Raw genomic sequence first — 57671 nt, 5'->3', positions numbered from 1 at the left:
TGGTCGCCGCACTCGCGCTGGCGATCGTGCTCAACGGGAAGATCCGCGGTGTGGGGTTCTTCCGCACCGCGGCCTTCTTCCCCTACGTCACGTCGCTGGTCGCGGTGGCCGTGGTGTGGCGGATGCTGTTCAACCCCACGGCGGGGCCGGTCAACCAGTTCCTGGCGGCGGTCGGCGTCAGCGACCTGCCGGGCTGGTTGTCGAGCACCGACTGGGCGATGCCCGCGGTGATCCTCACCAGCGTGTGGCGGGACATGGGGTACTACATGGTGCTCTACCTCGCGGGCCTGCAGTCGATCCCCGGGGAGTACTACGAGGCCGCGCGGATGGACGGCGCGAACGCGTGGCACCGGTTCTGGCACATCACGCTGCCGTGCCTGCGGCCGACCACGTTCTTCGTGCTGGTCATGTTGACGATCCAGAGTTTCAAGATCCTCGACCTGATCCAGGTGATGACCGAGGGCGGGCCGGGTCGCAGCACGCTGGTGCTCTCCCAGCTCGTGTACCGGGAGGGCATCGTGGAGGGCAACTTCGGCTACTCGTCGGCGGTCGCGCTCGTGCTGTTCGTCATCGTGCTGTCCGTGACCGTCGTCCAGTTCCGCCTCAACGAGCGGAGGAACCGCTGATGACCGCCATGCGCACCGCCCCGGCGCCGACCCCGCCCCCGGTCGAGCCGCCGCCCGTGACGAAGTCGCGTCCGCGTGGGTCGCGGTTCATCCGGCCGGTGGTGACCTACGCTTCCCTGATCGTGGTGGCGGCGCTCGTGCTCGTGCCGTTCGTGTGGATGCTGTCGTCGTCGCTCAAGCGCGACAACGAGGTGCTCACCGTGCCGATCCAGTGGATTCCCGAGGAGTTCCGCTGGTCGAACTTCGTGGACGTCTGGGACCGCATCCCGATGGCCGCCTACCTGGGCAACTCGGCGTTCCTGGCGGTGACGATCACCCTGCTGCAGCTGCTGACCGGCAGCTTCGCCGCCTACGGGTTCGCCAAGGTGCGGTTCCCCGGCCGGGACGCGCTGTTCGTGGCCTACATCGCCACGATCGCCGTGCCGTGGCAGGCGTACATGGTGCCGCAGTACATCATGATGCAGAAGGCGGAGCTGACCAACACGTACTGGTCGATCATCCTGTTGCAGGCGTTCGGCGCGTTCGGCGTGTTCCTGATGCGGCAGTTCTACATGACGATCCCGGACGAGCTGTGCGAGGCGGCGCGCATGGACGGGCTGAGCGAGTACGGGATTTACTGGCGGATCATCCTGCCGCTGTCGAAGCCGGCGCTGGCCAGCCTGGCGCTGCTGACGTTCGTCAACACGTGGAACGACTACATGGGGCCGTTCATCTACCTGACCAGCAACGAGTTGTGGACCGTCCAGCTGGGCATCCGCTCGTTCGTGGGCCAGTACGACGCGGAGTTCGCCATGATCATGACCGGTGCGGTGGTGTCGGTGGTGCCGATCCTCGCGGTGTTCCTGCTGGGGCAGCGGTACTTCATCCAGGGCATTGCGACGAGCGGGATGAAGGGGTGAGCGGGGTGGCGGCGCGGCTGCTGCGCCCTGCCTCGCAGGAGACCTACGAAAAGGTCTTCGGGATGGTGTACGTCGGCCTGATGTCCAACGTGCTGCTCGCGGTGAGCTGCGCCCCGTTGTTGCTGGCGCTGGTGATCGTGCGCGATCCGTTCGCGTCGTGGCCGTTCTTCGTCGTGCTGTCGGGGTTCTGCGCGCCGGCGTTGGCGGGGGTGTTCGGCTGTTTCGCGGCGTTGGACGAGCGGGTGGTCTGGCGGCCGTTCGTGACGGCCTACCGGCGGGCGTTCGGGCGGGCGTTGGCGGTGTGGTTCGCCGGCGCGGCCGTGCTGGTCGTGCTGGGGCTGGACGCGGTCGTCGTGTCCCGCACCGCGTGGGGGCCGGCGGTGGCGCCGTTCTTCGTCACGGCGGCCGTGCTGGTCGTGGCGACGGTGGTCGCGGTGATCCTGGTCGCCGCGACGGCGACGGCATCGGACTCAGGGACAGCCCGGCTGCGGGGCCTGGTCTGGCCGTGCCTGTGCCTGGTGGCGCGCCGCTGGTACCTGGCCGTGGCGAACGCGGCCGTGTTGGGGCTCGCCGTCGCGGCGGTCCTGCTCCAGCCGGTCGCGGGCCTGCTCGTGGCCTGCGCTCCGTTGCTCTACGTCGTGTTCGGCAACACGCGCGCGATCGTCGCGCCGCTGTCGGAGCGGTAGTCCGAAGGGCGAGCACAACCGCTCGCCCCCGACCCTGCCAGCGTGGTAAGCGCTTTCCGTATGCCAGCCCCGCCGCCGCCCGACCTTCGGATGGGACAACGATGCCCTACGGACGACGAACCGCGCGCTCACTTCCTCGTCGATCACTCATCACCACCTTGGCCCTGGCGCTCGTCCTCGCCCCGACCGTGCCCGCAGCCGGTGCGCCCGACACCGGCCTGGTCGCGCACTGGCCGCTCGACGCGTCGTCGGGGACCGTGGCCGCCGACGTCACCGGGCACGGCCACGACGGGACCTTGGTGGGCGACGCCCGCTGGGCCGACGGCACGCTGGAGTTCGGCGGCACCGACGGCCACGTGGACCTGCCGGACGACCTGCTCGCCGGGTTGGACGCCACGACGGTCAGCGTGGACGTCCTGATCGACCCCGCACAGCCGACGCCGTACTTCCTGTACGGCTTCGGCAACACCGGTGCGAACGGCGACGGCGACGGCTACCTGTTCGCCACGGGCGGCACGGCCGGCGAAGGGCTGCGTGCGGCGCTCGCGCCCGGTGACTGGACCACCGAACAGCAGGTGGCCGCCGGTCGCGGCGTCGGCCGGGGCACGTGGCACAACCTCGTGCTCACGGTCGGTGACTCGACGGGTGTGCTGTACCTCGACGGTGTCGAAGTCGCCCGCAACACCGGCGTCACGCTCAAGCCGGGTGAGATCGGCGCCGGCCACACGACAGCCAACTACCTCGGCCGGTCGCTCTACAACGCCGACCGCCACTTCAAGGGCCGGATGCGCGATGTCCGGCTCTACGACCGCGCCCTGTCCGGTGACGAGATCGCGTCGCTGTCCCACAACGGCACCGTGATCCGGTCGGTCGACCTGCCCGAACTGGCCGTGCCCGCCGTCATCGACCCCGATTCGTCCACCATCACCCTGCCCGTCAAGCCGGGGACCAGGCGGCACAAGCTCGCCCCGGTGCTCGGGCTGGCTCCCGGTGCGTCCGTCACGCCGGACAGCGGCCGGCGGGTCGATCTGCGCCGCCCGGTGAAGTACACGGTCACCTCGGCGAACGGCCGGACCCGTGAGTGGACCGTGGTGGCGCGGGAGATGCGCAGCCCCGTGCTGCCCGGGTACAACGCCGACCCGAACATCGCGGTGTTCGGCGACACCTACTACATCTACGCCACCTCGGACGGTTTCCCGGGCTGGGGTTCGACCACGTTCCGCGCCTGGTCGTCCAAGGACCTCGTCACGTGGGCCGACCGGGGCGTGATCCTCGACCTCGGCCCGGACGTCTCGTGGGCGGACGGCCGCGCGTGGGCGCCCACCATCGCCGAGCGGGACGGCCGGTACTACTTCTACTTCAGCGCCGACGCCAAGATCGGCGTGGCGGTGGGGGAGTCGCCGACCGGACCGTTCCGCGACTCGGGTCAGCCGCTGGTGTCCGCCAACCCGGACGGGCGGGGACAGGCCATCGACCCGGCCGCGTTCACCGACGACGACGGCCGGGCGTACCTGTACTGGGGCAACGGCAGCGCGTTCGTCGTGCCGCTGAACGCCGACATGGTGTCGTTCGACCCCGCCGCCGTCCGCAAGATCGACGGCCTCGCGGACTTCCGCGAAGGACTGTTCATGGTGCGGCGACAGGGCCTCTACCACCTCACCTACTCGATCGACGACACCCGCAGCGCGGACTACCGGGTCGGCTACGCGACCGCGACCAGCCCGTTCGGCCCGTTCACCAACCGGGGCGTGGTCCTGCGCGCGGACCGGAGCCAGGGCATCCTCGGCACCGGCCACAACTCGGTCCTGCGCGTGCCGGGCACCGACGACTGGTACATCGCCTACCACCGGTTCGCCATCCCCGGTGGCGACGGCATGCACCGCGAGACCACGATCGACCGCCTGACATTCTCCGCCGACGGGCTCCTCGAACCCGTTGTCCCGACGCTGGAAAGCGTGCCGCCGCGGCGAGTTCCGGCGACCGCCTGCCCCGGCCACCCCACCGACTGGTGCACGCCGGGCCGCAACTGACCGGCAGACCCGCAATGGCCCCTTTCCGGACAGGAGATCAATGACGATGAACCGGTTCCGAACAGCCCGAAGACTGGTCCACCTCGGTGTGGCCGTCACGGTGGCGGGCGCTCTCGCCGTCGCCGGGCCTCCTGCGGCCGTGGCGCAAGCGGAGGTCCAGCCCGTCACCATCCGGCCTGATCCGTCCTACCAGCAGCCCGCGTTCGAGGGCTGGGGCACGAGCCTGGTCTGGTTCGCCAACATCACCGGCGGCTACCCCGACGAGATCCGCAACCGCCTGGCCGACCTGCTGTTCGGCGACGACGGGCTGCGGCTCAACATCGCCCGCTACAACATCGGCGGCGGCAACGCGCCGGACGTGCGCAAGGACTACATGAAGGTCGGCGCGACGATGCCGGGCTTCTGGCGCGCGCCGGAGGGCACCACGCGCGAGGACATGGACTGGTGGGACCCGGACAACCCGGAGCACTGGGACTGGAACGCCGACGCCAACCAGCGGTGGTGGATCGACAAGATCAAGGACGAGGTCGACCACTGGGAGGCGTTCAGCAACTCGCCGCCGTGGTTCCAGACGGTCAGCGGGTACGTGTCCGGCGGGTTCGACGCCAACGCCGACCAGATCCGCCCGGACAAGGTGGACGAGTTCGCCGACTACCTGGTCCGGGTGTCCGAGCACATCGAGCGGTCGCACGGCATCGAGTTCGACACCATCGACCCGCTCAACGAGCCGAACACCAACTACTGGGGCACCCAGCTCGGTCCCGACGGCCAACCGGTCGGCGGTCGGCAGGAGGGCGCGCACGCCGGTCCGGCCCTCCAGCAGAGCGTGGTACTCGCCCTCCGGCAGGCACTGGACGAGTCCGGCCTCGGCGCGCGTCTGTCCGCAATGGACGAGACGAACCCCGGGATCTTCAGCACCAACTGGAACGGCTACAGCGCCGAGGCGCGGGCGGCCGTGGACCAGCTCAACGTGCACACCTACGGCACCGGCAACCGGACGTCCGCGCGGGACATCGCCAAGGGCGCCGGCAAGCCGCTGTGGATGAGCGAGGTGGACGGCACCTGGGGCGACAGCAACAGCTTCACCAGCATGGAGCCGGGGCTGGGCATCGCCGAGCGGATCGTCGGCGACATGCGCGAGCTGGAGCCTTCGGCCTGGGTGCTGTGGCAGCCCATCGAGGACTACAACCCGCAGGCCGCGGCCGGGAAGAACTGGGGCAGCATCCAGATCCCGTTCGACTGCGCCGCCGACGCCACCCCCGAGACGTGCCCGATCCGCACGAACACGAAGTTCAACACCATCCGGAACTTCACCCACTTCGTGCGCCCCGGTGACCACGTGATCAAGGTGGACGACACGTCCAGCCTCGCCGCCGTGGCCGCCGACGGCAAGTCCGCGACTGTCGTCCACGTCAACAACTCGGACCGGCAGCGCGCCGTGACGCTCGACCTGTCGAAGTTCCGCGCGGTGGGTCCGCACGCCTCGGTCACCCCGGTGGTGTCCGATGTCAACGGCGGTCTGGTGCGCGGCACGCCGGTCCGGGTGCGTGACGGCTCGGCCACGCTCACGGTGCCGGCCAAGTCGGTGACCACGTTCGTGGTGGACCGGGTCCGCGGTGTGGCGAAGGACGCGGCGCTCGTCCAGCCGGAGCACGTCTACGGCCTGACCGGTGTGCACAGCGGGAAGGCGCTGGTGCCGGCGGCCGGCGGTGGTTCGGCGGTGATCCGCGCGTCGGACCAGTCCGACGCGAGCGCGTTGTGGCGGGTCGAGCGGGTCACCGAGGGCGTGGGCAACCGCGAGCGCTACACGGTGTCGCACGCGGTGAGCGGGCGGCGGCTGGCGGATCGCGGGAGCGGTCTCGTGCTCGAACCAGCCGGGGGAGCGGAGCCTGCGGCGCAGTGGGTCATGTCCACGACCGGTGACGGCACCTACACGTTCGTGAACGCCGCCAGTGGGCGGCTGCTCGACGTGACCGGCCAGGCCACCGCGGACGGCGCGCCGGTGGGCCTCTACGTCCCGTCCTCCGGCGCGAACCAGCGGTGGACCGTGGTGGACCGCACCGTGCTCGGGGCGCAGGACGCGGCGGTCTTCACCGTGCCGGGTCTGGCGCCCGCGCTACCGCCGACCGTGCCCGCGACCGTCCGTGACGGCGTGGGCGGGGCACTGCCGGTGGTGTGGGAGCCGGTGCCGGCGGAACGGTGGGCCCGACCAGGGACGGTCCGGGTGCGGGGTACGGCGACCGACCCGCTCGGCCGGACGTTCCGCACCACGGCGGTCGTCACGGTGGACACCATCGCCTCGACGCGGCCCGCACGGGCGAAGGCGTACGTCGGCGGGACGCCCTCGCTGCCCGCGACCGTCACCGGCGTCGGCACGCGTGGCGGGACCACGGAACTCCCGGTGACGTGGAACGCCCCACCGGCCTCCGCTGAACCCGGCGTGACGACGGTCCACGGCACGGCACGGGTGGTCGACGGCTCCACGGTGGCCGCGACGGCACGGGTGCAGGTGACCCGACCCGTCGAGGTCAACGCGGCCGCCGAAGCCGGCGTGGTGGCCTCGGCCACCTACACCGAGAACGGGTACTCGGCCGACCGCCTCCGCAACGGCGTCACGACGGACAAGGCGTGGTCCAACTGGAGATCGGGGACGAAGAACCCTTCGGACACGCTCACGTTCCAGTTGCCGCGCCCACAGGACATCTCCCGCGTGGTCGTGCACTTCCACCGTGACGGTTCGACCGCGAGCTACGCGCGGTCGATGCGGGTGCAGGTCCGGGACGCCGCCGGCACGTGGGTGGACGCGGGTGACGAGGTGCCGGTCGTCGGTGACGGCGCGCCCGCGCCGGTGGTGGAGGCGCCGGTGCGCGCATCGGCCACCGACGCGATCCGGGTGGTGCTGACCGCACGGCCGTCGTCGTACATGACGGTCAGCGAGATCGAGGTGTTCGCCAAGGCGCCCGGGAAGTCCGCGGAGGCCTCGGCGGCACAGCTCGCCGTGGACGGCACACCGGTCGCGGGCTTCGACCCGGCCACGACGGACTACCGGATCGACCGCCGGCGCGGTGTGGTGACCGCGACCGCCACCGACCCGTACGCGGCGGTGGAGGTGCGGCAGGCCGACCACTCCGACAGGACCGCGACGGTGACCGTGACCAGCGAGGACGGGACCGCGCAACGCAAGTACACGATCAGTTTCAAGCGTTGACGGTGTGGGCGGTGTGGTTGGCCGGAGAAGACCAGTCGGAGAAGACCGGTCGGAGAAGGAGAAGGCCACCACACCGCCCGGACCGCTCAGATCTGCACGAGCTGCCACTGCTGGTCGAGCGAGCCCGTGTCAGCCCACTGGACGACCTGGGCGCCGTCCGAGACGGAACTGCCGAGGACCGACAGCACCTTGCCGCTGTGGCGGGCCACCAGCTTGTAGTACGACCCGACCGGGACGAGCTGCCACTGCTGGTCACCGCCGTTGTTCTCGACCCACTGCACGGCGTTCCCACCGTCGGCGGTGCTGGTCTGCCAGATCGACAGGGCCCGGCCGCTGTTCCGGTTGAACAGGGTCCGGTACCCGCCGCCGACATCGGTCACGTGCCAGTGCTGGTTGGCTCCGCCGTTGTCGGGCCACTGCACCAGGTTCGCCCCGTCCTGCAGGCTCGCCTGGTAGGCGTCCAGCGCCTTGCCGCTGCGCCGGTTGATCAACTTGTAGTACGGACCCGCGGAGTGGCCGAGGTCCACATCGCCGTAGCGCACGGTGTTCGGCGTGTCCTTCCAGAAGCCGTCCACCGACAGGATCAGCACCCGGCCGGTGCCGGCCACGTACTGCAACATGCGGCTGTAGCCGACCGGCATGGTGGTGCGCACCGCCGTCCACGGGCCGGTGCCGTTGCCCGTGTTGACCCGGACGTCTGTCGAGCCGTACGAGTTGTAGACGAGCCGTCCGTTCGGCAGCGTGATGATCATCGGACTGCCGCCGTGGTCGATCGTCGTGCCGCCGTTGCCCGAGTTCCACGATTCCGGGTTCGCCGAGATCTTGAAGTTGTTGGGCGTGTTGGACTGTCCGACCATCTCGTACACCATGGTGTACTGGCCGTTGGCCATGCGCGTGACGATCGGCATGCCCGGGCGCAGAGCGGGGTCCGCCATCGCCACGTCCTCGACCACCGGGCCCCAGTTGACGCCGTTCGTCGAGGTCTGGTGCACGATCTTCTGGTCGTGGTTGGCCTTGTCGCGCTCGTCGGAGTAGTACGCGATCAGCCGGTTGTTCGCCACGAGCAGGTAGGGCTCCCAGATCGGCGTCGGGTTCGCGCTGCCCCACTGGCCGCCGCCGAGCGCCACCTCGCTCACCCATGACCAGGTCGCGCCTTCGTTGTTGCTGAGGTAGATCTGGATCGCGGTCGCCGACCGGTCGGGTGGCGAGGAGATCCCGGCCAGCAGCAGGGTGCCGGCGGGCATGGTGCCGATCTGCTGCGGCAGCACGTAGAGGTGCGGGTTGGTCCAGTTGCCCCACCGGCGTGGTGACGTGTCCGCGACGGACGACGTCCGCGACCACGACGCCCCGTTGTTGGTGCTGGTCCAGATCGGGAAGGTCATGTTCTCCAGCGGCTGGTTGTTGTCCTCGTACGTGGCGACGAGTTTGCCGCTGGGCAGTTGCGCCGACTTGGCGTAGGTGAAGCAATACGGGCGGGTGCACGATCCCGACGGCGCCACCAGCACCGACGGGCCGTAGGCCTGGGCCGTGAAGACCGGCAACGTGCTGCCGACCAGCGCTGTCAGCACTGCGAGCAACCATGTCCTGGGCTTGCGCAGCGACTTCATCGGTGTCTGCTCCTCACTTGGTGTAACCGGATGGGCAGGGTCAGCCGACCTCGGCGGTGACGAACACCCGGACGTCCCACGCGCCGAGGTCGAGCGCGGTACCCGCGGGGACGGAACTGCCGTCCAGGACGTCGGACAGCGCCACGGGGGTCCCGACGCGGGCGGGCTCCCAGCTCCAGTTGTGCACCACGTGGACGCGACGTCCGTCCGGGGACGTGCCGGTCGTCGCGGTGACGGACGCCGGGAGGTCCCGCCACCCGCTCACCGCGGCCGGCGCCAGCCACCCGGCCAGGGCCCGCGCGAGGTCGCGTCCGGGGATCGTGCCGACGTGCGTGACGCGGCCTTCGCCGTGGCGGCGGGTGGTGACGGCGGGGAAGCGGCCGAAGTGCGGGTGGTCGTACTCCACGAGCACGTCGGCGTCGATGACGGTGAGGCCGTCGGCCCAGCGCGTCGCGGTCGCGTTCTCCGGCAGCACGAGCGGGCCGCCGGGCGCGGTACGGACCGGGATGTCGCGCGTGAGGTTGCTGAACTCGTCGTACCGGACGCCGGCGGCCTCGACGAGACGTCCGGGTGCCGGCTCGTGCCGTGCCCGTGCCTCGTGGTCGGCGTACGCGGTGCGCGGCCCGAGGACCAGGTGGCCGCCCGCGTGGGCGTAGGCCGCGAGCCAGTCGATCGTCGCGTCGTCCACGACGTACAGCGCGGCGGCGACGAGCACGGGATGGCGTCGCACGGCCTCTTCGGGCGTCATCCCCGCCCACTCACCGCGCGGGTCGTGCAGCTGCCGGGCGTGGACGATCCGCACCTGGCGGCCGGCGTCGAACGCGCCGCGGTAGAAGGGGTCGAAGATCCGGTGGTAGGAGGCGGGGTCCGGGCCGCCGTCGGCGGTCGCCAACGGCGGGTGCTCCTGCATCAGCCACTTGCTCGGCGTCGAGTAGACCATGGTGATGTCGGCGTCCGGCTCCAGCCCGGCGACGAGCGGGCCGGCGGCCTCGAACTCGGCACCCAGGCGGGCCAGCTCGGCGTAGGTGCGGCCGGGCTGGCCGCTGTGCGGCAGAATTCCGCCCCAATAGGTCTCCGCACCGAAGTGCAGCGTGTGCCAGTGCCAGTACTCGATCATCCGCGCACCGCGTGAGACCAGTGCCCACGCGGCCTGCCGCCACTGGCCGTCGAAGGCGGGCCGGTTGTCCCACGCGAAACCGATGGAACCGGCGTTGGTCTCGGTGACCAGGAACGGCTCCTGACGCGAGGAGAACATCCAGTCCGCGGTCTGGAGCAGCGACCACACGCCGGTGGTCTTCCACTTCTGCTCGAAGTCGTCCGGCGTCCGGTCGGGCAGCGCGAGCCCGTCCTGCATGTCGTAGTACGGGTTGCCGGTGGCGATGTCGAGGCGGGAGCTCAGCTCGTCGTCCGCCACCGCGCGCCGGGTGTAGGAGATGCACGTGGTCACGAACTGCTCGGGCGCGGCGTACTCGCGGACGATGTCGGCCTGCCAGCCGATGAACTCGGTCGTCTGGCGCGCCTGGAACTCCCGCCACGCCAGGTCGTACTGGGGCTGGAAGTTGCCGTCCGGCGTCCACAGGTCGGCCCAGGTGGAGAGGCGGTGCGACCAGTAGACCAGACCCCACTCGCGGTTCAGCGTCTCGACGTCCCCGTAGACGGACCGCAGGTGGTCCACGAAGCGCTGGAAGACGCCGTGGTTGTACAGCAGTTCGTTGCCCGGCTCGTTGTCCACCTGGAACCCGATGACCGCCGGGTGCCCGACGTACCGGGCGATGATCTCGCGGATCACCCGCTCGGCGTGGAACCGGAAGGCGGGGTGGGTGAAGTCGACCTCCTGGCGGGCGCCCCAGCCGATGCGCTGCCCGGTGGCCCGTTCACCGGTGATCTCCGGGTAGAGCCGGGCCAGCCACGGCGGCACCGCGTAGGTCGGCGTGCCGAGGATGACCGAGATGCCGCGGGCGTGGGCGCCGTCGAGCACCGGCTGGAGCCAGTCCAGGTCGAACCGCCCGTTCTCCGGCTCCCAGGTCGACCAGACCGATTCGCCGACCCGGATGACGGTGAAGTGCGCGTCGACCATCAGGTCGAGGTCGCTGTCGAGCCGTTCGCCGCGGTGGTACTCGTGGTAGTACGCGGCGCCGAACAGCACGCGGGCGGGCAGGACCGCCATGAGGGGAACCTCCGGGGGATCGATGTGAAGGTGACGCGTCATCCCTTGACGCCGCCGGTGGCCAGGCCGCTCTGCCAGTAGCGCTGGAGCAGCAGGAAGGCCACGACGAGCGGGACGACCGAGAGCGTGGACCCGGTCAGGAGGAGCGCGAGCATGTCGCTGTTCGCACCGGACCCGCCGCCGACCGCCTGGGACCCCCAGGAGGCGAGGCCGACCGTGACGGGGTACAGGCTCGGGTCGTTGAGCATGATCAGCGGGAGCAGGTAGTTGTTCCAGGTGGCGACGAGCGTGAACAGCACGACGGTCACCAGGCCCGGCGCCAGCAGCCGCATCGCGATCAGGAAGAAGATCCGGACCTCACTGGCTCCGTCGAGTCGGGCGGCCTCCAGGATGCTGTCCGGGACGGCGTCCTGCGCGTAGACGCGCATGAGGTAGAAGCCGAAGGGGCTGACGAGCGAGGGCAGGATGACCGCCCACGGCGTGTTGACCAGACCAACTTTCGCGAACATCAGGTAGGTCGGGATCGCCAGGGCGGTGGTGGGCACCATGATGGCGCCGAGCACCAGGTTGAAGGTCGCGCCGTGGCCCCGGAACCGGAACTTGGCGAACCCGTACCCCGCGGCGGCGGCCAGGAGCGCGGCCCCGAACGCGCTGACGACGGCGTAGACGACGGTGTTGAGCAACCAGTGCGCGAAGATCCCGCCGTCGTGGGTCAAGGTGCCCTGGATGTTCGTGAACAGCCGCGGGGCGTCCGAGAACCACAGCCCGAACGTGGTGAACAGGTCCTCCGTGCTCTTGGTCGACGCGACGACCAGCCAGAACAGCGGCAGCAGGAAGTACGCCAGCGCGGCGAACATGGCGACGGTCAACGGGGTGCTGCGCCGACCGGCCGTCCGCGGACCGGCCGTCCGCCGAGGGCGCGTCGATCCGATCGTGGTGGTCACGATGACCTCCTGCGGTTCGCGGTGAGCAGGACGGCGTAGGAGACGATCACGATGACCAGGCCCAGCAGGAACGACACCGCGGCCGCGTAGTTGGTCTGCTGACCGGTGAACGCGAGCGAGTAGGCGTAGAGGTTCGCGGTGTAGGCGCTGTCGATCACGTCCGGTGCGATGCGCTGCAACAGGTTCGGCTCGTTGAACAGCTGGAAGCTGCCGATCACCGAGAACATCAGGGCGAGCAGGAGCGCCGGTCGCAACGCCGGGAGCTTGATGGACCAGGCGATCCGCCAGGCCCCGGCCCCGTCCACCGCCGCCGCCTCGTAGAGGTCACCGGGGATGGCCCGCAACGCGGCGTACAGGATGATCATGTTGTAGCCGGCGAACTCCCACGTCACCACGTTCGCCAGGCTCCCGAGCATCCAGCCCTCGCTGAGGAAGGGCGGCACCGGCAGTTCGAGCGCCTTGCTCATCTGGGCGAACGGCCCGTAGTCCGGCCCGTAGAGGTAACCCCACATGAGCGACGCGACCACGCCCGGCACGGCGTACGGCACGAAGATGCCCAGCCGCACCACGCGCGCCAACCGCACCAGGCCGCTGTCGAGCGCGAGCGCGAAGAGCAGCGCCAGCAACAACATCACCGGGACCTGGATCACGAAGAACGTCGCGACCCGGACGACCCCTCGGATGAGCAGCGGGTCCTGGACGGCGCGGACGTAGTTGTCCAGCCCGACGAAGCTGGTCCCGCCGACGAGCTTGGTCTGGAACAGGCTGAGGTAGGCGGCGTAGCCCAGCGGTGCGAGGAAGAGCAGCAGGAAGAGCGCCAGGAACGGTGCGGCGAACAGTGCTCCCGCCCTGCCGTTGCGCGCGTCGACGCGTCGTTGACGAGTCGCCCCCGCCCCCGCCGGCCGCGAGTCCGCTGTGGACGCCGCGATCGTGGCGGTCATCGGACGGTGAAGCCCTGGTTCGTGGCGAACGTGGTGATCCGGGATTGCCACTCGTCGAGCGCGGCGACGGCGTCGGTCCTGGCGGTGAGGGACTTGCCGACGGTCTCGGTCCAGTCCGTGACCACCTGGTCGAGGAACGGCGGCCAGGTGAACGCGGTGTTGACCGTGGTGCCGATGTCGGCGAACACCTGGTTGACCTGCTGTCCGCCGAAGAACTCGGGCGCGTCGCCGACGTAGCTCGGGTCGGTGAGCAGCGCCTTCGTCGCCGGGAAGAAGAACTGCTCGGTGGCGAACAGCTTCGCGCTCTCCGGGTCGCTGTTGAGGAACTGCGCGAACTGCGCCGCCGCGATCGGGTTCGCGGTCGACTTGATGACCGCGCTGGTCGAGCCGCCCCAGTTGGCCGAGGCGGGCTTGGACGCGTCCCACTGCGGCAGCGGCGCCGCCCGCCACTTGCCCGCGGTGGACTTCGCGGAACCGGCGAGGAAGACCGGCCCCCACGCCGCCGTGATCCAGGTGGCGTACTTGCCGTTGTTGAGCGAGGCGTACCACGAGTCGGTGAAGTCCGCTTCGGTGCCGATGACGCCCTCCTGCGCGAGTCCGCCCCAGTACCGCGCGAGCTTCTTGGACGACTCGTCGTTGACGCTGATCGCGATGTCGCTCTTGCCCGAGGTCACGAACGGGTTGGCGCCGTCCTGCCACAGCAGGCCGTGCCACACGCCGGCCTGGTTGCCCGCGAGGTTGGTCAGGTAGATCTCCGGGTTGGCCGCGTGCAGCTTGCGCGCCGCGTCGGCGAACTCGTCCCAGGTCTTCGGCGGCTGGATGCCGTACTGGTCGAAGATGTCCTGCCGGTACAGCATCCCCATCGGGCCGGTGTCCTGCGGGATGGCCCAGATCTCGCCGTTGGCGCCGCTGACCTGACCCCAGGTCCAGTCCACGAACTTGTCCTTGAGCTCCGACGCGCCGTACGGCCGCAGGTCCAGCAGGCTGTCGGTGATGGTGAACGTCGGGATGTACTGGTACTCGATCTGCACGACGTCGGGCGCACCGGTGCCGGCCTGGAGTGCGGTGCGCAGCTTGGTGTACTCCGGCGTGCCGCGGCCGGCGTCGACCACGTTGACCTTGATGGCCGGGTACTTCTTCTGGAAGAGCGCGACTTCCTGCACGATGTCGGGGACCCACGTCCAGAACGTCAGCTCGGTCGGGGTCGTCATGGCCTTGTCGATGTCGGCCTGGCTGACCGGACCGGTGGCGGTGGAGGTGGTGCCGCTGTCGGCGCCGCACGCGGCCAGGGCCGCGGTGAGCCCCACCGCTCCCGCCGCGGCGAGGAAGCCCCGACGGCTGAGCAGGGGGTGGTTGGGGGCGATTTCGGGCATGGGTGAACTCCTGTCGGACAGGAACGCGTGACCGGCACGCGAAGGAGCGCGCGCGGAAAAGGGGTGGGTGAAGCGCTTTGGCTATGACGAAAAGGGTGTCGCGATAAACGGTTCAGCTCAAAAGGTTCAGCTCAAAAGGTCAGCGATAAAGGGGGAGAGCGGTGAAGGGTGGGGAAAGAGTCAGGCCAGGGGCTGACGGCGCCCGCGTGCCGGGGTCGTCCGGGGCGGTGGGGGCGCGGTCGAGGCGCGGATGATGAGGTCGACCGGTAGGTCGGCCGCCGGCGGAAGGGGATCCTGTGGCTTTTCGATGGCGTGCACGAGGAGGTTGAGCCCGTCCTCGGCCACGGCGTCGAACAATTGGCGCACGGTGGTGAGGGGAGGGTTCACGTAGGCCGCGACCGGGATGTCGTCGAAACCGACGACGCTGACGTCGTCGGGCACGCGTCTGCCGGCTTCCACCAGCGCGCGGACCAGCCCGATCGCCATGTCGTCGTTCGCGGCGAACACCGCGGTCACGTTGTTATCGGAGGCCAGTTCGCGGCCTACCGTGTAGCCGGACGCGGCCGACCAGTCGCCTTCGACGACAGGCGGTGCGTCGAGGCCGCGTGCCGCTAAAGCGGCCCGCCACCCCTCCATGCGGTCCCTGGCGTCGTACCACCGCTGCGGACCGGCGATGTGGTGGACGGTCGTGTGCCCCAGGTCCAGCAGGTGCTCGGTGGCCATCCGCGCCATCAGCCGGGAGTCGATCCCCGCGGTGACCACGGTCGGGGCGACGAAGGCCGGCGGCGCACCGAAGACGAGCACCGGCACGTCGACGCGGAGGGAGGCCGGTCCCTCGTCGATCGGCTCGGAGATGACGATGCCGTCCACGCCCTGGTCGAGGAGCGAGTCCACCGCGCCGGCGGCACCGGCCGGGTCACCTTCCACCGTGTTGACCACGCGGATCGCGTAACCCGTGTTCCGGGCGGCCCGCTCTATGCCCATGAGCAGGGAGGCGGGCCCGTACAAAGCGGTGCCGAGCGACACGACGCCGATGGACCGGGTGCGTCCGGAGGCGAGTGCGCGCGCCGCGTTGTTCAGCCGGTAGCCGAGCTGTTCGGCGGCGTCGAGGACGCGCTGGCGGACGTCGGCGGAGACGTACGGCTCGTCGTTGAAGACCCTGGACACGGTCTTCTGCGAGACCCCGGCCAGACGGGCTACGTCGACGCTGCGCGGCAAAGGCAAAGCGGAGCCCCCACTCCGTCCGATCTGTCGCGTCATCGTAGCTCCCGGTGGCCGCTCTGCCGATCTTGCCAGGTCAGTCTGTCTGACTGCGTAGTCATGTCTACGCAGTCAGACCTCGTCCCGTCAAGAGTCGGCAACGTAACCGCAACCTTGTGCCTACCGGCTACGGGACCGTGGGGGCGAGGTGACGGCTTGAGCTCTCAGCCGTTGCCGGGCTTGTCGTCGCCGCGCTTCTTGTCGTCCTTCTTGTCGTCGTCGCCCTCGCCGTCGTCATTCTTCTTGTCGTCGTCGATGCGTTGCGAGGACAGGATTTCATCGGAGTCGATCAGCGGTGTGCCGTTCTGGACGACGAGTCCCAGCCGGTGCGATTCGCGGAACCTCTTGCCCTCCGCGCCGGTGTAGTCGATACCGACGGTGACGGTGTCCGGGCCGGAGGCAGCGGGCGGTGAGCTGACGGTGAGGTCCTTGACGTCGCTCCAGGACTTCTCGTACTGCTGCCGGCCCTGCTCCCGCAGCCGGGGCCCGAGCCGTTCCCACGCCCGGGCGGTGTCCTTCGGCAGCATGGCGTAGTAGTCCGCCACTGCCTGTTCCAGCCGCGCGGGGGCCACAGCGGTCGAACTGACTGGCGACGTGGCCGTTGCGCCCTTGTTGTCGTCCGGGCCCCTGGTCGCCAGCACCAAGCCCAGCACGACCAGACCGATCACGGCCACTGCGCCCAGCGCGACGAAACGCCCACGCCCGGACGCCGATCGCGGTGGCGGGCCGGCCGGGTGCAGGTCGAGCCGGGTCGGCGCGGGTCGCGGCGCGCGCAGCCGGTCGGCGACCTGCGCCATGGTCGGCCGGGTGGCGGGGTCGGTGCGCAGCATGTCCGTCAGCACGTCGGTCAACGGCCCAGCCTGCGCCGGAGGGGTGAAACGGCCTGCGGCCACGGCGTGCAGCAGGGCGATCGCGTTGTTCCCGTCGCCGAACGGCGGACGCCCCTCCACCGCCGCGTACAGGGTGGAGCCGAGGGAGAACACGTCGGAGGCGGGCCCCGGTTGGCCGCCGCGCGCCACCTCCGTGGACAGGAACGCGGGCGTGCCGGCGAGCAGACCGGTCCGGGTGACGGTGACGTCCCCGACCGCGCGGGCGATGCCGAAGTCGGTGATCTTCGTGGTGCCGTCGTCGGTCAGCAGGATGTTGCCGGGCTTGACGTCGCGGTGCACGATGCCCGCCGCGTGTGCGGCGGCCAGCGCACCCGCGATCTGCGCCCCGATGCGCATGACCTGCTCGGCGGGCAGGACGCCGCGTTCGGCGATCAGGTCGGCCAGGGTCCGCGCGGGCAGGTACTCCATGACCAGCACCGGTCTGCCGTCGTCCTCGACGACGTCGTGCACGGTCACCGCGTTCGGGTGCTGCAACCGGGCGGCGATGCGCCCCTCCCGCGCCGCCCGGCCCACCGCCTCGACCGGATCGGCGCCGTCGGGCACCACGAGTTGCTTGAGCGCCACCACCCGGTCCAGGCGCTCGTCCACCGCCTGCCACACCACACCCATCGCGCCGGCCCCGACGCGCCCGCGCAGCCGGTACCGCCCGGCCACCAAGCGCCCTTCGTCCATCACCGGCACCCCGCCCTTCAGTCCGCCAACCGCACAACCTTACGTACCCGGACCGGTCACGACTCCGCGTAGCCACAGCGCCGAGTCGCATTGCAGGTCTCCATGACGGTGGTGGAGTGAGGCGCTGGGCCGGGAGCTCCTGAACGCAGCCGGCACCGACGCGGGTGCGTCGTCGCCGGCGGTGGGCGGTTGACCGGTCAGCCGAGGAGGAACAGGACCGAGGCCAGGCCGAAGCCGACCAGGCTGATCGCAGCCTGCCCCCGGCACGGTCAAGGCAGGTCCGGCGCACGCGAACGGCCGGGCACCGGGGGCTTGGCGCCCGGTGCCCGGCCGTGTCGGTTCACTTGCAGCGGCGGCCGGTGTTGATGCAGTCGGCGATCTTGGCCATGGTCTGGTCGGAGTTGACGTTGACGAAGTCGTTGTGGTCGGAGAACGGGTTGTGGTTCTCCTCCGGGAACGAGTCGAGCTGGTACCTGCCCGCCTTCTGGACGTCCTGGGGGATGTCGTAGGAGATGCTGATCCGCAGCTGCGGCACGGCCTTGCGGCCGGCCGGGCAGGCGCCCGTGTTCCGGTCCGCGACGGCGAGGTGGTCGCGGTGGTTGGCGCTGTCGGTGTTCTTGCCGTCCCAGCAACTGGCGAAGTCGTGCACCCGCATCACCTTCTGGCCGGCGGGGCAGATCACGTACTTGTCGGAGAGCCGGTCGGTGAACCCGCTGCACGTCCAGGTGGCGCGGGCGTTGGCCGGGCCGCGGCTGGTCGGCTTGGCGTCACCGGTGATGGCCTTGAGGAACTTCGGCATCGCCACGACCTTGCTCGTCGGGTTGCCGCGGTACTCGATCTTCACCGCGACCGGTCGGACGATGCCGCCCACGTTGCCGGCGATCTCCAGGTTCGGGCCTCGGACGCCGGGCAGCTCCGCGGGATTGCCCTGGTTGCCGCCGTTACCGGGATTGCCGGGGTTCGGGTTGGCGTTGCCGTTGCCGGGGTTGGCGTTGTCGAGCTTGCACGGCGCGAGGGCTTCCAACCCGGCCGGTCGGGGCGCGTTGCGGCTGATGGCGATGGCGATCCGGTCCAGAGTGGCGAACCGCTTGTCCTTCAGCGGACCGAGGATCGCGTTGTTGACGAAGTTCGGGCCGCCCTGTCCCTGGGTGCTGACCAGGCGCTGGTTCGCCTCGGCGATCTGCTTGTCCAGCAGGTCCAGGTTGCGGTTCACCTCGTCCACCGCCTGGGCCGGGACGCCGCGCAGCTTGCCGCGCACGGTCGGGCAGTTGACGGTCGGCGTCACGGCCGGCGGTGCCGCGTTCTGTGACGTCGCGGGCGGCTTGGTCGCGTTACCCGCGTCACCCGTCGAGCCGTGCCCGGCGTGCGCGCCGTCGTAACTGAGGTCGCAGTCGGCGAGCGACTCCAGACCGCCGGGCCGGGGCGCGTTGCGGCTGATGGCGATGGCGATCCGGTCCAACGTGGCGACCCGCTTGCTGCGCAGCGGGCCGAGGATCGCGTTGTTGACGAAGTTCGGGCCGCCCTGTCCCTTGGTGTCGATCAGGCGCTGGTTCGCCTCGGCGATCTGCTGGTCCAACAGGGCCAGGTTCCGGTCCACCTCGTCGCGCGCCTGCTCGGGGACGGCGGGAAGCCGGTTGGCGACGGTCGGGCAGCTGATCGTCGGCGTTCCGGCGCCCTTGAGCGTCTCGGCGTCGGCGCCGACCGCCTTCGCCTGCTCGACTATCCGGACGACCGGCCAGAAGTACGACGACCGGTCACCGTTGCGGCACGTCGTCTCCGAGTCCACCAGGCTCTGGTCGGACGAGTCGGCGCTGATCGACTGGTTGCCGACGAAGTCGTGCACGTGCTGGGCGCCGTTCTTGACGCCCGGTTGCGCGACCGGGTTGTCCGGGCTGAACTTCCGGTTGCCGTTGGTACCGCAGTCCACGGTGAACACGCCGGTCGAGCCGTCCCGACCGACTCGCGGCCTGGCGACGTTCGCGTTGACGCTCTCGATGGGGACGAACGACGACAGTGGCGCCGCGTTCGACGGTTGTTGGCCGTTGGCGGCGATCGCGGCGGTCGCCGTGCCGGCCACCACCAGGGCGACGAATCCCGCCAGCACGCGGAATCTCCGGGACCTGCTCTTGAACATGGCGTGTTTCATCTCTTGCTCCTCACCGTGTCGGGGCACCAGCCGCGACCCGACGCGACACCGGTCGGAGGTCCGACGGGTGGTTGGCGTGGTGGCTGCGACAACAGGGGATACGTAGGGATGAGGCCGGCGGATCAAAGCCCACGTGCGCGCGTCACCGGTCGGTAAGGAGTTGGTGCGAGCGGAGCAGTCCGGGTGACCGTTCTGTCCGTTTCACTCCGGTAGTTGACTATTAAATATCGACGTGTTCTTGTTCCGCGCAGCAATCGGAGTCGCCGAGAGGACGCGGAACGCATGCCGAGCGTGGAGGAGGACGACCAGCCGCCGTCAGCTGGTCGTGGATCTCGACCATCCGCGGGTGCCATGCGCGGCATAGCGATCGTCACGGCCGTCGTAGTCGGAGCGGCAGCCGCCGCGTACGTGGTCATCACGTCCAGTGACGAATCCGCGACGTCCATTGGTGTGTCCGCTACGGACAGTCCCATTCAGACGACCGTGCCGCCGACCGGATCACCGGCCCCCAGCTCCTCATCAGCTCCCTCCTCCGCCCCCTCCACCACATCCGCCTTCAGCACCACGTCGACAACACCACCCACGACGCAGATCGCGCCCGCGCCCGGCGGATGGCCCACACCGGCCGGCTCCGCCCCGGTCCCGGCGACCATCGCCGTCTCGGGCACGTTGGACGGCGGGATGAAGCGCTACCAGGGCACGGCGGCGTTAGGCGACGGCGGGCAGGGCGAGAGCCAACCCCCGATGTTCGAACTGGCCGACGGCGCCACGCTCCAGAACGTGATCATCGGTGCCCCGGCGGCGGACGGCGTGCACTGTCGCGGTAAGTGCACGCTGCGCAACGTGTGGTGGGAGGACGTCGGCGAGGACGCGGCCACGCAGAAGGGCAGTTCGGCGTCGCAGGTGATGACCATCGACGGCGGCGGTGCGCGGTCGGCCGCCGACAAGGTCTTCCAGCACAACGGCCCCGGCACAATGATCATCAGAAATTTCCAGGCCGAGAACATCGGCAAGCTCTACCGCTCGTGCGGCAACTGCGACACCCAGTATGAGCGCCACGTAGTACTCCAGAACGTCTCTGTAACCGTGCCGGCGAAGACCCTGATCGGCATCAACCCCAACTACGGCGACACCGCGGAGCTGTCCGGCATCACCATCCTCGGCGACCCCGGCCAAAAAGTCGTCATCTGCGAGACCTATCGCGGCGTAACCGACGGCGAAGCCGCCAAGCTAACCAGCGGCCCAAACACCAACTGCCTCTACGACCCCGCAACCGTCGCCTACCGCTAACCCGCGCACCTGCCACAACACACCCGTCACAACACGCCCCGCCGCAACGCACTCGCCACAACGCGGATGCCACAACCACGCCCCGCAGCACAGGTGCCGAGACACAAGCGCCGTGGCATGATCACCCCGACATGACCGCACCTAACGCCCCGACACCCGCCCCTCACCCCCGCCCCCGGGGCCTGCCCGACGCCCCGCGCCGGGACCCACTCGGCCCTAACACCATCGAGTGAACATCGCCCGACGACGTAAGAAAACGCCGTAATCTTTAAGTTGAAACGTCGGTTGAAACGAAGAGGAGCCCCGAGCAACCACAAGATCATCGACGCAGCGCATACCCACCGACCGCAAACGTGCAGAGCACCAGCGCCGCACCACTCACCGCCACCGACGAGTGGATGCCGATAGCAGTGCCGAGCAGACCCACGGTGAACCCACTACCGGCCCGCAGCCCACCGGACGACATGCCGTAAAGGCCGATGACCCGCCCCCGCTGCGCCGGCGGCGCGAGCAGCTGGACCACCGTCTGGCTGATGGACATCGACGCCAGGTTCGCCACCCCGCCGGCCACGAGCAGGAACAGCGCCAGCGGATAGCTCGCCGTGAGGGCGAACAGGAAGCTGGTCAGCCCGTAGATCGCGGTGCTGACCAGAGCCGCCGTCACGTTGGGCTTGATCCGCCCGGTGACCTCCAGCAGTAGACCGCCGACGACCCCGCCCGCGCCGTTCGCGAACAGCAGGGCGCCGTACGCGGTTCCCGCGCTGCCGGCGCTGCCGGCGCCCAGGTCCTGGGCGAAGATCGGCATCGCCGACTGCATCGACGCGCCGATGAAGAACGACCCGATGCCGCCGATCATGATCATGCTGACCAGCGTGCGGTCGGACCGGACCTCCCGCAGTACCCGCACCGCCTCGCGGACCCCCACTCGTGCACGCGCGACGCCCTGGTCGCGGACGTGGCCGGTGAACCTGGTTCGGAACAGGAAGAGGGTCAGTGGCAGGTAGAAGGCGATGTTGACGAAGATCCCCGCCACCGGCCCGAGTCCGAGCAGCAGGGCGGAGCCGATGACCGGGCCGAACAGCACGCCGAGGCTGCGGAAGGTGGCGTTGAGCCGGACTGCGCTCGGCAGCTCGTCCCGGCCGGCGAAGTCGTGCAGCATCATCTGCTCGCCCGGCGTCCACAGCGAACCGGCGCAGCCGTGCAGGGCGAGCAGCACGCACGCCTGCCAGACCTGGAATGAGTCGGCCAGGAACAGCACGCCCCAGGCCGCCGACACGAGCATGAACAGCGCTTGTGCGCCCTGGATGAGCCGGCGGCAGTCGTAGCGGTCGGCCAGCGAGCCGAACCACACCGAGAACACCAGGAACGGGACCCAGTGGCTGATCACCTGGAAGCCGCTGAGTGCGGGGAGTGGAACTTCTCCCACAGCACCCAGTAGGTGATCACGTGCTCGATGTTGTCAGCCATCATGGCCAGTCCCGTGCCGAACAGGTACGGGCGGCAGTCTCGGTTGCGCAATGCGGCGAACCTGGCCGGCTTCGTTGGCTTCGCCGGGGTCGGCACTGGCGCCGGCACTGGCGCCGTCGCCGTCGGCACCGGTTCGGGCGGCGTCGTCGGCACGGGTTCGGGCGGCGTGGGGCACGTGGGGCACATGGGGGCACACCGTTCTTCCTCGGCTGTCAGGGGCAGTCGGTCCGGAGGAGGCGCGTTTAGTCCACATCGGATGGATAGGGGGCGATGTGGCGTCGCGTGTCGCCTAGTGCGCGTGCAGGGTGAGGAACTGGTGCACGAGTTGGTCGGTGAAGGCAGGGGGTACGGGGTCGCCGGTGACCAGCACCCGGTAGTAGATCGGACCCACGAGTTGGTCGACGGCGGCGTCGACGTCGAGATCGGGGCTCAGTTCGCCCCGTTCTACCGCCCGCAGCAGGGGCAGGCGGTCGCGGTCGCGTTGACGGCCGAGGTAGTCGGTGCGTAGCCGGGCGGCGAGGTCAGGGTCGTGCTGTGCCTGTCCGGCCAGTGCGCGGAACACCGCACCGGAGTCCGATTGGGTCAGGAAATCCGCCAGCTTGCCCAGGTGGACGCGGAGGTCGGCACCGAGATCACCGTGTTCCGCCGGGGTCAGCTCCTGGGCCATGTCCTCGATGAACGCGTCCATCAGAACGTCCACTTTGGACGGCCACCACCGGTAGATGGTCTGCTTGGCCACGCCTGCCCGTGCCGCGATGCCCTCGATCGTCACCCCGGCGAACCCGCGCTCCACCAGCAGGTTGTCGGCCGCGTCGAGAACGGCCTGCCGAGCTTGTTCACTGCGCCCGTGCCGGTTCCCGTGGTGCACCCCGCCGCCGCGTACGTCGCCGCGTGCGCCGCCGCCCGTGAGATGGCCTCGCATCAGCACCCTCCCGTCACGCGTCACGCTGGGCTAGTCGCAACGTTGCGTCTAGCCCAGCCCCGAAGGGTCCGCAGGGAGCCGGACTTGAGCTGTCCAGTGGCGCGTCGAGGACTACGGCCAGGCCGCTGATCGGCTCCTTGACCGCCGACGGACAGCGCTGACAGACTCGCTGGAAAGCGCTTGCCTGCCCGGAACCGCCGCCTGACGTCGAAGGAGCTGTCAAGCATGGCGAAGGAGTTCTTGCGGCGGGACTTCCTCAAGCACACCGGCCTGTTGGCAGGTGGTGTCGCGGCCGGTGGACCAGGACTGCTCGGCTACGGCGGTAGTGCTCAGGCCGCACCGCCATCGCCGTCCGGAAACCCGTCGCCGCCCGGAAACCCGTGGTGGCAGGCGGAAGTGATCGCCGCCAGGGTGCGGCCACCGCGTTTTCCGAACCGGTTCATGGATGTGACCAAGTTCGGTGCGGTCGGCGACGGGGTCACCGATTGCACGGCCGCGTTCCGGGCCGCGATCGACGCGTGTGCGCGCAGCGGCGGTGGGCACGTGGTAGTGCCGGCCGGGCGGTTCTCCACCGGCGCCATCCACCTGCGCAGCAACGTCGACCTGCACATCACCGCAGACGCCACGATCGCGTTCATCCCCGACCCGAGGGCCTACCTCCCGGTGGTGCTGACCCGGTTCGAAGGCACCGAGCTGCACAACTACTCGCCGATGATCTACGCCTACGGGCGGCGCAACATCGCGATCACCGGCACGGGCACCGTGGACGCGCAGTCGGACAACGCGCACTGGTGGCCGTGGTCGGGCAAGACGACCTACGGCTGGCAGCCGGGGCAACCCAACCAGATGGCGGCACGCGACCGACTGCGGGCCATGGCCGAGAACGGGGTCCCGGTCGCGGAACGGGTGTTCGGCGAGGGCGGCTACCTGCGGCCCAGCTTCATCCAGCCCTACCGGTGCCGGGACGTGCTGGTCGAGGACATCACCGTGGTCAACTCCCCGATGTGGGAGATCCACCCCGTGCTGTCGGAGAACGTGCTGGTCCGGAACGTGACGGTGAACAGCCACGGCCCCAACAACGACGGCTGCAACCCCGAGTCCAGCCGTTACGTGGTCATCCGCGACTGCGCGTTCGACACCGGCGACGACTGCATCGCGATCAAGTCCGGCCGCAACGCCGACGGACGCCGGGTGAACGTGCCCAGCGAACTGATCCTCATCGAGGGCTGCCAGTTCCGCGCCGGCCACGGCGGCGTGACCGTCGGCAGCGAGATGTCGGGCGGAGTGCGCGATGTGTTCGCCCGCGACCTGCACATGAGCAGCCCGGACCTCGACATCGCGCTGCGGTTCAAGACCAACTCGGTGCGCGGTGGTTTCGTGGAGAACTTCAACGCCAGGGACATCACCGTCGGAACCGTCGTCACCTCGGCCATCGTGATCGACTTCAACTACGAGGAAGGCCCCGGACACGGCTTCAACCCGCTGGTGCGCGGCATCGACATCCGCGACATGACCGTGGACACCGCCCAGCGCGCCCTCTCCCTGCGTGGTTACGCCGACGCCCCGATCCAGGACGTCCGGCTCACCAGGGTGAACTTCAAGCAGGTCGGCCAACCCGACATCGTGGAGCACGTGACCGGTCTGCGGTTGCGCGAGGTCTACGAGAACGGCCAACGCCTGCCCGACACCCCCTGACCCCTGCTCGACACCGCCGCTGCCTGAAATGCCGTCGTCGGCCGTGGGTGTGCCCACGGCCGTCCTGGGGGACGGCACACAAGGGCCTGATCGACCCGTGCCCGCTGTGGGACGAGGACGGGCAGGCCTACCTGGTCCACGCCTGGGCGAAGAGCCGCAGCGGCATCAACAACATCCTGACGCTGCACCGGATGAGCCCGGACGGGACCGGCGTGCTCGACGAGGGCACGATCGTGGTCGACGGCAACGCCATCCCCGGCTACACCACGCTGGAGGGGCCGAAGCTGTACAAGCGGGACGGCTGGTACTGGATCTTCGCGCCCGCCGGGGGAGTCAAGTACGGCTGGCAGTCGGCGTTCCGCTCGCGCAGCATCTGGGGCCCGTACGAGGACCGCGTCGTGCTCGCCCAGAACGACACCGCCATCAACGGGCCGCACCAGGGCGCCTGGGTCACCACCGCCGGCGGCGAGGACTGGTTCATGCACTTCCAGGACCGGTACGCCTACGGACGCGTGGTGCACCTGCAACCGATGCGGTGGCGCGAGGACGGGTGGCCGGTCATGGGCGTCGACGACGGTACCGGCCGGGGTTCCCCGCTGCTGGTGCACGCCAAGCCGCGAGTCGAGGGCCGGTCACGCGTGACCGCGCCGGCCACCAGCGACGACTTCACCGGCAGGGAGCTGGGGGAGCAGTGGGTGTGGCAGGCGAACGTCACCGCGCCCTGGTGGTCGTTGCGCCGGTTCCCGCACCGGCTCGCGCTGACCTGTTGGCCCAGTGCGGCGACCGAGAACCTCCGGTTGCTGCCCAACGTGCTGGGACAGCGGCTGCCCGCGGAATCGTTCAGCGCGACGACCTCGATGACGCTGTCCACCTCGACTCCGGGGGCCAGGGCCGGACTGGTGATGTTGGGCGACACCTACGCCTGGATCGGCCTGCGCCACGACGGCGACCGGCTCTCTCTCGTGTACCGCACCGCGGCCAAGGACGCCGCCGAGGTGGACGCCGCCCCGCCCGTGCCGCTGGGCAAGCGCCACGCCTCGGTGCAACTCCGGGTCACCGTGAGCGCCGGAGCGTTGTGCCAGTTCGAGGCCGATGTGGACGGTCGCGGGTTCACGCCGGTCGGTGCGCCGTTCGCGGCCACGCCGGGCAGGTGGATCGGTGCCACCGTGGGGCTGTTCGCCACCAGCCCGGAGACCGCGAACCGGCCCGGTGAAGCGGAGTTCGACTGGTTCCGCATCCGGCCGAGCTGACCCGCCCTCGCCGACCGACCACCGAAGTCACGCGAATTCCCGGCGCCGCCGCCCGCCGGGCCGGCGCCTGAGGTCGGGCGACAGCCGGACGGTCCGGTCGTCGGACAGCTCGAAACGCCACGGCTGGGCGTTGTACACCGAGGGGGCGAGTCGGGCGCCGTCGAGCACCGCGGCGAGCCGTTCGGGAAGCCGGCGTGCAGGCGGCGTGACCTGGGGGCGACGCGGATCGCGCCGCACCGCCCGCAACATCCGCACGAGTTCCAGGGGCATGCGCGCCCGGTACATGAGCGCGGCCGTGCGGGGCATGACGGCGGCGTGCAGGTCCACGGTGACGACGTGCCGCGTCCTGCGGTTCATCAGCAGGTCCAGCACCCAGCCCACCCCGCACCCGCTCGATCATCCGCTCACCCTGGCCCACCCCGCCGAACCCGCCTGGTGATCGTCAAGGCTGGCGGGTGGCGCCGCACAGTTCGACCAGTTCGTCGGTCACGTCGGGTTCGGCGTCGACGCGCTGCTAATCGACGCGGGGGGTCGCGGTGGGCGCGCTGGTGAACAGCTCCATCTTCGTGGACCAATCGCACTCCACCCGGTGCTCGCCGTTCTCGTCTGCGAAGACCAGCTCAACCCTCGCGGCCGCCAGCGGCGCACCCCCTGGCAGCACACCCAGCTCAGGCATGAACCGCATCGTGTACGCCAACGGCCCCGCAAGGTAGAACCGGACCTGGCCTGGGCACTGAAATCTTCGGCTGACCGCCAACTCTGCGGTTTGTGTCAGCCTGGATTTCAGTGCACCAAGCGGGCCGTCAGCCTGCGGAAACCGGGGTCTGAGCTGCGGCGGCAGGCTGTTCGGGGCGAGTTGGCCTGCAGCTTGATCGTCTTCTGGAAGTGTTCCCTGCGCTCGGTCGATGACGATCTGGTCCATGAATTGCTCGGGTACGAGCGGGCGTTCTGCGGGCGGCAGTTCGAGGATCTGATGCCGGTGTTCGAAGAGTCCGGGGTGCAGCTCTGGCTGCCGGAGGCGGGCGGCCGGGTCGACTTCACCGACGACGCACATCGCACGCTGATGAACGCGCTGGGAGCGCAGTCGGAGCGTGAGGTGGTCCGGACCCGGAACGGGGTGATCCAGACGATGCGGGCCCAGACGTGTGACCAGGCCGCTGGTCGCGATGCTGTGTTGCGATCTTGGCCGGGCAAACCGAGGTGGTCTTTCGTCTGGATTCGAGATCGACCGGCGGTACAGCACACGGAGCCGGCACCCCTGTCGTCTGGTCGGAGACGTTTGCGGTGCCGGCCCGTTCCTTGTGCCCAGGTCAGGCTTCGAGGCGTTGGGAGGTGTGGCTCCCAGTCCGTCGCTGACGCATGAGGTCAACCACAGCGCGGTGTCTTCGGCGATGTCAAGGCCGATCCCGCCGCGCCCGCATAGGCGCCGTTGACGTCCTTGACCTGGGCGTGCGGGGTTGAGTGGCCGGTGTGGAACTTGGCGGTCGGCCGGCCTGGCGTGCCAGGCTGATGGTCAAGCCATCCGCCCTTCGTCGTGCTGTTGTTGTGGTCGCAGTCAGTTGGTCGGCATGCTCCACCTCTGGTTCGGGCCCGCGACGCAGTCCCATACCTGCAACTGGCGGCCGTTGGTCGCGTTGCCGGCTTCGAGGTCCAGGCAGCGCTTGGACCACGAGTTCTGGTACTGGTTCGTGCCGATGCGGATCCACCGCTGGTTGTCGCCGCCCCAGCACGGGTGCGTCTTGAGTTTCGCGCCGTTGCCGATGGTCTCCCCGGGCTGGTCGAGGCACTCGTTGCCGATTTTGATCTTCCCGGCCGCGGTGAACGTCCAGCGCTGGTTGGCGCTGTTCCGGCAGTCCCAGATCTGCACGACGGCGGTGGCGTTGTCGCGGTCGACGCACTTGTCGGTGTCGTTCTGCTTGATCATGCCGATGCCCTGGTCCGGTCCGCTGGGTGCGCTGGTCCATGCCTTGCTCAGCCGCCGGAACGTCAGCGATTCGATGCGTACCGTGCCGTTGTTGGCGTAGGTCCGGATGCCGAGGCTGGGGCTGGAGGAGTCGAAGTTGACGTTGTCGGTGACGGAGATCCTGCCGTCGTTGCCGAAGGTCTCCAGTTGCCCGCGGTCGACGAGGATTCGCAGCTTCACCCGGTTGTCGACCGGTGGCATGGAGGCGTCGGCGAGGGTCTGCCGGACGCGGTCGTAGCCGATCGCCGCGTCGCGTGTGCCGTCGGCGCGTCGGTGCAGCTCGAAGCCGAAGTCCGTCGCTGTTGCTCCCGTCAGGTCGTAGGTCGCCTCGATCTCGTAGGTGTCGGCGGCGATGCCGTTGAACGGGTTGGTCGCGAGGTCGCTGGAGATCGTCAGGTTGCTCCAGGTCTGTGCCGCCTGGCGGATGGAGGAGATCTCGCTGACGGGGTTGCGGGTCACCCGGATGCCCTCGCCCGGGAACGTCCTGAGTCCGAGCTGCGCGGGGAACGACGCGTTGCCGGTCCAGGTGGCGCCCTTGTTGCCGGGCTGCCAGAACATCTGGACCACCCGGTTGGTGGGCATGTTGGTGAAGGTGAGGCCGGCGTAGGCGGTCCCGTCGAAGCTGGTACGGCCCACGTCGAGGCGTTGCGGTCGCGACCAGCCGGCATCCGGCACGAAGACGCCGGCGCTGTTCAGCGTGCCGATGACGTATTCACCGCTCGCGTCTTGGAGGACCCACTTCGGGTTCGCGGTGTTGCCGTCGACCGGCAGTTGGTAGAGGTCGGGGCACTCGAACAGCCAGTCGGCGCGGAACTCACCGCGGTAGGTCCAGTTGAGCAGGTTCGTCGAGCTGTAGAACTTGGCGACGTTGCCGCCTTCGTTGCCCCAGAAGACCATGCTCCAGCGATTGCGTGCGGCGTCCCAGATCACTTTGGGGTCGCGGGACTCGTACGGGGTGGAGATCACCTTGGTGCCGCCGTTGTACATCCGGAACGTCCGGGCGCCGTCGGTGCTGTAGGCGATGGACACGCCGTTGGTGTTGGTGAACAGCAGGATCGGGGCGTCGGTGCCGGTCTTGAGGCCGGTGACGTTGTTGGTGTCGACCCAGCCGCCGCCGGAGAAGAGGGTGGCGTTGTGCGTGCCCGGCTCCAAGGCGATCGGCTGCTGGGTCCAGTGCACGAGGTCCGTGCTGGTCGCGTGACCCCAGTGCATCGTGTCCCAGTACATGCCGTGCGGGTTGTGCTGGTAGAAGAGGTGGTAGACGCCGTTGTAGTACAGCGGAGCGTTCACGTCGTTCATCCAGCCGCCCTGTGAGCTGAAGTGGAACTGGCCGCGCACCGGCTCGTTGTAGTCGGTCGCGTCGTAGGGGTACTCCGGGTAGGGCGCCGCCTGCGCCGAGGGCGCGGCGATCGCGATCAGGATCGCCACTGCCGACAGGGCGGTGGTGCGACGCCGGAGCGATCGCGTGAAGGTGAATCTGCGCATGCTGGCCTCACTTCACATCTATGGGAAGGGAGCTCGCTTCGGTTGGCCGGGAAGTTGTCCGGGCAGGAGGGTGTGGCTTGTTGCAGCCCGGGTTCAAGACGCGACTTGATTGTCCTGAGGTCTTTCGCGGTGCACTGGCCGACCGATTTGTGGGTGCCTTGAGTGCGGATGACCCGGCCGGGGATCGAGGTCGGTCTGCGTTCAGGAGGTCGCGGAGCGGACTTCGGCGGGGAGCAGTTCGTCGAACCACGGGGAGTCGGCGCCGGAGCGGGTGCAGGTGATGGCTGCGACGCGTTGGGCGTAGGTGAGGGTGTCGGTGAGTTCGGTGTGGGTCAGGGTGGTCAGGTTGGTTCGGGTGAGCAGGTCGTTGCGGTCGAAGGCGGCCAGGAGGCCGGCCATGAAGGCGTCTCCGGCGCCGACGGTGTCGGTGATGTCGACGGGTAGGGCGGGGAGGTCGATGTGGCCGGTGGGTCCGGATGCGTACACGCCCTTTGCTCCGCGGGTGACGATGACGAGAGCGGGCCCCAGCTCGTGCCACTCGGACACGACGTCGGCGAGGGGGCGGTCGGGGGCGATCCACCGCAGGTCGTCGGCGCTGACCTTGACGATGTCGGTCATGCCGAGCCATCGCCGCAGCCGGGCGCGCACGGTGGTGTGGTCGTCGATGAGCATCGGGCGGATGTTGGGGTCGAGGGTGATGACGCGGTGGGGGTGTTCGCGGGAGAGCAGGGTTTCGAACGTGGCGGCCATCGGCTCGATCGCGAGGGCGAAGGAGCCGCCCACGTGCAGTGCCGCGTCCGGTGGAAGAGCGGCCGGCAGGTCGGCCACCTGCCAGCCGCCGTCGGCGCAGCCGTCGATGTAGAACGAGTAGTCGGCCACGCCGTCCTGGTCGACGTCCACCACGGCGAGCGTTGTGGGCGCGGTCGACCGGGCGATGTGGCGGAGGTCGACGTTGGAGGTTTCGAGGTGGGCGCGCAGCAGCGCTCCGAGGCGGTCGTTCGCCAGGCGTGCCAGCAGCGCGGTCTGCGTGCCGAGCCTGCCGAGGCCGACGGCGGTGTTGGCCGGGCTGCCACCCGGGAGGGGCCGGTAGCCGCCAACGCGGTCGGGCACGAGGTCGACGAGCGCCTCGCCACCAACGATGATCATGTCGTGTTCCTTGTCGGGGAAGCGGTGGTGGAGCCGGAGCCGGGCTCCACCACCACGAGCGGTCAGCGTCGGTAGGAGCCCATGTGCCACGCGGTGAGGCGGTCGATCCGGGCGCTCCCGCCCTCGACGAAGACCTCCACCCCGTCGGCGGCCGGGTCGGGGAAGACGAGGCTGGTGATCACGGCCTCGGCCGCGCCGCCGAAGACCTCGACCGACGAGCGGTCCACCAGCGCCGCCGGCGGCGCGTCGTCGGTCGACGCTGCCGGGTCGTGGGGGTGCCGGCCGCCGCCGATCTTGAAGTTGAGGTACCGCTTGTCCACGGTGAACGGCGGGAAGGTCAGGGTGCCGGTCGAGCCGTCGCCGCCGTGGAAGCTGTTGGCGTAGCCGGTTCCCTCGAAGCCGCTCACGGGGAGCTGTCCCGGCAGTGCGCCGGTGGTTGATGCGGCGCCGAAGGCGCTGCCGGTGGTGGTCCAGCCGCCGTAGGACGACTCGAAGTCCTGGACGACGCCGGCGGGCGGGGTGTAGCTGTCGTCGTCGGAGGTGAAGCGGGTGCCGTCGAAGTCGCCGACGAAGTACTGCGCCGCCGAACCGCCCGCGATGCCGCCGGGGTGGATGCTGACCACCAGCACCCACTTGGTATTGCGGGGTCGCCGCCGACCTGGAGCGGGAACAGGTCGGGGCACTCCCACACGCCGCCGACCGCGCCCCGCGGGCCGAAATCACTCAGGTGCGTCCAGGTCTTGAGGTCGGGCGAGGAGTAGAAGCGGACCTGGTGCTCGGTGGACAGCGCGACCGTCATCAGCCAACGCCCGGCCTGCCACTGGACCTTGGGGTCGCGGAACTCGCGGGAGGCGATGTCGAGCACCGGGTTGCCCGCGTACTTGGTCCACGTGTGGCCGTTGTCGGTGCTGTAGGCCAGCGACTGCGCCTGCCGGCCGTCCAGCTTGGAGTGGGTGGTGTAGATCGCGACCATGGCCGGGTCCTCGGGCGTGCCGAAGCCGGAGGTGTTGCCGTGGTCGACGACGACGCTGCCGGAGAACACCATCTCGGTGTCGTCGTGCGGGAGGGCGAGCGGGAGTTCCCGCCAGTGCACGAGGTCGTTCGCGACCGTCCGGTCATGTCTCCTCCTACGTCAACGTTGACGTAAAGGCCGCCGGACACGATGAGGTGCCACTCTGGTTGCCTATTACGCGAACAGCAGTAGGGAACGCCGCACCGCACCTCCGGACCTGTGAGGACCGTTCGAGGAAGTGGGGCGTTCGTTAAGTCAACGTTGACGCTAGCTTCGTGGTTCAGGTCACGACAAGCCGCCGTTACGCAAGCGTTACCCGGGATGGAGCAGGAGGCCATGGACGCACGGGGTGCACGGCGTGAGCCGACCATGAGGGACGTCGCCGCGCTCGCCCAGGTCAGCACGACGACGGTGTCACGGGTGATCAACGATCTGCCCGGCGCCGGCGCCGAGGTCGTCGAACGGGTGCGCGCCGCCGCGCGCACCCTCGGCTACCGCTGTGCCTGCCGATAACCCCATCCACGCAGGTTGAGGGGCGAGCGAAGCACAAGGGCACGAAGTGCTCGTGGACGCGGTAGCTGTCCGCAGCGATGTCGGCCGGCACGGCATGATGACCGACCGTGCTGCTCCGACTGGCCTACCTCGGCGTGACCAACGCGTTCGCGTTACTGCGCCTGCTGCCCATGAGCGATCGGGACAAGGACGTGGAGATCCTGGCGCTACGGCACCAGGTCACGGTCCTGGAACGCCAACTGGGCAAGCCCCGGCCGCGGTTCTCCCCAGCGACCGGGCGTTCCTCGCGGCACTGCTGAACCGACTCCCCACAGAGGCGGTTCGCCGGTTCCGGCTACTAGTACGCCTGGAGACGGTGCTGCGCTGGCACCGCAACCTCCTCGCCCGCCGCCACGCGGCCAGATCCCGACCCAAACGCCCCGGCCGCGGTGTTGTCGACCGGGCGCCCTCTCCTACTCGGGTAGCTCCACTTCTTCGCGACCGGGCGCTGGTGCCATCGCAGAATGGTGCCCGGTGTCACCGACCGGTGCTCCCGCAGCAGCCGGGGGAGTCGACGCGCCAGTGCGGCGAGCACCGCACGATCGGCCCACTTCAGCCGCGGGCGAGGTTTCGTCCGGCGCAGCACGGCGACTTCATGTCGCAGCACCAGCAGTTCGATGTTCCTTCGCGGCGGAAGACCGACCGAGCAGTACCAGCCAACCGCCGAGCCGAACGGAGATCAGGTGCAGCAGTCGTAACGCCACGCTTCGCGATCATGCCCCTACGGCTTATGGTGCACGATCGCCCCAGCTCAACGCCCCAGTGCAGAGTTCTGGCACCACCACAGCACACGGGCCCGCCGGTGAACCACCGGCGGGCCCGTGTGCTGTGGTGGTGCGGTCTCAGCCGTGGGCGCGGTGGCCCCGGCTGGTCGCCAGGTGGTAGACCGCCAGCACCACGACCGAGCCGAGGATGGCCAGCAGCCAGGTGCTCAGGTCGAAGAAGCTGCCGATGTCGGAGCCGAAGACGGCGCGACCGATGAACCCGCCGATGACCGCGCCGACGATGCCCAGCAGCATGGTGACGATGACGCCGCCGGGGTCCTTGCCGGGCATGACGGTCTTGGCGATGGCGCCGGCGATGAGACCCAGAACGATCCAACCCAGGATGCCCACAGTGCTTCCTTGTCCTCGTGCCACGCCGTCTTCTGCGACGCGACGTGATCGTTACCGTTGCCGGGTTGCCCACTCCGCACGGAGTTCACACCTTCGGCGGACGATCCGCGCGGTGGGTCGACCACGCCGTCGCCGCCCAGCGCGTCAGCGACCGGCCGGAGGGGTCGGCTCTGCCCGGCGCGACCACTTGCGCATCCGCGCCAGGTAGAGCCGACGGGTCAGCGGCCCGCAGACCACGGCCGCGACGTCGGCCGCACGCGGGCGGACACCGAGGCGCAGCATCGACCGCAGGTGCGCGACTGTCGTGCGCTCCGGATCACCACCCCGCTGGAACCGCCGCCACTCGCGCGCTTGTGCGAGGTCGCCCGCTCCCGCGAGCCGCACGGCGAACGCCAGGCGCGCGCGCCGCACCGGCACCGAGGCATCGGGGTCCTTCACGTCGAAGCCGCGGTTGACTGGGTCGGCGCAGAACCGGTGCTCCGGCCAGGTGCCTGCGGCATCGCCACCGGATCGGGCCGGCGTCGCGACGACCAAGGGCGCCGCCGGGTGAGCGGCGGGCCACCGGGGGTCGACTTCCAGCCCGCACCACCAGCACGGCGCTTTCGGATCCACTGCGGACGCCGCCTGGCTCGGCGGCACCGCCTCTCGACGGCGTCCGGACAGGGAAGTCGTGATGTGGATGGCGAACTCCATGATCCGCAAGCTACCGCCGCCCGACGCTGCGGGCGCCCGCGACGATCGTGGTGCGCCGAAAGTTCGGTCGAGGTGATCGGCTCTACCGATCACCCACCGTCCATCCTGGACCGTTCGTCACGGCCGAGCGCTCGCCCACCGCGCCGATCACCGGCAGGTGCCGAGCACTGTCCCGTAGACGCTTGAGCACGCGATGGACGGTCGATGCGGCTGTCCGGTGGCCGGGTTCGAGCAATCCGCTCTGGATCCGGCGGTAGCCCCAGGCGGTGTTCTCCCGGGCCATCCGCTCGATCAACGCCACCACGGTGCCGTCGACCCGCGGGTGCCCGGTCCGGTTCGGGTAGGTCCACTTCTTCGCGACCAGGCGCCGGTGCTATCGCAAGATGGTGCCCGGTGTCACCAGTCGGTGTCCGCGCAGCAGCCGGGGAGTCGGCGCACCAGCGCGGCGAGCAACGCGCGATTAGCCCAGTCCGGCCGCGGGCGGAGATTGGCCAGGCGCAGCACGGCGACTTCGTGCCGCAGCACCAGTAACTCGACGTCCTCGGCCGCCGATGACCGGCCGAGCAGAACCAACCAGCCGACGAGCCGCACGGAGATCAGGTGCAGCAGTCGTAATGCCACGCTTCACGATCATGCCCCTGTGGTCCATGGTGCACGGTCACCGCAGCTCAGCGGCCCAGTGCAGAGTTCTGGCACCCCACAGGTCTTCTTCATGGGTCTGTTCGTCATGGTCGGCGCCCTGGTCGAGACCGGCGTCATCGGTCAGGTGTCCAAGACGCTGGCCGACGCGGTCGGCGGGCAGCCGCTGGTCGCGGTGATGGCACTGCTGGGCGTGTCGGCCGTGCTGTCGGCGATCGTGGACAACATCCCGTACGTCGCCACGATGGCCCCGATCGTCGGTGACCTCGTCGCCGCCGAGGCGGCACGGCGCAGGCGCAGTCGCTGTGGTGGGCCCTTGCCCTGGGCGCGGACCTGGGCGGCAACGCCACCGCCGTGGGCGCCAGCGCCAACGTCGTCGTCCTCGGCCTCGCCGCCCGCAACGGCACGCCGATCAGCTTCTGGCAGTTCACCCGCTACGGCATCATCGTCGCCGCGCTGTCCATCCTGCTCGCCGCGCCCTACCTGTGGTTGCGCTACTTCGTGCTCGCCTGAGCCCTTCCTCCGCCGGTCGTCCCGCTCAACGGGCGGGACGACCGGCTGTCGAGGCCCTTCCCGGCCGGGTTACGTTCTCCGGTATGACTGGTCCTGCCGTGCTGTCCGCCCGTCCGGACGAGGGGGCACCCGTGGACGAGCCGGTGTGGAGCCAGTGGCGGCGTCCCCGGCCCTCCCCGGCCCAACAGCGCCACGATGTCTGGCTCGCACTCGCGGTGCTGGCGGGCGCCGTGAGCGTGATCGTGCTGGTCAACAGCATGGGAGCGTTCTCCTTGGGCGACGCGCCGACGTTGGCCGAGCAGTTCGCCTGGGGCGCCGCGATGACCTTGCCGCTGATGCTGCGGCGTCGCTTCCCGCTGGTCGTGCTGCTCGTCGTCGGCGTGCTGTTCATCGCCGCGCAGGTCCGGCATACCGGCGACAACGTCGTGTCCGCGATCGCGTTGTTACAGGCCATCTACAGCGCGGGTGCGTGGGCACAGGACCGGACGCGTGGGCGGTGGACGCGGATCGCGGTGATCGCCGCGATGTTCCTGTGGCACGGGGTCTGGCTCGTGGGGTTCCTCGTGCGGCCGGCCCCGCCGTTCGAGGACGCGGCCGGCCCGCTGGACCCGGTGCTCGCATCGGTGCTGTATGGCATCGCGTTCAACGCGCTGTTCTTCCTGGCCGCGTACTTCTTCGGCGACATGGCCTGGGTGTCGGCGCGCCGGCAGGCCGAGCTGGAGCACCGCGCGGAGCAGTTGCGCCGGTCCCAGGAGCAGAACACGCGCGGCGCGATCGTCGCCGAACGCGTGCGCATCGCGCGGGACCTGCACGACGTTGTCGCGCACCACGTGTCGGTGATGGGTGTCCAGGCGGGCGCGGCCCGACGGGTGGTCGACCGCGACCTGGACCTGGCGCGCGAGGCGCTGCGGACCGTCGAGGACACCGCGCGCACCGCCATCGGCGAATTGCGCGGGCTGCTGGGCGTCCTGCGTGCCGACACCGTCGAGGACGTGGAAGAAGTGGCGGGGGAGACGTCGTCGCCAGGGCTGGACCAGCTGCCCGAACTCGCGGCCATGGCGCGGTCCGCCGGGCTGGAGGTGGACCACGATGTCTACGGCGAGCCGCGGCCGGTGCCGCAAGGCGTCGCGCTGTCGGTGTACCGGATCGTCCAGGAGTCGCTGACGAACGTGGTGAAGCACGCGGACGCGCGCAAGGCCGACGTGCGCGTGCGGTTCCTGGAGACGTCGCTGGAGGTCGAAGTCGCCGACGACGGGCGCGGCCGGGCGGGCACGTCGGACCGGAAGAGCGGTTTCGGCCTGGTGGGCATGCGGGAACGCGTCGCGGTCCACGGCGGCGAACTCGAAGCCGGACCCCGCCGGGACGGCGGCTACCGGGTCCGTGCGAGGTTCCCGGCATGACGACTTCGCTGCGCGTGGTGCTCGCCGACGACCAGGACCTGGTCCGGGCGGGCTTCCGGGTCATCCTCGGCACCGAGGACGGCATCGAGGTCGTCGGCGAGGCCCGAGACGGTCTCGAAGCCGTGGACGTGGTCGGACGCCTCCAGCCGGACGTGGTGCTGATGGACGTCCAGATGCCCGGCATCGACGGGCTGGAGGCCACCCGGCGCATCCTCGGACCGGCCGGGGCGGGCAACCCGATCAAGGTCGTCATCCTGACCACGTTCGACCGTGAGGACTACCTGTTCGAGGCCCTGCGGGCGGGCGCGAGCGGTTTCCTGCTCAAGAACGCCTCACCCGAGGACCTGGTGGACTCCGTCCGGATCGTCGCCAGGGGTGACGCCCTGCTGTCACCGGAGGTCACCCGTCGCGTCATCGCCCGGTTCACCGCACCGGTCCCGTCGACGCCGTCACGGCGGCCACCGGAGCTCACCGACCGCGAGTTCGAGGTGCTGGTCCACCTCGCCCGCGGGGCGAGCAACGCGGAGATCGCGGCGGCCTTATACCTGGGGGAGACGACCGTGAAGACGCACGTGTCGCGCATCCTGGCCAAGCTCGGCCTGCGCGACCGCACGCACGCCGTCGTGTTCGCCTACGAGCAGGGGATCGTCGCGCCCGGCCGGCCGTAGGGTCCTCCGCGAGGATGACCCGCGAAGTCGATCTCGCGCCGGACGTGCCGCGCTCGTTGCCCGCATAGCGTTGCGGCCATGTTGACAGTGACGTCGGTCAGCCGGAGTTTCGGCGACAAGCAGGTCCTCGACGGGGTGTCGTTCGAGGTCCGACCCGGCCGGATGACCGGGTTCCTGGGGGCGAACGGGTCCGGCAAGACCACCACCATGCGCATCGTGCTGGGCGTCCTCGCCGCGCACGGCGGCACGGTCGAGTGGCACGGCTCGCCGGTGACGGGCGCGGTGCGGCAGCGGTTCGGGTACATGCCCGAGGAACGCGGCCTGTACCCGAAGATGGGTGTCGCCGAACAGATCGGGTGGCTCGGCCGGCTGCACGGCCTCGACCAGGCCACCGCGAAGCGCAACACCGAACGCCTGCTCGACCAGCTGGAGCTGGGCCACCGGGCGAAGGACAAGCTCGAAGAGCTGTCGTTGGGCAACCAGCAACGCGCCCAGGTCGCCGCCGCGCTGGTGCACGACCCCGTCATGCTGATCCTCGACGAGCCGTTCTCCGGGCTGGACCCGATCGCAGTCGAGACCGTGCTGGGCGTGCTGCGCGAGCGGGCCGCCGACGGCGTGCCCGTGCTGTTCTCCAGCCACCAGCTGTCCGTGGTGGAACGGTTGTGCGACGACGTGGTCATCATCTCCGGCGGGAAGATCGCCGTCAGCGGCGCGCGGGACGAGCTGCGCGCCCAGTACAGGCCCGCGCGTTTCGAGTTGGTCGTGGCCTCCGACGCCGGGTGGGTGCGTGACGTCCCGGGTGTCCGGGTGGTCGACGTCGACGGCCCGCGTGCGGTGTTCGAACTGGACGGTGACGCGGGCGCGGACCAGGTGGTCCTGCAAGCCGCCCTGCGGCGGGGCACCGTCCGCAGCTTCACCCCCGTCGTGCCCACGTTGGGCGAGATCTTCATGGAGGCGATCTGATGAACGGCGTGACGCAGCACGGGACCCGGGGGTTCGCCGCCGCCACCCGGTTGGTCGCCGAGCGGGAGATCAAGACGTTCCTGCGGGCCAAGGGTTTCTGGATCGGCCTCGGGGTGATCGTGGTCGGGCTGTTCGCGATGTCGATCCTGCCCGGTGTGCTCGGTGGCGGGCAGACCAAGGTCGTCACGGTGGGTGCGCAGGCCGCCGAGGTGTTGGCGGGCACGGACTTGGAGGTCCGTGCGGTCGCCGACGTGCCCGCCGCGGAGGCGCTGGTCCGGTCCGAGGAGGTGGAAGCCGCGGTCGTGCCGGACACGACCGGCGAGTCGTCCACCGGTGTGCGCGTGATCGCGTTGGCCGACCCGCCCACCGACGTGGTGGCCGCGCTGCGCACTGCGCCGCCGGTCGACCTGCTCGACCCCGCCGAGGTCGGGCAGGGACCGCGGCAAATCGTGATCATGGTGTTCGCCATGGTGTTCCTGCTGTTCGGGATGGGCGGGACGGCCATCGCGCAGAGCACGGTCACCGAGAAGCAGACCCGGATCGTGGAGATCCTGGTGTCCACGATCCCGGTGCGGGCGCTGCTCGCGGGCAAGATCGTCGGCCACTCGCTGCTTACCATCGGCCAGATCCTGGTGATCGCGGTGGTCGCGCCGATCGCGTTGCGGCTGGGTGGGCACTCGGAGCTGCTGGCGCTGGTCGCGCCCGCGTTGGGCTGGTTCGTGCCGTTCCTCGTGCTCGGGTTCGTGCTGCTGGCGGCGATGTGGGCGGTCGCCGGGTCGTTGGTCAGCAGGCAGGAGGACCTGGGGTCGAGCATGGGCCTGGTGATGCTGCTGGTGATGGGGCCTTACTTCGGCGTGATGTTCTTCTCCGACAACGCCGTCGTGCTCACCGTGCTGTCGTACCTGCCGTTCTCGTCGGCCATCGCGATGCCGGTGCGGCTGTTCGCGGGTCAGGCGTCGGCGTGGGAGCCGCTGGTGGCCCTGGGACTGCTGGCCGGGACGGTCGTGCTGATCGTGCTGCTGGCCGGCCGGGTGTACTCGGGGTCGCTGCTGCACACCGGGGGCAAGCTCGCGCTGGCGAAGGCGTGGGCGCGGGAGGCCTGATCGTTCGTGAGCGTCCCAGTGGTACCGCGGTACCACTGGGACGCTCGTAGTGTCTCCCGTGGTCCCACGGAAACGGTCGGTCGCGCCCCTAGCTTGGGGCGAGCGCCTCGGAGCAGACCGAGCCGCCGGAGCCGGAGGATCGACGCCCATGATCGACGTGCACGAGTTGACGAAGCGCTACGGGGACAAGACGGCCGTCGACGAGCTGAGCTTCACCGTGCAGCCCGGCCAGGTCACCGGGTTCCTCGGCCCCAACGGCGCGGGGAAGTCCACCACGATGCGCATGATCATCGGACTGGACGCGCCCACCAGCGGCTCGGCCACGGTGAACGGCCGCCGCTACGCCGAGCACGCCGCGCCGTTGCAGGAGATCGGCACGCTGCTGGAGGCCAAGGCGGTCCACTCGGGACGCACCGCCTTCAACCACCTGCTGGCCCTCGCCCAGACCCACGGCATCCCGCGCCGCCGCGTCGACGAGGTCATCGAGCTGGCCGGGCTGCAGACCGTGGCCCACAAGCGCGCCGGGACGTTCTCCCTGGGCATGGGCCAGCGGCTGGGTATCGCGGCGGCGCTGCTCGGCGACCCTGAGGTCGTCATGCTCGACGAGCCGGTCAACGGCCTGGACCCGGAAGGCGTGCTCTGGGTGCGCCACCTGCTGTCCGGGCTGGCCGCCGAAGGGCGCACGGTGATGCTCTCCTCCCACCTGATGAGCGAGACCGCGCTGATCGCCGACCAACTGGTCATCGTCGGACGCGGCAGGCTCCTCGCGGACACCACGGTCGACGATTTCATCCGGCAGGCCGGCCGCGAGGACGTGAAGGTCGCCACCACCCAGGCCGAGCGGCTGCGCGCGCTGCTGTCCGGTCCGGGCGTCACCATCACCGCCACCACCGCCGAGGAACTCGTGGTCCTGGGCCTGGACGCGCACCGGATCGGCGCGATCGCCGCGCAGCACGGAGTACCGCTGTACGAGCTCAGCCAGCAGACCGTGTCACTGGAAGCGGCGTTCATGGATCTGACCAGCGATTCTGTGGAGTACCACAGCGCCCCCGCCGACACTGCCGCCCGGAGGGCTGCCTGATGACCACCGCCACCGCCCCCGCCCGCACGACCACCGTCGCACCCGCCCGGCCCGCCTACAAGGTCACCTGGCTCCGGGTCCTCCGTTCGGAGTGGACCAAGTTCTGGTCGGTGCGCTCCAGCCCGATCACCCTCGCAACGGCACTGTTCCTCCTGATGGGCATCGGGGCGATCGCCTCCTACACCTACGACCCCGCGGCCGCGCCCGGCAGCGACGGCCCGCCCATCACCGACGGAGCCATCAGCCTGGCCCTGATGGGCACGATTTTCACCTCACTGGCCATCGGCGTGCTCGGGGTCCTGGTCTCCGCCGGTGAGTACAGCACCGGCATGATCCGCGCCACGCTGGCTGCGGTGCCCAAGCGCCTGCCGACGCTGTGGGCCAAGACCGCCGTCTTCGGCGTCGTCGCCACGGTCGTGACCGCGGTGGGCGCGCTGGGCGCGTTCCTGCTGGGTGCCGTCATCCTGGACGGCGAGGCGATCGCGATGTCCCTCGGAGACGACGGAGTGCTCCGGGCCTTGGCCGGCACGGGCCTCTACCTGGGCCTGGTGGGCATGTGGGGTGTGGCCCTGGGCGCGCTGCTGCGCTCCAGCGCGGGCGGTATCGCCGTGCTGGTGGGCATGCTGCTCATCGTGCCCGGCCTGAGCTCGCTGCTGCCCGCCTCGATCGCCGACAACGTCACCCCCTACCTGCCCAGCAACGCGGGCCAGGCGGTGACGCACCTGAACCAGGCCACCAACTCACTCGGCCCCTGGACCGGCGTGGCAGTGTTCGCAGGATGGGTGGTGGTGACGCTGGTCGCTGCGGCTTACCGACTGGCTCGCCGCGACGCCTGACAGCCACCGCCTGACCGGAACGCCGGACCGACCGGCACGATGTGCACCCGACCAGCGCCGAGGAGGTGCACCGATGAACGCGAAGACAGCGGTGCAAGCCGCGGAGGGGGCCGAGCGCCGCCCGACCACCGGAGTCCGGGGGACGGCGGTCGGGCCGCTTCCCGGGCTGGAGGCGGTCGGGACGCATCCGCTCCTGGGCCGCCTGATGTGCGTGCAGCGCCGTCTGCGTTGGCTGGACCGGCGGCACCCGTGGCTGCTCGACTCGCTGATCGTGCTGATCGTCGTCACCGTGACGGTGCTCGGGGCGCTGTTCGGAGACGACGACGGCGGCCCGTTCGGAGACGACGACGGCGGCCCGTTCGGAGACGACCGCGGCCCGTTCGGTGTGGGTACGGCAAGCGTCGAAATGCCGCTCGGTCTCCTGCTCGCGGTCACCGTCGGGGTGGCCCTGCCGCTGTGGTGGCGGCGCCGGGCGCCGACCGCCACCTTCGCCGTCATCGCGGTGGCCGGCCTGGTGCCCTGGTCGTTCGGCCTGTGGCAGTTGGCGGCTGTCTGCCTGGTCGTCTCCTTGCACAACCTGGCGTTGCACGGCTCGCTGCGGGTGCTGGGCTGGGCCGCCGTGGCGGCACTCGCCCAGGTCTCCGTCGCGGTGTGGTTCCTCCTGCCGACCAACAATCCGCCGGTGGCCATGTTGATGCTGGTGAGCCAGTCGACTGCCGGAGTCGCCCTGGGCCTGACCATCCGCAGCCGGCGGTTGCACCTGGCGGCGGTGGAGGACCGGGCGGCCCGGCTGGAGATCGAGCGGGAACAGCGGGAACGGCTCACCGCCGCCGCCGAGCGCTCCCGGGTGGCCCGCGAGATGCACGACATCGTCGGCCACAACCTCGTCGTCGTGGTCGGTCTCGCCGACGGCGCCGCCACCCTCGCGGCCAGTCGCGGCGAGCAGGCCGCCGAAGCCCTGCGCATCATCGGGGACACCGGTCGGCAGGCGATGGGCGAACTGCGGCGCGTGCTCAACGTCCTGGCCTCCGACGAGTCGGAGGACGTGCGCGCCCAGGTTGAACGGCTCAGCCCGCAGCCAGGCATCGTCGACCTGGAGATGCTGCTGGCCAGGGTGCGCGCCGCGGGCGTGAGCGTCACTTACCGGACGGCCGGAGACCTCTCCGCCCTGGGCAGCGGGGTGCAGCTCACCGTCTACCGCATCGTCCAGGAAGCTCTGACCAACACCCTCAAGCACGTCGGTTCCGGCGCGGACGCGGATGTCACCGTGGCCGTCGAGAACGGCGGGATCAGGGTGCGGGTCACCGATACCGGGCCGTCCGGCGCCCGTGCGGCGGGGCCGTCCACGGCGGACGCGGGCGTGCCCGGACACGGACTGGTCGGCATCCGGCAACGGACCGCGATGTACGGCGGCACCGTCACCGCCGGACCGCGCGGCGACCGGCCCGGCTGGATCGTCGACGTCACACTCGAAGCGCCACCCGCATCCGCCCTGCCCGCACCGGGAGACCAGGCCACATGACCACCGTCCTGATCGCCGACGACCAGCCCCTGCAACGCCTCGGCTTCCGGATGCTGCTGGAGGGCACTCCCGGCATGGACGCCGTCGGCGAGGCCGGGCACGGCGCGGAGGCCGTCCGCATGGCCGCCGAACTGCGGCCCGACGTCGTGCTCATGGACGTGCGCATGCCCGGCATGGACGGCATCGAGGCCACACGGCGGATCGTCGCCACCGGAGGCCGCACCCGCGTGCTGATCCTCACCACCTTCGACCTGGACGAGTACGCCTACGCGGGTCTGCGCGCCGGGGCCAGCGGTTTCCTGCTCAAGGACGCCCGGCCGGAGGAACTCGTGGCCGGCATCCGGGCGGTGGCGACCGGTGACGCGGTCGTCGCGCCCGCGTTGACCAGACGCCTGCTGGACGCCCACGCCCACCAGGTGCTCTCCCCGGCAGGCGCCGCCGACTCGCAGGCGGACCCCAGGCTGCGCGCGTTGAGCGAGCGGGAGCACGAGGTCCTGGTCGCCATCGGCAAGGGCTGGACGAACGCGGAGATAGCCGAACGCCTGGTCCTCACCGAGTCCACGGTGAAGAAGCACGTCGGCCGGGTGCTCGCCAAGATCGGTGCACGCGACCGCATCCACGCCGTGATCATGGCCTACGACGCCGGGCTGGTCAGACCCCGCTCCTGAACCCCCGCTGCTGTCGTCAGACGCTGCGCAGCACGGAGACGACGGTGCCCAGCACGACGGCGGTGTCGCCGTTGATCGCGGCGTAAGCGGGGTTGCGGGGTTCGAGGAAGACGTGGCCGTTGCGGCGCTGGTACACCTTGACGGTGGCCTCGTCGTCGATCATCGCGGCCACGATCTGGCCCGAATGCGCCTCGGACTGCTGGCGCACCACGACGATGTCGCCGTCGCAGATCGCGGCGTCGATCATCGAGTCGCCGCGCACCCGCAGGCCGAAAACGCTACCGCGCCCGGTGAGTTCACGCGGCAACGTCAGGATGTCGTCCACGTGCTCCTCGGCGGCGATCGGACTGCCCGCCGCGATGTGGCCGACCACCGGCACGGTCACCGAGTCGTCGGCGGGCTCCCGCGTCGAGGGCTCGTGCAGGAACAAGCGCACGTCGATCGGCCGGGACATCGACGAACTCCGCCGCAGGAAACCCTTCTCCTCCAGGCTCGCCAGGTGCTTCGACACCGCCGACGACGACCGCAGGCCGACCGCGTCGCCGATCTCCCGAGTGCTCGGCGAGTACCCGTACCGGACCACCCAATCCCGGATCGCGACCAGGATGCGCTGCTGGCGCGGCGGCAGGGTGGAGGTGTCCAGGTGCTCGAACGCATCAAGATCGTCGTAGGCGGTCACCCGCGCGATGATAGAGGTAAGCGCCCCGCGGCCGGCCGAGCAGGCGGTGCGCGTCAGCCCAGTGCCCGTCAGCCCGATGCCCGTCAACCCAGTGCGAGGGCGACTCCGGCGAGGACTGGTACGGATAGGACGGTGCTGAGCAGGATGGCGTCGCGGGCGAGTTCGGTGGCGCGGTCGTAGGAGGTGGCGTAGACGAAGACGTTCTGCGCGGTGGGGAGGGCCGAGGCGATGGTGACCGCGAGCAGCGACGTGTCGTCCAGGTGGACCACCCAGCGGCCGAGCGTGTAGGCCAGGGCAGGCTGGACCACCGTTTTCAGCACCACGGCGAGCCACACCTGACCGGCCGTGTTGCCGGACCCCGGCCGTGGCGCGCCGTGCAGGCTCGCGCCGTAGGCGAGCAGGGCGGCCGGGACGGCGAGGTCGGCGAGGAGTTCCAACGGCCGGAGCACCGGGATGGGCGGCGTCCAGTCCGCGGCGGCGAGGGCGAGTCCCAGGGCACAGCCGATCACCAACGGCGTCCGCAGTGGCTGGGTCAGCAGTCGGGTGCGGGACGGGGCGTCGTCGCCCGAGTCCCGGGACGCCGCCATCACGGTCAGGCCGATCGGCGCCATGACCAGCACCTGGAACAGCAGGACCGGCGCCACGAACGAGGCGTCCCCGAGGACGTACACCGCGATGGCCACGCCCAGGTTGCCGGCGTTGACGTAGGAGGAGGCGAGCGCGCCGGTGGCGAGGTGCCCGGCCCGCAGCTTCCACCGCCACCGCGCCGGCACGACGTAGAGCAGCGCGCACAGCACCGCGCTGCCCGCCGTGGCGACCAGCGTGGTGGACAGCAGCACGGCCGGGTCCGCGTCGGCGAGGGTGAGCAGCAGCAACGCCGGTGTCGCGACGAAGTACGACAGCCGGGACAGCACACCGGCCGCGCCGTGCCCGAGGACGCGGGCGCGGGCGGTGATCCAACCCACGGCGATGACCGCGACGAGCGTGGCGAAGCCGCCCAGCACACCGTTCACCCGGTGGTCCCTGGTGTTGCGCCCAGGAGACCGCGACGACGGTCGGTGCTCACCGAATCGACCCTAGGTGCTCCTCCCCGGGTCAACGGCCTCCGTCGACTGTGACGGTGTCCACGGTCCAAGCGCGGGTCTGGTCGCTGAGGGTGATGCCCAGGCCGGGGCGGTCGGACAGCAGCATGCGTCCGCCGCTGGTCTCCAGTCGCTCGTTGAACAGCGGGTAGAGCCAGTCGAAGTGCTCCACCCACGGCTCGCGGGGGTAGGCGGCGGCGAGGTGGACGTGGATCTCCATGGCGAAGTGCGGCGCCAGCTGGAGGTGGTGGTGGTCGGCGAGGGTGGCGAGCTTGAGGAACTGCGTGATGCCGCCGACGCGGGGCGCGTCGGGTTGCAGGATGTCGACCGCGCCCAGCCGGATCAGCTCGTAGTGCTCGGCGACGCTGGTGAGCATCTCTCCCGAAGCGACGGCCGTGGTCAGCGACCGGGTCAGCTCGGCGTGCCCTTCGACGTCATAGGCGTCGAGTGGTTCTTCGATCCAGGCCAGGTCGAACTGCTCCAGCACCCGGCTGACGCGCATGGCCGTCGGCCGGTCCCACTGCTGGTTGGCGTCGACCATCAACGGCACCCGGTCGCCGAGGTGTTCGCGGACGGCGGCCACGCGGCGCAGGTCCTCGCTCCAGTCCGGCAGGCCGACTTTGATCTTGATGCCGCCGACGCCGGACTCCAGCGTGCGGGTGGCGTTGTCCTTGATCCGGTCGACGGATTCGTGCAGGAAGCCGCCGGAGGTGTTGTAGCAGCGCACCGAGTCGCGGTGGGCGCCGAGCAGTTTGGCCAGTGGCAGACCCGCGCGCTTGGCCTTGAGGTCCCACAGCGCGACGTCGAACGCGGCCAGCGCCTGGGTCGCGGCGCCGCTGCGGCCGACGGACGCGCCCGCCCACACCAGCTTGTTCCACAACCTGCCGATGTCGTTGGGGTCCTCGCCGATCAGGTCGGGCGCGACCTCGCGGGCGTGGGCGAACTGGGCCGGCCCGCCGGCGCGCTTGGAGTAGCTGAACCCGACCCCCTCCAGCCCCGCCTCGGTGCGGATCTCGGCGAACAGGAACGCGACCTCGGTCATCGGCCGCTGCCGACCGGTGAACACCTTGGCGTCGCTGATCCCGCCCGGCAGGGGCAACGTCACCGACGACAACACCACCGAGCTGATCCGGTCCAGCACGGCGGTCGCGTCACCGGGGCGCGTGGTGGTCGACATGGGGCTCCTCTTCGATGGATGCGGATTCCGCCGGACAGTCGGCGGCCGCTCAGCGGACCAGGCAGGGGCGCTTGGGATCGAACCGCCAGTCGGGCACCAGGTACTGCATCGCCACGGCGTCGTCCCGTGCCCCGAGCCCGTGCTCCAGGTACAGCTCGTGTGCGGCGGCGAGCGCGTCCCGGTCGAGTTCGACCCCGAGGCCGGGCGCGGTCGGGACGGTGATGCTGCCGTCCCGGATACGCAAAGGCGCGCGGGTCAACGCCTGGCCGTCCTGCCAGATCCAGTGCGTGTCCAGGGCGGTGATCGGGCCCGGCGCCGCCGCGCCGACGTGGGTGAACATCGCCAGCGAGATATCGAAGTGGTTGTTGGAGTGCGAGCCCCAGGTCAGGCCGAAATCCGCGCACAGCTGGGCGACGCGCACCGATCCGCGCATGGTCCAGAAGTGCGGGTCGGCCAACGGGATGTCCACCGCGCCGGTCCGCACGGCGTGCGCCATCTGCCGCCAGTCCGTGGCGATCATGTTCGTCGCCGTCGGCAGACCGGTGGCCCGGCGGAACTCCGCCATGACCTCACGGCCGGAGAAGCCGCCCTCCGCGCCGACCGGGTCCTCGGCGTAGGCCAGCACGTCGTGCAGGTCGCGGCACAGCTCCACCGCCTCGGCCAGCAGCCACGCCCCGTTGGGGTCCACCGTGATGCGGGCGTCCGGGAACCGCTCGGCCAGGGCGCGCACCGCCGCGATCTCCTGCTCGGGCGCCAGCACACCACCCTTGAGCTTGAAGTCGGCGAAGCCGTACCGGGCCCGCGCCGCCTCCGCCAGCGCCACCACCGCCTCGGGGGTGAGCGCGGCTTCACGGCGCAGCCGTTCCCACTCGTCGGCGGGCTGCCGCTCGACGACGTAAGGCAGGTCGGTGGCGTCGCGATCGCCGATGTAGAACAGGTAGCCCAGCATCGGGACCGCGTCGCGCCGCTGCCCGTCCCCGAGCAGTTCTGCGACCGGCACGCCCAGGTGCTGCCCCAGCAGGTCCAGCAGCGCCGACTCCAGGGCCGTCACCGCGTGGACGGTCGTGCGCAGGTCGAACGTCTGCAACCCGCGCCCACCGGCGTCCCGGTCGGCGAAGGTGTCCGCGACCGAGCGCAGCAACCGGCCGAACAGCGCCACCGGCTGCCCGACGAGGAGTGAGTGGGCTTCCTCGATCGTCCGTCGGATCGCCTCGCCACCGGGCACCTCGCCGACGCCGACGCGGCCCTCGCTGTCGGTGACGATCGCGATGTTGCGGGTGAAGAACGGGGCGTGCGCGCCGCTGAGGTTCAACAGCATGCTGTCGTGCCCGGCGACGGGCACCACCTCGACATTCGCCACTGTGGGGCCGGTCATCGTGGTCCTCTCGGGTAGGCGAGGTCAGGCGATCTTCCGGACGAGGGCCGCCAGCTCGGCGATCTCGTCCTCGGTCAGGTCGCTCAACGGTGGCCGCACCCGGCCGCCGTCCCGGCCGACGGCGGTCAGACCGGCCTTCACGATCGACACCGCGTAGCCGCGGACGCGGTCGCGGATGTCCAGGTAGGGGATGACGAAATCGGTCAGCATCCGGTAGACGGCGGGCCGGTCCTGGGCGCGCACGGCGGCGTAGAACCGCAGCGCGAACTCGGGCAGGAAGTTGAACAGCGCCGAGGAGTACGTGTTCACGCCGAGTTGCAGCAGCGGCAGGGCGAACGTCTCCGCGGTCGGCAGGCCGCCGATGTAGATCAGCCGGTCGCCGACCCTGGCGTAGGTGCGGGTCATCTGCTCGATGTCGCCGACGCCGTCCTTGAGCCCGATGAGGTTGGGGTTGCGGTCGGCGATCTCGGCGACGGTCGCGTCGGTGAGCACGGCGTTGGCCCGGCTGTAGACGATCACGCCGAGGTCGGTGGCCCGGCACACCGCACTGACGTGCTCGACCAGGCCGCGCTGGCTCGCCTCGGTCAGGTAGGGCGGGAACAGCAGGACGCCCGAGGCGCCGGCGTCCTGGGCGGCTCGCGCCTGTGCCGCCGAGACGACGGTGGCGCCGGTGGCCGGAGCGACGACCGGGACACGGCCGCCCACCTCGTCGACGGCGGCGCGAACCACCCGGTCCACCTCCTCCGGGGTCATCGAGAAGCCCTCGCCGGTGCCGCCCGCGGCGAACAGTCCGGCCACGTCGAAGCCCGCCTGCCAGGCCAGGTGCTCCCGGTACCGGGCCTCGTCGAACCGGAGATCGGCGTCGAAGTGGGTGACCGGGAAGGAGAGCAGCCCTGACCCGAGTCGGTCGGCTAGAGCGTCTGGCGGCATCGGCGTCACGGGTTGATGTCCTCGTTCCAGCGGTGGCGTCCCGCGTTCGGAGTAGCGGCGGGACGGCGGTCGGAGTCACGGTATGAACCAGGAGCGACGCTTGTCCAAGAGTTGTTTCGCATTGCTCAATACCCGGAGTGCATCACTCGAACGGCGTGCGGCCCTCCAGCGCGGTCAACGTCCGCCACAACGCCGGGTTCGCCGACGCGTTGAGCCACAGCAGGTGCAGCTCCACCGGCTTGGCCACCGCGGTCTCCAGCCGGACGAACTCCACGCCGTCGATGCGCAGCCGGGCCGCGGACTCCGGCACGAACGCCAGACCCCGCCCGGCCGCGACCAGCCACAGCATCGTGAGCACCTGGCTCACCGTGTGCACGATGTTCTCGTGCGCGATCGGCACGGTCCCCGCGACCAGGTCGTAGAAGTACCGCGCCTTGGTGGGGGAGTGCATGATGACCGGCTCGCGGGCCACGTCGGCACCCGTCACGGCGCGACCCGGCCGCAACAGGGAGTGGCCGGTCGGCGCGGCGACGAGCAGCCGTTCCCGGTGCAGCAGCCGGGAGCCGAACGTCGCGTCGTCGAACGGCGGACGTGCCAACCCGAGGTCGATCTCCTCGTTCACCAGCCCGGCGACCTGCTCGCGGGTCACCATCTCGGCCAGCTCCACGTCGACGTCCGGCAGTTGCTCGGCGATTTCGTCGAGCACCCGGCCGAGAATCCCGTAGGTGGCCGCCGCGGTGAAACCGACCCGCACCACGCCGGTCGAACCGGACGACACCCGCCGTGCCAGCTCGGGTGCGGTCTCGGCCAGCGACAACAGCCGTCTGGCCTCGACCAGGAACACCTCGCCGGCCGTCGTGAGGGTGACCCGTCGGTTGTCCCGGACCAGCAGTTGCGCGTCCACCGCCCGTTCCAGCTTCTGGATCTGTCTGCTCAGCGGCGGTTGCGTCATCGCCAGCCGGGCGGCGGCACGGCTGAAGTGCAACTCCTCCGCGACGGCCACGAATCCGCGCAGCTGCTCCAGCGTAAACGTCATGCTGAAAAGGTATCAATCTATGCCCTTTTGGAATTTGGGCCGTCGGGAAAAGGGCTCCTAGGCTCCGCTCGTTCGCCGACCTATGAATTCGTTCACCGCAACCGGCGCGGCCGAACGGCCGTTTCTCGGACCGTTTTCTGAGGGGAGACCGACATGACCAGGAACAACGGTGTTCAACGGTGGGTCGCGACCGGCCTGGCGCTGGGCCTGGCCCTCACGACCACCGCGTGCGGCGGCAACCTGGGCAGCGGCTCGGACGCCGGCGCGGAGGACTTCCCCGGAGGGGATCCGATCACGATCTACGTCGGCGCGGACCCCGGTGGCAGCACCGACCTCATCGCCCGCGCCCTCGCCGACGGCGCCGCCGACGACCTGGGCGTCGCGGTCACCGTGGAGAACAAGCCGGGCGCCAACGGCACCCTGGCCGCCCGCGAACTCGGCGGCGAGAAGCCGAACGGGCACACCCTGATGGTCTTCAACGGCAGCCTCGCCTACATCACGCCACTGGCCGTCCCGGAGGACGAGGCCGTCGACATCGGCGACTACGAGATCATCACCGGCGTCTCCCAGGACGACTACGTCCTGGTGACCGCGCCGTCGTCCGGCCTGGCCACCATCGACGCCCTGAAGAACGCCGGCCGGCCCATCACCTACGGCACCACCGGCGTGGGCACCGGCAGCCAGCTGGCGCAGGCCCTGCTGTTCGGCCAGGCGGGCGTCCAGGCCACGGCCGTGCCGTTCGACGGCGGTGCGCCGACGCTGACCGCCGTGCTCGGCGGCCAGGTCGACGTCGGCGCCATCCAGCTCGGCGAGGCCGTCGAGCAGATCGAGGCCGGTCAGCTCACGCCGATCGTCACCTTCGCCGAGAAGCGCCCGTCCTACCTGCCGGACACCCCCACCGTGGTGGAGGCCGGCTTCGACGTCGCGGTGCAGCAGTCGCGGGCGGTCTTCGCGCCCAAGGGCACGCCGCAACCGGTCCTCGACCGGCTGCGCACGTCGTTCCAGAAGGTCTTCGGGTCGGACACCTACAAGAAGTTCAACCAGGACAACCAACTCACCCCGAACGAGATCGACGGCGCACAGCTGCGCGACCAGTGGTCCGCCAACCTGGCCACCTACCGCAAGGTGGCCGAGCAGTACGGCATCGACCTGGGCAGCGAGAAGTGACCGCTCACGGCGGCTCGGGCGACGAGCCCTCGACGGAACCCGCCCGGGAGACGAGCCTCGCCGACGCGCTGCACGAAGTCGAGGCCGAAGTGCAGGAGTACCGACCCCCGGCCGCAGGGCCTACGGGTAACGCCGTCGTCGCGGTTGTCGTGCTGCTGCTCGGGATTGCCGCGCTGATCGGCTCGTGGTCGCTGGGTGTGGGCAGCGCGCGCGTCCCCGATTCGGGCACGTGGCCCTTGCTGGTGGCCGTCGTGCTCGTCGGCCTCGGGGTCGCGCTGCTCGTGACGGTGAAGAAGACGAGCGACGCCGAACGGTTCTCCCGCACCAGCTGGCTGGTGGCGGCCGGTCTCGCCACCATGGTCGTGTTCGTCCTGGTCATCGAGCACATCGGCTTCGAGATCCCGGCGGCCCTGCTCGCCTTCGTGTGGCTGCGCTTCCTGGGACGTGAGAGCTGGCGCGTATCCGTCGTGGTCAGCATCGGCGTGGTGGTCGTGTTCTACGCCGTCTTCGTGGGGGCCCTCTCCGTTCCCATCCCGCACCTGTTCTAGGAGGGCCCGTGGACCTGTCCCCAGTCCTGGACGGCTTCGGTGTCGTGCTGGAGCCGACCAACCTGCTGTACTGCCTGATCGGTGTCGTCGTCGGCATGCTGATCGGCGTGCTGCCGGGGCTCGGCCCGGCGGCCACCATCGCCATCCTGCTGCCGGTCACGATCGGCATCGAGCCGGTGAGCTCGATCATCATGCTGGCCGGCATCTTCTACGGCGCCCAGTACGGCGGCACCATCACGTCGGTCCTCCTGCGGCTGCCCGGTGAGGCGTCCTCGGTCGTCACCGTGTTCGACGGCCACGCGCTGGCCCGTCAAGGTCGGGCCGGCACGGCCCTCGGCATCGCCGCCATCGGCTCGTTCATCGGCGGCACGGTCTCCATCGTCGCCCTGTCGCTGCTCGCGCCGCTGGTGGCCGGGTTCGCCCTCGACTTCGGGCCGCCGGAGTACACGGCCCTGGCGATGCTGGGCATCCTGCTGGTCTCCACCGTCAGCAGCGGTCACCGGCTCAAGGCCCTGGCTGCCGCGTGCATCGGTCTGCTGCTGGCCACCGTCGGCCGTGACGGGTTCACCGGCGCCGAGCGCTTCACGTTCGACAACCTCTCGCTGGCCGACGGCCTGGACTTCGTGCCGATCGCGATGGGGCTGTTCGGCCTCGGCGAGATCCTCTACAACCTGGAGGAACGGCACCGCGCGACGCAGACGCCGGTGACCGTCGCCAACGTCTGGCCCTCGAAGGCCGACCTGCGGCAGTCCTCGGGCGCCATCGGACGCGGGTCCGTGCTCGGGTTCGTCCTCGGCATCCTCCCCGGCGGCGGCGCCACGCTGTCCTCACTGGCCGCGTACGCGTGGGAGAAGCGCCGCGCCAAGGACCCCGAACGCTTCGGCAAGGGCGCGGTCGAGGGCGTCGCCGCCCCGGAGACCGCCAACAACGCCGCCGCGACCTCGTCGTTCATCCCCTTGCTGACCTTGGGTATCCCGGCCAACGCGACTATGGCCGTCATCTTCGGAGCGCTGCTCATCCAGGGCGTGAGCCCCGGCCCGCAGTTGGTCACCCAGGAACCGGAACTGTTCTGGGGCGTGGTCAACTCCATGTACATCGGCAACATCCTGTTGCTGATCATGAGCATCCCGCTGGTCGGCCTGTTCGTGAAGATCCTGCGGGTCCGGGCGACGGTCCTCGCGCCCATCACCGTGCTGATCACCCTGGTCGGCGTCTACACCGTCAACAACGACGTCTTCGACATCGTCCTGGTGATCGTCTTCGGCGCGGTCGGCTACCTGATGAAGAAGCTCGGCTTCGACCCCGGCCCGCTGGTGCTGGCCTTCGTGCTCGGCTCGCTGCTGGAGGACTCGCTGCGGCGCTCGCTGCTCATCTTCGACGGCGACCCGACCGGCTTCTTCACCCGCCCGATATCGGGCGTCCTGCTCGCCACGTTCGTCCTGGTGATCGTCGTGCCACCCGTTCGTGCCGCGATCAGGCGCCGCCGCACCCACAAGGAACTCGTCTGACCGTCCATTGCGGACGTCGAGGCCCTGCCCACGAAGGTGTGTCGGCAGGGCCTCGACGGGGCATGTGGTCGGTGTGGTGTTCACCAGGTGAGGGGGAGGGTGGCGATACCCGGTGCTACTGGGCCGACCAGCCGGACCTCGGCCGGTGAGCCGTTCGGATGACGTGAGTGGGCATTCGGGGGGCGGGTCCACCACGCTGAACATTCCGGCCGACCTGAAGGAGAAGTGGCTGGCCGCCGGCGTCTGCCCGGCGAACAGGGCCGCGAACGGCTGATCCGAAGCGCACCACCGGCCTGTAGCCCTTCCCACCAAGGGGTCCATGGCGTTGACCGTCAAGGAAGCACCGGTGGGTGTATATGGTCTCGGAGTGCTCAAGACGCGGCTTGATCTCGATCGGATCCACGCGGCCCGCCACGTGATCGACCCCGTGTTCCTGAATACTCCGATGTACCGGTGCGACGCACTGGGAAGCCGGCTCGGCTGCACGGTGAGCATCAAACTGGAAACGGCGAACCCGGTCCGCAGCTTCAAGGCCCGTGGTACCGAGCTCGTGGCGAGCCTGCTGACCGAGCAGGGCCGCACCGCCGTGGTGTGCGCCAGCGCGGGCAACCTCGGCCAGGCGCTGGCTTGGTCAGGCCGCCGCCGTGGCCTCGACGTGACGGTGGTGGCATCGCGGCGGGCACCTGTCGCCAAGCTGGATCGGATCCGTGCGCTGGGTGCGGAGTTGCAACTGGTGGACGGCGACATCGAAATGGCCCGCGAACGGGCGGCGGGCATCGCGCGACAGCGCGGCATCCGGCTGGTCGAGGACAGTCTGGACGTCGAGACCTGTGAGGGCGCCGCGACGATCGGCCTCGAATTGGCGGACGAGGGGTCCACGTTCGACGCCGTCCTGATCGCCCTGGGCGGCGGCGCGATGGCCACCGGCGTGGGCCACGTCCTGAAGACCCTGGCACCCGGAGTCGAAGTGATCTGCGTGCAGCCCACGGGTGCACCGGCGATGACCCGCTCCTGGCACGAGCGCCGCGTCGTCACCACCGAGTCGACCGACACCATCGCCGACGGCGTCGCAGGCCGGTTCCCCATCCCGGAAGTCCTGGACGACCTGCTCACGGTGGCCGACGACGCCGTCCTCGTCCACGAGTCGTCGATCATCGCGGGTATGCGGATGCTCCTGGAGCACACGGGCCTGATCGTCGAGCCATCAGCCGCCCTCGGCGTCGCCGCCGTCCTGGAAGACCGTGACCGTTTCGCCGGCCGTCACGTCGTCACCGTCATCTGCGGCAGCAACGTCGACCTGGATGCTCATCACCGTTGGGTTCATCGGTGATCCGCGCCGATGCACTCGACGCGCAGAGCCGCCGCGAGGGCAAGGAGCCCGACGGCGGGCGTTAGCGGGCCCCGACGCGACGGCTCCGGTCAGGTGCCGACGTAGGCCGCCAGGTGCTCGCCGGTGAGGGTGGAACGGGCGGCGACGAGGTCGGCGGGGGTGCCCTCGAACACGATCCGGCCGCCGTCGTGGCCGGCGCCGGGGCCGAGGTCGATGATCCAGTCGGCGTGCGCCATGACCGCCTGGTGGTGCTCGATGACGATGACCGACTTGCCGGACTCGACGAGCCGGTCGAGCAGGCCCAGCAGCTGTTCGACGTCGGCCAGGTGCAGGCCGGTGGTCGGCTCGTCGAGGATGTAGACGCCGCCCTTGTCGGCCATGTGGGTGGCCAGCTTGAGCCGCTGCCGCTCGCCGCCGGACAGCGTGGTGAGCGGCTGGCCGAGGCTGAGGTAGCCGAGGCCGACGTCGGCGAGCCGGCCGAGGATGGCGTGCGCGGCCGGCGTGCGCGCCTCGCCGGCGCCGAAGAACTCCTCCGCCTCGGTCACCGACATCGCGAGCACCTCGCTGATGTCGCGGCCGCCGAGGTGGTACTCCAGCACCGATGCGTCGAACCGCTTGCCCTCGCACTCCTCGCAGGTGGTGGCGACGCCGGCCATCATCCCCAGGTCGGTGTAGATGACGCCGGCGCCGTTGCAGTTGGGGCAGGCGCCCTCGGAGTTGGCGCTGAACAGCGCCGGCTTCACGCCGTTGGCCTTCGCGAACGCCTTGCGGATCGGGTCGAGCAGTCCGGTGTACGTCGCCGGGTTGCTGCGCCGCGAGCCGCGGATGGGCGCCTGGTCGACCGACACCACGCCGCCGGAGGCGGGGACGGAGCCGTGGAGCAGCGAGCTCTTGCCGGACCCGGCGACGCCGGTGACGACGCACAGCACGCCGAGCGGGATGTCGACGTCGACGTCCTGGAGGTTGTGCGTCGTCGCGCCGCGGATCTCCAGCGTGCCGGTGGGCGTCCGCACGGTCTCCTTGAGGGAGGCGCGGTCGTCGAAGTGGCGGCCGGTGATGGTGCCGCTGGCCCGCAGCCCCTCGACGGTGCCCTCGAAGCAGACGGTGCCGCCCGCCGTGCCGGCGCCGGGGCCCAGGTCGACGACGTGGTCGGCGATCACGATCGTCTCCGGCTTGTGCTCCACGACGAGCACCGTGTTGCCCTTGTCCCGCAACCGCAGCAGCAGGTTGTTCATCCGCTGGATGTCGTGGGGGTGCAGGCCGATGGTGGGCTCGTCGAAGACGTAGGTGACGTCGGTGAGCGCCGACCCGAGGTGGCGGATCATCTTGACGCGCTGCGCCTCGCCGCCCGACAGCGTGCCCGACGGCCGGTCGAGCGAGAGGTAGCCCAACCCGATCTCCACGAACGAGTCGAGCGTGTGCGCCAGCGCGGCGAGCAACGGCGCGACCGACGGCTCGTCCAGGCCGCGGACCCATTCGGCGAGGTCGCTGATCTGCATCGCGCAGGCGTCCGCGATGTTGATCCCCTCGATCTTCGAGGACCGGGCCGGCGCGGCGAGCCGGGTGCCGTCGCAGTCGGGGCAGGTGGTGAACGTCGTCGCCCGCTCCACGAAGGCGCGGATGTGCGGTTGCAGCGCGTCGATGTCCTTGGACAGGAACGACTTCTGCACCGAGGGGATCAGCCCCGCGTAGGTGAGGTTGATGCCGTCGACCTTGATCTTGGTCGGTTCCTTGTGCAGGAGGTCGTGCAGCTCCTTCTTGGTGAACTTGCGGATCGGCTTGTCCGGGTCGAAGAAGCCGCAGCCCTTGAAGATGCGGCCGTACCAGCCGTCCATGCTGTAGCCGGGGATGGTGACGGCACCCTCGTTGAGCGACTTGCTCTCGTCGTAGAGCTGGGTGAGGTCGATGTCGGAGACCTTGCCGCGGCCTTCGCAGCGCGGACACATGCCGCCGGTGATGGTGAAGCTGCGCCGTTCCTTCACGGTCTTCCCGGCGCGCTCCAGCTTGACCGCGCCCGCTCCGCTGATCGAGGCGACGTTGAAGGAGAACGCCTGGGGCGAGCCGATGTGCGGCTGCCCGAGCCGGCTGAACAGGATGCGCAGCATCGCGTTGGCGTCGGTGGCGGTGCCGACCGTGGAGCGTGGGTCGGCGCCCATCCGCTGCTGGTCGACGATGATCGCCGTGGTCAGCCCTTCGAGCACGTCCACCTCGGGCCGCGCCAGCGTCGGCATGAAACCCTGCACGAAGGCGCTGTAGGTCTCGTTGATCATCCGCTGTGACTCCGCGGCGATCGTGCCGAACACCAGCGAGCTCTTGCCCGAGCCGGAGACACCGGTGAACACCGTCAGCCGGCGCTTCGGGAGCTCGACGCTGATGTCCTTGAGGTTGTTCACGCGCGCGCCCTGCACGCGGATCAGGTCGTGGCGGTCGGCGACGTGCGGCGCGGGCGCCTGCGTGTTCTTCCTCGTGGCCGTGCTCATCGTGTCTCCATCTGTCACGCGGGGCGCGGGCGCGGGGTGGCACCCATCGGTCGTGGTGCGGTCCGTGCGGTTACGGCTGCGACCGGGGACTGCTCAGGCCAGTTCCTGGATGCGGATCAGGTTGCCCGAGGGGTCGCGGAAGGCGCAGTCGCGGACGCCGTACGGCTGGTCGGTCGGCTCCTGGACGACCTCGGCGCCGTTGGCCACCAGCTTCGCGAAGGTGTCGTCGAGGTCGGCGGTGGCCAGGTTGACGCCGAAGTAGCTGCCCTTGGCCATCAGTTCCAGGATGGTGCGGCGCTCGTCGTCGGTGATACCGGGGTTGGCGCCCGGCGGGTGCAGGACGATGGACGTGTCGGGCTGGCCGGCCGGGCCGACCGTGATCCAGCGCATGTCCTTGTAGCCGACGTCGTTGCGGACCTCGAAGCCGAGGGTGTCGCGGTAGAAGGCCAGGGCGGCGTCCGGGTCGGTGTGCGGGAGGAAGCTCGAATGAATGGTGATGTCCATGGCGATCAGGCTAGGTGCGCCCCCGGGACCGGCGCTTCTCGATTCCTGATCGGTCGGGTGACCTGCTTGGCGACGCACGGCAGCATCCCCGCCGTCGCGCGCGCGGCCTCGTCCCGGTAGACGCTGGGCGGCACACCGACCAGCTCGGTGAAGCGGGTGCTGAAGGTGCCCAGCGAGGAGCAGCCGACCGCGAAACAGACCTCGGTGACGCTGAGGTCGCCACGGCGCAGCATCGCCATCGCGCGCTCGATGCGCCGCGTCATCAGGTAGCCGTACGGCGACTCTCCGTAGGCGAGCTTGAACTGGCGGCTGAGGTGCCCGGCCGACATGTGCGCGCCGCGGGCGAGCGCCTCGACGTCCAGCGGCTGCGCGTACTCACGGTCGATCCGGTCACGCACGCGACGCAACCGTGCGAGGTCGCTC

General features: G+C 70.1%; 53 protein-coding genes and 2 pseudogenes (2 of these 55 cut by a window edge). 24 read left to right on the top strand and 31 right to left on the bottom strand.

All coding sequences use genetic code 11. From position 1 onward, the window contains the following. The 5 genes from ALI22I_RS43025 to ALI22I_RS43005 form a co-directional block, all read left to right on the top strand. Positions 1-626, top strand: partial view of a carbohydrate ABC transporter permease gene (locus tag ALI22I_RS43025; protein WP_077011363.1) — the 3' portion only. It extends 304 nt beyond the left edge of the window; the window shows 626 of its 930 coding nt (coding positions 305-930); its start codon lies beyond the left edge, outside the window; the stop codon is at positions 624-626. Further along, complete coding sequence (locus ALI22I_RS43020) at positions 626-1525, top strand: carbohydrate ABC transporter permease (RefSeq protein ID WP_077011362.1); 900 nt, start codon at positions 626-628, stop codon at positions 1523-1525. The genes ALI22I_RS43025 and ALI22I_RS43020 overlap by 1 nt, the downstream gene beginning before the upstream one ends. Next, entirely contained in the window at positions 1522-2211 is a 690-nt protein-coding gene (locus ALI22I_RS43015; RefSeq protein ID WP_083752439.1) for a hypothetical protein, read from the top strand. The genes ALI22I_RS43020 and ALI22I_RS43015 overlap by 4 nt, the downstream gene beginning before the upstream one ends. Positions 2212-2369: 158 nt before the next feature. Further along, positions 2370-4241 carry a family 43 glycosylhydrolase gene (locus ALI22I_RS43010; RefSeq protein WP_238598857.1) on the top strand — a complete coding sequence of 624 codons (1872 nt, stop codon included), beginning with the start codon at positions 2370-2372 and terminating at the stop codon, positions 4239-4241. Between the two features lie 46 nt (positions 4242-4287). Beyond that, complete coding sequence (locus ALI22I_RS43005; protein WP_077012018.1) at positions 4288-7449, top strand: glycoside hydrolase; 3162 nt, start codon at positions 4288-4290, stop codon at positions 7447-7449. 86 nt (positions 7450-7535) lie between these two features. On the opposite strand, the gene ALI22I_RS43000 is transcribed toward ALI22I_RS43005, so the two are convergent. The 9 genes from ALI22I_RS43000 to ALI22I_RS54215 form a co-directional block, all read right to left on the bottom strand. Beyond that, complete coding sequence (locus ALI22I_RS43000) at positions 7536-9056, bottom strand: RICIN domain-containing protein (protein ID WP_077011361.1); 1521 nt, start codon at positions 9054-9056, stop codon at positions 7536-7538. Positions 9057-9096: 40 nt separating this feature from the next. Further along, positions 9097-11223 carry a beta-galactosidase gene (locus ALI22I_RS42995; RefSeq protein WP_077011360.1) on the bottom strand — a complete coding sequence of 709 codons (2127 nt, stop codon included), beginning with the start codon at positions 11221-11223 and terminating at the stop codon, positions 9097-9099. Positions 11224-11261: 38 nt separating this feature from the next. Next, on the bottom strand, positions 11262-12080 hold the full coding sequence (locus ALI22I_RS42990; RefSeq protein WP_083752526.1) for a carbohydrate ABC transporter permease: 819 nt from the start codon (positions 12078-12080) through the stop codon (positions 11262-11264). 83 nt (positions 12081-12163) lie between these two features. Further along, positions 12164-13108, bottom strand: coding sequence for a carbohydrate ABC transporter permease (locus ALI22I_RS42985; protein WP_083752437.1), 945 nt, complete (start codon positions 13106-13108; stop codon positions 12164-12166). Next, positions 13105-14481, bottom strand: a complete 1377-nt coding sequence (locus tag ALI22I_RS42980) for an ABC transporter substrate-binding protein (RefSeq protein ID WP_077011358.1) — start codon at positions 14479-14481, stop codon at positions 13105-13107. The genes ALI22I_RS42985 and ALI22I_RS42980 overlap by 4 nt, the downstream gene beginning before the upstream one ends. A 180-nt stretch (positions 14482-14661) precedes the next feature. Next, positions 14662-15699 (bottom strand): LacI family DNA-binding transcriptional regulator, encoded by a 1038-nt coding sequence (locus tag ALI22I_RS42975; protein ID WP_202971189.1) that lies wholly within the window; start codon positions 15697-15699, stop codon positions 14662-14664. Between the two features lie 206 nt (positions 15700-15905). Next, positions 15906-17303 carry a serine/threonine-protein kinase gene (locus ALI22I_RS42970; RefSeq protein WP_077012016.1) on the bottom strand — a complete coding sequence of 466 codons (1398 nt, stop codon included), beginning with the start codon at positions 17301-17303 and terminating at the stop codon, positions 15906-15908. A 340-nt stretch (positions 17304-17643) separates the two neighbouring features. Next, entirely contained in the window at positions 17644-19449 is a 1806-nt protein-coding gene (locus tag ALI22I_RS42965) for a DUF1996 domain-containing protein (RefSeq protein ID WP_077011356.1), read from the bottom strand. A gap of 473 nt (positions 19450-19922) precedes the next feature. Further along, the gene (locus ALI22I_RS54215) at positions 19923-20117 is read right to left on the bottom strand and encodes a hypothetical protein (protein ID WP_238598856.1); all 195 of its coding nucleotides are present in this window, start codon (positions 20115-20117) and stop codon (positions 19923-19925) included. A 1-nt stretch (position 20118) separates the two neighbouring features. Here ALI22I_RS54215 and ALI22I_RS42960 point away from each other — a divergent pair, with 1 nt between their 5' ends. Beyond that, complete coding sequence (locus tag ALI22I_RS42960; RefSeq protein WP_238598855.1) at positions 20119-20739, top strand: pectate lyase; 621 nt, start codon at positions 20119-20121, stop codon at positions 20737-20739. 319 nt (positions 20740-21058) lie between these two features. Here the strand turns inward: ALI22I_RS42960 and ALI22I_RS42955 are convergent, their stop codons facing one another. From ALI22I_RS42955 to ALI22I_RS42950, 3 genes are all read right to left on the bottom strand, one after another. Continuing rightward, positions 21059-22126 carry an MFS transporter gene (locus tag ALI22I_RS42955; protein ID WP_238598854.1) on the bottom strand — a complete coding sequence of 356 codons (1068 nt, stop codon included), beginning with the start codon at positions 22124-22126 and terminating at the stop codon, positions 21059-21061. Beyond that, positions 22123-22257, bottom strand: coding sequence for a hypothetical protein (locus tag ALI22I_RS54930; RefSeq protein ID WP_274523050.1), 135 nt, complete (start codon positions 22255-22257; stop codon positions 22123-22125). The genes ALI22I_RS42955 and ALI22I_RS54930 overlap by 4 nt, the downstream gene beginning before the upstream one ends. Before the next feature lie 238 nt (positions 22258-22495). Continuing rightward, positions 22496-23128: a TetR/AcrR family transcriptional regulator gene (locus ALI22I_RS42950; protein ID WP_077012015.1), complete on the bottom strand. Its 633-nt coding sequence runs from the start codon at positions 23126-23128 to the stop codon at positions 22496-22498. Positions 23129-23353: 225 nt separating this feature from the next. Here ALI22I_RS42950 and ALI22I_RS42945 point away from each other — a divergent pair, with 225 nt between their 5' ends. Together ALI22I_RS42945 and ALI22I_RS42940 are read left to right on the top strand one after the other, a co-directional pair. Next, the gene (locus tag ALI22I_RS42945) at positions 23354-24823 is read left to right on the top strand and encodes a glycoside hydrolase family 28 protein (protein WP_083752436.1); all 1470 of its coding nucleotides are present in this window, start codon (positions 23354-23356) and stop codon (positions 24821-24823) included. A gap of 47 nt (positions 24824-24870) precedes the next feature. Next, positions 24871-26073, top strand: coding sequence for a family 43 glycosylhydrolase (locus ALI22I_RS42940; protein WP_202971188.1), 1203 nt, complete (start codon positions 24871-24873; stop codon positions 26071-26073). A 27-nt stretch (positions 26074-26100) separates the two neighbouring features. Here the strand turns inward: ALI22I_RS42940 and ALI22I_RS42935 are convergent, their stop codons facing one another. The 6 genes and pseudogenes from ALI22I_RS42935 to ALI22I_RS52625 form a co-directional block, all read right to left on the bottom strand. Next, positions 26101-26445: a nitroreductase family protein gene (locus ALI22I_RS42935; protein ID WP_238598853.1), complete on the bottom strand. Its 345-nt coding sequence runs from the start codon at positions 26443-26445 to the stop codon at positions 26101-26103. A gap of 142 nt (positions 26446-26587) precedes the next feature. Further along, on the bottom strand, positions 26588-27127 hold the full coding sequence (locus tag ALI22I_RS50070; RefSeq protein WP_143532735.1) for a hypothetical protein: 540 nt from the start codon (positions 27125-27127) through the stop codon (positions 26588-26590). A gap of 501 nt (positions 27128-27628) precedes the next feature. After that, positions 27629-29521 carry a ricin-type beta-trefoil lectin domain protein gene (locus ALI22I_RS42920; RefSeq protein ID WP_077011351.1) on the bottom strand — a complete coding sequence of 631 codons (1893 nt, stop codon included), beginning with the start codon at positions 29519-29521 and terminating at the stop codon, positions 27629-27631. A 201-nt stretch (positions 29522-29722) separates the two neighbouring features. Continuing rightward, entirely contained in the window at positions 29723-30667 is a 945-nt protein-coding gene (locus ALI22I_RS42915; protein WP_077011350.1) for a carbohydrate kinase family protein, read from the bottom strand. A 62-nt stretch (positions 30668-30729) separates the two neighbouring features. Continuing rightward, positions 30730-31074: a GH32 C-terminal domain-containing protein gene (locus ALI22I_RS52630; RefSeq protein ID WP_077011349.1), complete on the bottom strand. Its 345-nt coding sequence runs from the start codon at positions 31072-31074 to the stop codon at positions 30730-30732. After that, positions 31071-31766, bottom strand: a pseudogene (locus tag ALI22I_RS52625) (glycoside hydrolase family 32 protein); the annotation flags it as partial. The pseudogene ALI22I_RS52625 and the gene ALI22I_RS52630, both read right to left, overlap by 4 nt. A 249-nt stretch (positions 31767-32015) precedes the next feature. On the opposite strand from ALI22I_RS52625, the gene ALI22I_RS42900 reads away from it, so the two are divergent. Both ALI22I_RS42900 and ALI22I_RS54210 read left to right on the top strand, forming a co-directional pair. Next, positions 32016-32192 carry a LacI family DNA-binding transcriptional regulator gene (locus ALI22I_RS42900; RefSeq protein ID WP_238598852.1) on the top strand — a complete coding sequence of 59 codons (177 nt, stop codon included), beginning with the start codon at positions 32016-32018 and terminating at the stop codon, positions 32190-32192. A 107-nt stretch (positions 32193-32299) separates the two neighbouring features. Then, entirely contained in the window at positions 32300-32491 is a 192-nt protein-coding gene (locus ALI22I_RS54210) for a hypothetical protein (protein ID WP_238598851.1), read from the top strand. 582 nt (positions 32492-33073) lie between these two features. Here the strand turns inward: ALI22I_RS54210 and ALI22I_RS42885 are convergent. The 4 genes from ALI22I_RS42885 to ALI22I_RS54200 form a co-directional block, all read right to left on the bottom strand. Further along, positions 33074-33346, bottom strand: coding sequence for a GlsB/YeaQ/YmgE family stress response membrane protein (locus ALI22I_RS42885; protein WP_077011346.1), 273 nt, complete (start codon positions 33344-33346; stop codon positions 33074-33076). A gap of 144 nt (positions 33347-33490) precedes the next feature. Next, positions 33491-34039, bottom strand: a complete 549-nt coding sequence (locus ALI22I_RS42880; protein WP_077011345.1) for a hypothetical protein — start codon at positions 34037-34039, stop codon at positions 33491-33493. 82 nt (positions 34040-34121) lie between these two features. Further along, complete coding sequence (locus ALI22I_RS54205; protein ID WP_238598850.1) at positions 34122-34334, bottom strand: hypothetical protein; 213 nt, start codon at positions 34332-34334, stop codon at positions 34122-34124. A 101-nt stretch (positions 34335-34435) separates the two neighbouring features. After that, a complete protein-coding gene (locus tag ALI22I_RS54200; RefSeq protein WP_077011343.1) occupies positions 34436-34660 on the bottom strand; it encodes a hypothetical protein in 225 nt (74 codons plus the stop codon). A gap of 91 nt (positions 34661-34751) precedes the next feature. Here ALI22I_RS54200 and ALI22I_RS54195 point away from each other — a divergent pair. From ALI22I_RS54195 to ALI22I_RS42825, 10 genes and pseudogenes are all read left to right on the top strand, one after another. Then, positions 34752-34901: pseudogene (locus tag ALI22I_RS54195) on the top strand (hypothetical protein); the annotation flags it as partial. Between the two features lie 131 nt (positions 34902-35032). Then, on the top strand, positions 35033-35191 hold the full coding sequence (locus ALI22I_RS54190; RefSeq protein WP_238598849.1) for a hypothetical protein: 159 nt from the start codon (positions 35033-35035) through the stop codon (positions 35189-35191). A gap of 83 nt (positions 35192-35274) precedes the next feature. Next, a complete protein-coding gene (locus tag ALI22I_RS42860) occupies positions 35275-36591 on the top strand; it encodes a sensor histidine kinase (RefSeq protein ID WP_083752435.1) in 1317 nt (438 codons plus the stop codon). Beyond that, positions 36588-37259, top strand: coding sequence for a response regulator (locus tag ALI22I_RS42855; RefSeq protein WP_077012013.1), 672 nt, complete (start codon positions 36588-36590; stop codon positions 37257-37259). Before ALI22I_RS42860 ends, ALI22I_RS42855 begins: the two co-directional genes overlap by 4 nt. 78 nt (positions 37260-37337) lie before the next feature. After that, on the top strand, positions 37338-38222 hold the full coding sequence (locus ALI22I_RS42850; RefSeq protein ID WP_077011341.1) for an ABC transporter ATP-binding protein: 885 nt from the start codon (positions 37338-37340) through the stop codon (positions 38220-38222). Continuing rightward, positions 38222-39325, top strand: a complete 1104-nt coding sequence (locus ALI22I_RS42845) for an ABC transporter permease (RefSeq protein WP_077011340.1) — start codon at positions 38222-38224, stop codon at positions 39323-39325. Before ALI22I_RS42850 ends, ALI22I_RS42845 begins: the two co-directional genes overlap by 1 nt. 148 nt (positions 39326-39473) lie before the next feature. After that, positions 39474-40406 carry an ABC transporter ATP-binding protein gene (locus tag ALI22I_RS42840; RefSeq protein WP_077011339.1) on the top strand — a complete coding sequence of 311 codons (933 nt, stop codon included), beginning with the start codon at positions 39474-39476 and terminating at the stop codon, positions 40404-40406. Next, positions 40406-41242, top strand: a complete 837-nt coding sequence (locus tag ALI22I_RS42835; RefSeq protein WP_077011338.1) for a hypothetical protein — start codon at positions 40406-40408, stop codon at positions 41240-41242. The genes ALI22I_RS42840 and ALI22I_RS42835 overlap by 1 nt, the downstream gene beginning before the upstream one ends. 73 nt (positions 41243-41315) lie before the next feature. Then, positions 41316-42764: a sensor histidine kinase gene (locus ALI22I_RS42830; RefSeq protein ID WP_083752434.1), complete on the top strand. Its 1449-nt coding sequence runs from the start codon at positions 41316-41318 to the stop codon at positions 42762-42764. Then, entirely contained in the window at positions 42761-43432 is a 672-nt protein-coding gene (locus ALI22I_RS42825; protein WP_077011337.1) for a response regulator, read from the top strand. The genes ALI22I_RS42830 and ALI22I_RS42825 overlap by 4 nt, the downstream gene beginning before the upstream one ends. A 16-nt stretch (positions 43433-43448) precedes the next feature. On the opposite strand, the gene lexA is transcribed toward ALI22I_RS42825, so the two are convergent. The 6 genes from lexA to ALI22I_RS42795 all read right to left on the bottom strand — a co-directional run bounded on the left by lexA (position 43449) and on the right by ALI22I_RS42795 (position 49711). Beyond that, a complete protein-coding gene (gene lexA, locus ALI22I_RS42820; RefSeq protein WP_077011336.1) occupies positions 43449-44111 on the bottom strand; it encodes a transcriptional repressor LexA in 663 nt (220 codons plus the stop codon). A gap of 83 nt (positions 44112-44194) precedes the next feature. Then, positions 44195-45124: an AEC family transporter gene (locus tag ALI22I_RS42815; protein ID WP_077011335.1), complete on the bottom strand. Its 930-nt coding sequence runs from the start codon at positions 45122-45124 to the stop codon at positions 44195-44197. Positions 45125-45206: 82 nt separating this feature from the next. Then, the gene (locus tag ALI22I_RS42810) at positions 45207-46370 is read right to left on the bottom strand and encodes an L-talarate/galactarate dehydratase (protein WP_077011334.1); all 1164 of its coding nucleotides are present in this window, start codon (positions 46368-46370) and stop codon (positions 45207-45209) included. Positions 46371-46419: 49 nt separating this feature from the next. After that, entirely contained in the window at positions 46420-47745 is a 1326-nt protein-coding gene (locus ALI22I_RS42805; protein WP_077011333.1) for an enolase C-terminal domain-like protein, read from the bottom strand. A gap of 24 nt (positions 47746-47769) precedes the next feature. Next, complete coding sequence (kdgD, locus tag ALI22I_RS42800) at positions 47770-48684, bottom strand: 5-dehydro-4-deoxyglucarate dehydratase (RefSeq protein ID WP_143532734.1); 915 nt, start codon at positions 48682-48684, stop codon at positions 47770-47772. A gap of 133 nt (positions 48685-48817) precedes the next feature. Continuing rightward, positions 48818-49711, bottom strand: a complete 894-nt coding sequence (locus ALI22I_RS42795; RefSeq protein WP_077011332.1) for a LysR substrate-binding domain-containing protein — start codon at positions 49709-49711, stop codon at positions 48818-48820. 153 nt (positions 49712-49864) lie between these two features. Between ALI22I_RS42795 and ALI22I_RS42790 the strand changes: the two genes are divergently transcribed. The 4 genes from ALI22I_RS42790 (at position 49865) to ALI22I_RS42775 (ending at position 54264) form a co-directional block, all read left to right on the top strand. Continuing rightward, positions 49865-50878: a Bug family tripartite tricarboxylate transporter substrate binding protein gene (locus ALI22I_RS42790; protein ID WP_077011331.1), complete on the top strand. Its 1014-nt coding sequence runs from the start codon at positions 49865-49867 to the stop codon at positions 50876-50878. Continuing rightward, positions 50875-51426 carry a tripartite tricarboxylate transporter TctB family protein gene (locus ALI22I_RS42785; RefSeq protein ID WP_077011330.1) on the top strand — a complete coding sequence of 184 codons (552 nt, stop codon included), beginning with the start codon at positions 50875-50877 and terminating at the stop codon, positions 51424-51426. The genes ALI22I_RS42790 and ALI22I_RS42785 overlap by 4 nt, the downstream gene beginning before the upstream one ends. 8 nt (positions 51427-51434) lie before the next feature. Continuing rightward, positions 51435-52934, top strand: coding sequence for a tripartite tricarboxylate transporter permease (locus tag ALI22I_RS42780; RefSeq protein WP_077011329.1), 1500 nt, complete (start codon positions 51435-51437; stop codon positions 52932-52934). Between the two features lie 319 nt (positions 52935-53253). Further along, on the top strand, positions 53254-54264 hold the full coding sequence (locus ALI22I_RS42775) for a threonine ammonia-lyase (protein WP_238598848.1): 1011 nt from the start codon (positions 53254-53256) through the stop codon (positions 54262-54264). 89 nt (positions 54265-54353) lie between these two features. Here ALI22I_RS42775 and ALI22I_RS42770 read toward each other — a convergent pair whose 3' ends face one another. The 3 genes from ALI22I_RS42770 to ALI22I_RS42760 form a co-directional block, all read right to left on the bottom strand. Beyond that, positions 54354-56744, bottom strand: coding sequence for an ATP-binding cassette domain-containing protein (locus ALI22I_RS42770; RefSeq protein ID WP_077011327.1), 2391 nt, complete (start codon positions 56742-56744; stop codon positions 54354-54356). Between the two features lie 93 nt (positions 56745-56837). After that, positions 56838-57248 (bottom strand): VOC family protein, encoded by a 411-nt coding sequence (locus tag ALI22I_RS42765; RefSeq protein WP_077011326.1) that lies wholly within the window; start codon positions 57246-57248, stop codon positions 56838-56840. 5 nt (positions 57249-57253) lie between these two features. Beyond that, on the bottom strand, positions 57254-57671 hold the 3' portion of the coding sequence (locus ALI22I_RS42760) for a helix-turn-helix transcriptional regulator (RefSeq protein ID WP_077011325.1). Its footprint extends 32 nt past the window's final position; 418 of the gene's 450 nt are visible here — the last part of the coding sequence; the start codon falls outside the window, past its right edge; the stop codon is at positions 57254-57256.

It is taken from the genome of Saccharothrix sp. ALI-22-I (assembly GCF_001984175.1).
Taxonomy (GTDB): Bacteria; Actinomycetota; Actinomycetes; order Mycobacteriales; family Pseudonocardiaceae; genus Actinosynnema.
The sequence above is the reverse complement of the archived record's forward strand: the minus strand, read 5'-3'. Positions and strand labels throughout refer to the sequence as shown.

Bases quoted from the DNA above. Each gene is read 5' to 3' on its own strand.
- ALI22I_RS42805 (WP_077011333.1), bottom strand. From the start codon at position 47,745: ATGACCGGCCCCACAGTGGCGAATGTCGAGGTGGTGCCCGTCGCCGGG.
- ALI22I_RS42920 (WP_077011351.1), bottom strand. From the start codon at position 29,521: ATGCGCAGATTCACCTTCACGCGATCGCTCCGGCGTCGCACCACCGCC.
- ALI22I_RS42880 (WP_077011345.1), bottom strand. From the start codon at position 34,039: ATGGAGTTCGCCATCCACATCACGACTTCCCTGTCCGGACGCCGTCGA.
- ALI22I_RS42995 (WP_077011360.1), bottom strand. From the start codon at position 11,223: ATGGCGGTCCTGCCCGCCCGCGTGCTGTTCGGCGCCGCGTACTACCAC.
- ALI22I_RS42985 (WP_083752437.1), bottom strand. From the start codon at position 13,108: ATGACCGCCACGATCGCGGCGTCCACAGCGGACTCGCGGCCGGCGGGG.
- ALI22I_RS42810 (WP_077011334.1), bottom strand. From the start codon at position 46,370: ATGTCGACCACCACGCGCCCCGGTGACGCGACCGCCGTGCTGGACCGG.
- ALI22I_RS42970 (WP_077012016.1), bottom strand. From the start codon at position 17,303: ATGGACGAAGGGCGCTTGGTGGCCGGGCGGTACCGGCTGCGCGGGCGC.
- ALI22I_RS42835 (WP_077011338.1), top strand. From the start codon at position 40,406: ATGACCACCGCCACCGCCCCCGCCCGCACGACCACCGTCGCACCCGCC.
- ALI22I_RS42775 (WP_238598848.1), top strand. From the start codon at position 53,254: ATGGCGTTGACCGTCAAGGAAGCACCGGTGGGTGTATATGGTCTCGGA.
- ALI22I_RS42860 (WP_083752435.1), top strand. From the start codon at position 35,275: ATGACTGGTCCTGCCGTGCTGTCCGCCCGTCCGGACGAGGGGGCACCC.
- ALI22I_RS42950 (WP_077012015.1), bottom strand. From the start codon at position 23,128: ATGCGAGGCCATCTCACGGGCGGCGGCGCACGCGGCGACGTACGCGGC.
- ALI22I_RS42840 (WP_077011339.1), top strand. From the start codon at position 39,474: ATGATCGACGTGCACGAGTTGACGAAGCGCTACGGGGACAAGACGGCC.
- ALI22I_RS42980 (WP_077011358.1), bottom strand. From the start codon at position 14,481: ATGCCCGAAATCGCCCCCAACCACCCCCTGCTCAGCCGTCGGGGCTTC.
- ALI22I_RS43005 (WP_077012018.1), top strand. From the start codon at position 4,288: ATGAACCGGTTCCGAACAGCCCGAAGACTGGTCCACCTCGGTGTGGCC.
- ALI22I_RS42915 (WP_077011350.1), bottom strand. From the start codon at position 30,667: ATGATCATCGTTGGTGGCGAGGCGCTCGTCGACCTCGTGCCCGACCGC.
- ALI22I_RS43000 (WP_077011361.1), bottom strand. From the start codon at position 9,056: ATGAAGTCGCTGCGCAAGCCCAGGACATGGTTGCTCGCAGTGCTGACA.
- ALI22I_RS42830 (WP_083752434.1), top strand. From the start codon at position 41,316: ATGAACGCGAAGACAGCGGTGCAAGCCGCGGAGGGGGCCGAGCGCCGC.
- ALI22I_RS42850 (WP_077011341.1), top strand. From the start codon at position 37,338: ATGTTGACAGTGACGTCGGTCAGCCGGAGTTTCGGCGACAAGCAGGTC.
- ALI22I_RS42845 (WP_077011340.1), top strand. From the start codon at position 38,222: ATGAACGGCGTGACGCAGCACGGGACCCGGGGGTTCGCCGCCGCCACC.
- ALI22I_RS42990 (WP_083752526.1), bottom strand. From the start codon at position 12,080: ATGTTCGCCGCGCTGGCGTACTTCCTGCTGCCGCTGTTCTGGCTGGTC.
- ALI22I_RS42795 (WP_077011332.1), bottom strand. From the start codon at position 49,711: ATGACGTTTACGCTGGAGCAGCTGCGCGGATTCGTGGCCGTCGCGGAG.
- ALI22I_RS42765 (WP_077011326.1), bottom strand. From the start codon at position 57,248: ATGGACATCACCATTCATTCGAGCTTCCTCCCGCACACCGACCCGGAC.
- ALI22I_RS42770 (WP_077011327.1), bottom strand. From the start codon at position 56,744: ATGAGCACGGCCACGAGGAAGAACACGCAGGCGCCCGCGCCGCACGTC.
- ALI22I_RS50070 (WP_143532735.1), bottom strand. From the start codon at position 27,127: ATGTGCGTCGTCGGTGAAGTCGACCCGGCCGCCCGCCTCCGGCAGCCA.
- ALI22I_RS42965 (WP_077011356.1), bottom strand. From the start codon at position 19,449: ATGAAACACGCCATGTTCAAGAGCAGGTCCCGGAGATTCCGCGTGCTG.
- ALI22I_RS42790 (WP_077011331.1), top strand. From the start codon at position 49,865: ATGACCAGGAACAACGGTGTTCAACGGTGGGTCGCGACCGGCCTGGCG.
- ALI22I_RS42945 (WP_083752436.1), top strand. From the start codon at position 23,354: ATGGCGAAGGAGTTCTTGCGGCGGGACTTCCTCAAGCACACCGGCCTG.
- ALI22I_RS42825 (WP_077011337.1), top strand. From the start codon at position 42,761: ATGACCACCGTCCTGATCGCCGACGACCAGCCCCTGCAACGCCTCGGC.
- ALI22I_RS42900 (WP_238598852.1), top strand. From the start codon at position 32,016: ATGGACGCACGGGGTGCACGGCGTGAGCCGACCATGAGGGACGTCGCC.
- ALI22I_RS42855 (WP_077012013.1), top strand. From the start codon at position 36,588: ATGACGACTTCGCTGCGCGTGGTGCTCGCCGACGACCAGGACCTGGTC.
- ALI22I_RS43020 (WP_077011362.1), top strand. From the start codon at position 626: ATGACCGCCATGCGCACCGCCCCGGCGCCGACCCCGCCCCCGGTCGAG.